Source organism: Butyrivibrio sp. WCE2006 (genome assembly GCF_000701985.1).
GTDB lineage: Bacteria > Bacillota > Clostridia > Lachnospirales > Lachnospiraceae > Butyrivibrio.
Genome location: NZ_JNKH01000008.1, coordinates 115344 through 164336, shown reverse-complemented (window position 1 = coordinate 164336; position 48993 = coordinate 115344). Strand labels below are relative to the sequence as shown.

The following is a 48993-nucleotide window of genomic DNA, read 5'->3' as shown; positions in this document are numbered from 1 at the left end:
CCAGTACGAGGCAGGTTGCCCACGCGTTACTCACCCGTCCGCCACTAAAGATTATCAAGATTCTGCCGAAGCTTCATCAGCGATAATCTTCCGTTCGACTTGCATGTGTTAGGCACGCCGCCAGCGTTCATCCTGAGCCAGGATCGAACTCTCACGTTTAAATGTTTCTCAAACATCTCTGTTTAAGATCGTTCGTCTTCTGACCAGAACTTAAGCTTGGCTTTTGTTCTGTCCGTTTTACCTTTAGTTAGGTTGTTTTGTTCTCTGAATATTCTTTTTGGAATTTTCAGGGTTGCATTACTATTTCATTGTCAAAGTGCTTTGTCTCGGCTTATCAGCCGCAACTCATTTAGTATATCTTGTTAGCAGCTTTTTGTCAAGAACTTTTTTATTTTTATGTTCGCTTTATCAGTGTAGTACTGATTCCTTCCGGTTAGTAGCTATCACTCGCAGCGAGCGAATATAAATATATCACTGCCCCCTATTAGTGTCAATCACTTTTTTTAACTTTTTTCAGTTTTTTAATAAATTTGGATAAAAGGTTCAACATAACCAGTATATTGTAAGGAATATAGCATATAAAAATCCCCAGCAAATAAATTTGCTGGGGATAAGCTAACGGAGAAAGAGGGATTTGAACCCTCGCACCGCGTGAACGGTCTACACCCTTAGCAGGGGCGCCTCTTCAGCCACTTGAGTATTTCTCCATGTCTGAAAACCTCTACCAAATGGTATTCAGTTGTTCGTAAATGCTTTAGCATTGACGCAAAATTTATTATACAAATCCAAAAGGTTATTGTCAACTAATCTTTTCAAATAAATCACAATATTTGTTTTTGGAATGTATTTATTTTTCTCCATTAAATTCTTTGATTGCTGTTTCGTACAGATTACTTCCGTAACTGTCTATCACAACGATGGCCGGAAAGTCTTCCACTTCAAGTCTTCTGATTGCTTCTGTTCCCAGATCATCATAAGCTACTACTTCTGCTTTCTTTATTGATTTTGACAAAAGTGCACCGGCCCCTCCGATTGCAGCAAGATAAACAGCCTTGTTTCTGACAATTGCATCTATGACTTCCGGTGATCTTTTTCCTTTTCCAATCATTCCGCACAATCCCATATCCAGTAATCTTGGAGCATATTTGTCCATTCTGCTGGCTGTGGTGGGTCCTGCAGACCCAATAGGTCTTCCATCACGGGAAGGTGACGGTCCCATATAATATATCACATTGCCTTCTATTCCTATAGGTAATTCCTGCCCGGCGTCCAAAGTCTCCATCATCCTTTTATGAGCAGCATCCCTGGCTGTATATATTACTCCGGAAATATATACCATATCTCCACTGTGTAATTTCTTGATTGTTTCAGCAGAGAATGGTGCTGTAATTCTATGTTCCATGTAAAAATCCTTCCATCTGAACTGTTGACTATTTAGATAGTAATACTTCTATGCCTGTTAACATGACAGCATATATTAACCGCTACAGGTAAACCGGCAATATGGGTCGCATAAGTATTAATGTTAACAGCAAGTGCTGTAACAGTACCTCCAAGTCCACCGGGGCCAATGCCTGTCTTATTAATCCTGCCAAGTACTTCTTCTTCCATTTCTTTTACATATGGTATATTCGAGTGCTCCCCTACTTTTCTTGTAAGGGCTTTTTTTGCCAGTAAAGCACATTTTTCAAAGGTTCCGCCAATTCCAACTCCAACAACCATAGGCGGACACGCATTGGGACCTGCATCCTTTACCGCCTGAACTATAGCATTTTTTACACCCTCTTCGCCATCAGCGGGTTTGAGCATATATATCTTGCTCATGTTCTCACTGCCAAAACCTTTGGGAGCTATAGTTATCTCTATATTATCTCCCGGAACAATATCATAATGAATAACAGCCGGTGTATTATCCCCTGTATTTACTCTTAAAAGAGGATCTCCTACTACAGATTTTCTCAGATATCCTTCAGTATATCCAAGTCTCACTCCTTCATTTACGGCATCAGAAATTGAACCACCTACAATATGGGCTTCCTGACCTACATTTATAAAAAACACTGCCATTCCCGTGTCCTGACATATCGGAATATTTTCTTCCTTTGCAATTCTAAGATTCTCTTCCAGCTGCCCGAAAATCTGCTTTCCAAGCCCAGACTTTTCCTGATTCTTAGCGTTACATATCGCTTCTTCCATGTCAGAAGATAATGTGTAATTAGCATCAATACACAGTTTTTTTACAGCATTGGTTATTTCAGAAACACTAATATCTCTCAAATCATTCCTCCGTATTCACACGAAGCCTTGCACAAAGATCCTTTAATTCTTCTGTAGTCGGCTCTGTTGGTTTCCATAATATATGCTGCCCATCATTCTCATATCTTGGAATTATATGTAAATGAAAATGATTAACAGTCTGTCCTGCCGCGGAACCGTTATTCTGAACAAGATTTATTCCATCAGCTTCAAGTTTTTCTTTTAGTATCCCTGCCATCTTCTTCGCAAGCTTCATTGCATCTGCAGCAATATCATCAGGAAGTTCAAAAAGATTAGCATAATGATCCTTGGGCAGGATGAGACAATGACCTTTTGTAGCTGGTCCATTGTCTAAAATGATATTAAATCTATCATCTTCATAAATTGAATTTGTCGGGATATCTCCATTTGCGAGTTTACAAAAAATACAATTTGAATCCTTCATAGCCATTCCTCCATTGTGTATTCTTTTTTACTTATTATCGTTATTAAAAATGTAATTATTACCCCGCATAACAGTCCACCTATGTGTGCGGCATTGTCAACATTAGCTGCAGTAAATCCGCTATAGACAGATAACATTACCATTAGAGCAAGCCTGATAAGAAGATTGGAGCCCTTTTTCAGGTTCTTTCTTCCGTGTATGACTATTATTATTACAGCACCGATAATCCCAAAAACAGCCCCGCTCGCTCCAATGGAAGGTATAAACTCCATATGCAGAAAGTCATATGCAACACTTGTGAGATTACCACCTAAACCAGATAAAAAATAAAGTATCAGATATGGAAAATGTCCGATATCATGTTCCACATTAGCTCCAACGAAGAATAATATGAGCATATTATTAAAAAGATGCTCAAGATCTGCGTGAAGAAACATAGAAGTTATGAGTCTGTAATACTGTACTCCTGCCAGCACATAATCACTTCTCTGCTCAAAGCTCTCTATAAGTGAATCACCTGAAACAAAATTGATAGCAAAACAGATAAGATTAAAGAGAATGATTATTGTATTAATATATGAGGTTTTGAATATTCCAATTTGTCTATTCCAAAAAACTTCTGTTTCGTCCAATACTATTTAAACTCAAAAAGCTGATCCATACTTCTCAGCAGTTTGAAGTCCCCTTTCATTTTCAGATTACCTTCCATAAATGCTCTCTGGAATGTCATTCTTCCTGACACTATCTGTTCCAATACAGATGTATTCATAGATGCGTGAACACTGGCACCGGTGATTTCGCCAAGCTTGCATTCTATGTCCTTATTATCAATCCTGATCATTATATCTTTATCTTTTGTCTGATCTAGCAGTGAAATCTGATAAACAGCATGTAATCCTGCGACAGGCTTGAAATGATTTTTTAAACTGTTAACAAAGTCCTCCGCGTGTTCTGCTCCGTGGTCCTTATCCATTTTGTCCCTGAAGATACTGCTCAATTCAAGAATATCTTCTTTTTGCTTCTGTACATATTCTTCATTAGAAATGTACTTTGACAACTGTTCCGTTTCCTGCGGAGTGAGATCTGTTATCTTTGTGATTGAAACTCTGTTCTTAACTGCCTGATTACTGGTAGGCAAAGATTCTATTTTCTGATTAATGCATCTATAGATATTCTCAGCTTTCTTTTCAATAAGATTCTGATAGCTTGAATTCCTTTCAAGTGTTGAAGAATCAGCTATATATCCACATATTCCATCAAGAGGGATTCCACCCAGTATCTCCCAGGCAGAAGACAGCTCCATCATTCCTTCACGCTCACCATGGGTTGTGGACATGACAATCGGAGCCATATATAGACCGTTTAATTTGTCTTTATCACCGTAAAGCCAGCATGCATCCAAAAACTGGTGCATGTATCCTCCAATCCCAAACCACTCTACAGTTGACGCAAGAATAATACCATCCGAATTTTTCAATGTTCCCGGAAGGGCTGTGATACCGTTTTTCTGCTCGAAAAGGTTGAACTGCTCAACCTGTACATTAAGCTCCTTAAACACTTCTGTCATTCTTGAAAGGACCAAAAGTGTAGGGTCATCTATTATTCCTCGGCCACCATAATATATATTGATCTTCATACCATACTCTCCATGAAAAATGAATCAGACTAAAGCTTATTATATCATAATTCATATCCTTTTTAGCGATATGCAAAAGCACATTTTCCAAAAGAAACCTCATCATCTATGTTGAGTTCGGCTTTTTCATTTGGCATTAATCTTCTTCCATTAATATATGTTCCATTCGTGGAGTTTAAATCCTGTATCTCAGGAGGAAAAAAAAATTTAAATTTGAATATAACGTCTATTTTTTAATAGAGGTCTAACATATGGCTGTTCACATATGAATTCAACATATAGCCAAAACGGAAATCGAGAATAAAAGCCGATTCCCGTTATCACTTACTTTCCCTTTTATATTATTTACCCTTTCATTCTGACACAAATGGGACACCCTAAGCTTGTTTTCATTGCATGTGGGGATGTTCTCCATTCATGTCCTTGCGAGCATTTCCACCACACCTTTTTTCCAGAACATGATGTAACATCTGTCGGCTTAAGGTTTATATTTTTTTGATAATTCCACAGCTTTGCTGTATCTGGATCTAACGTTGCGAGATCTGTTTCTCCCTTTATCGGTTTTTTACCCGCGCAATATGGGCATCCACGATTTAGAAATGTACGATTGTCAAGTGATGACCTATAGCTATGACCTTTTTCACACAACCACCAAACCTTTTTATTTGAATAAACTGTGTAATAAGTGGGGTGTAAATCCCCGTTTTTATCAAAATCCCATTGACTAGCAATATCGGGACGTAATGTCACCAGATCTGTTTCTCCTCTAATTGCTTTCTTCCCTATACAATATGGACAACTTGATCCTTTCATATATGTCCTATGCGAAACCCTTGCCTCGTAGCTATGGCCTTTTTCACACAACCACCAAACCTTTTTTTCACTCCTCGCAGAAACATCTGAAGGCATTAGCCCCATGTTCCTTGTTTTATCCCACTCTTTCGCTATTTTAGGATATGTCGATTGTAAATCGGTCTCTCCTATAATAGGTTTATTCCCACTACAGTAAGGGCATCCTGTCCCATTTTTATTTGTCCTTCTATAAACATATGCTTTGTAAGAATGACCCTTGGCACAAATCCACCATACTTTTTTACTACTATGAACAGGTATCTCCGAAGGTAACATCTCTTTATTTTTAATATAATCCCACTCTTTTACGATATCCGGACATATTGTTGCGAGATCATTCTCTCCTTTTATTACTTTTTTCCCCGCACAGTATGGACAACCTCGATTTAAAGATGTTCGACTATTGAGCGATGCTTTATAACTATGATTGCTTTCGCACACCCACCATATCTTTTGTTTGGACGCAGAAAACACTTCACTTGGTTCTAAATTACCATTCTTTTGGTAATCCCATTGTTTTGCTATATCAGGAAACAGTGTAGCTAGATCATTTTTCCCTCTAATCAGCTTACGTCCTGCACAATATGGACACCCCGTTGCTTTCGGATTAGTTCTTATACATATTTTCTGCAAATAACTATGGCCCTCATTACATAACCACCATACCTTTTTATTAGATTTAGGAAGAACCTCACTAGGCATCAGACCATCATTTTTTTCGAGATCCCATTCATCAACAATCTCAGGCCTAATTGTTGCCAAATCATTTTCCCCTCTTACTGGCTTTTGTCCAGCGCAGTACGGACAACCACTTCCGAACCGAACCCTGTTATTGATTCTTGCATCAAAGTTATGATGCTTTGAGCAAATCCACCAAACCTTTCTTTCTGATCCACATGTCACTTCATCAGGTCTTATTCCTATATTTTTTTCTTTGTCCCACTCCAAAACAAGATCAGGCCTATTAATAGCAAGGCTGTCTTCCAATCTACATCTTCGCATGTTTCTCCTTTTTTACTCCTTCCATGAACCGTTGCATAAATCTCTCTTTGCACCTTCTCATCCATGACTGTAGTTTTGCCCTGCTTGACCCCCCGCGCTTTACAACGTGTCGTATAGTCAGCATTCTTTACACCACATCCCCCTTGTAACACCGAGGACATCCTTCCCCTTTGCTTCTATTATTTATCATCGCTCGCAACTCATATCCACAAATCGAACATATCCACCATACTTTTTTATTAGAGTGTTCCGAGTAACACTCTGGGCCTCTTCTATTTCTTTTGTAATTCCATTCCTTTACCAATTCTGTTTGTGTTGTAGCTAAGTCATTCTTTCCAATTATCACCCTTTTTCCAGAACAAAATGGGCATGTTTTAATTCTTATGTGATCTGTAATCCTGCGCTCAAACTCTCCTTCACAGCTTGGACAAACCCATTTGGCCCTCACAGCTGAGCCTATTGAATAATTACACATTGGCTTTTTATTTGACTTGGACCACCATACCGCAAGATCAGGATATAATGTTTCTAAATCGTTTTTCCCAGTAATAACTTTCTTTCCACTGCAATATGGGCATCCATATCCTCTATCCACTCTATGATGAGTTGTAGCTTGCCATTCATTCCCACACTTTTTACATTTCCACCAATATTTCTGTTTACTATTATGCGGACTAACCATATCCGGTTTTACGGTGTTGAGCTCATAATTCCATTCGTCCAACAGCTCTTTCCCTGCAATTGTTGCGAAATCACTAATACCCTTTGATATTCTCTTTCTAGAGCATATTGGACAACTTCCATTTCTATTTACTACTGAATAAACTCTCGCATTCCACTTATGCCCTTTACTACATCTCCAGTTCACAAATTTGCTACTTTTGGGGAAAACTTCAGATGGTTTTTCTGTATTCATCTCAAAATCCCACAACTTACTAATTTCCGGGAATAATGTTTCTAAATCATTGAATCCTTTTAATAACTTCTCACTAGAACAATACGGGCATTCTCCCCCTCTTGAAATGGATCCTATTTTTGCTTGCCACTGATGTCCTCTTTTACACTTCCACCAAACTTTTTTATCAGAACCTGCCATACACCTGCTTGGGTCAATTCCTTTATTTTTACTATAGTCCCACATCCACATTTTTTCTGGATTCTTAGTTTTAAAATCATTGACCCCTGCCAACACCTTTTTGCCATTACAATATGGACATCCCGTACCACTTACCCTGCTTTTTATTTCAGCGCTCCAAACATGGCCCTTGTCACATTTCCAAGATGCCTTGTAGTGGCTTCCACAAGAGAAATCTCGGGGTTTGTCATTTCTATTTCTCTCATAATCCCATTCAGCAGCAAGACCCGAGAAGCAATATTCAAGACTATTTTCATAACTGACTGTCCTTCTCATCATTACCTCCGTGCTTTTTATTATCTCTTTTCGGAAAAGTGTCCTTAATGTACTCTATATACCCATATCGCCTATCGTCTCTATTTTTTCATCATTTACATCAATACCTTCAAACAAGCATCTTCTCCTCACATTTGGGCCACTTCGCATCTTCAACATATTCTTTGGTAACTTTTAATCTATAAAAATGAATAACAAGTCCTTCCTTTCCATTTTTATTCCACATAAATACATGGCCACACCAGGGACATTTTACTTCTCAAAATTCGTACATTATCCTCTCTCCTAATATAATCGTTTCCATGGAAAACGGACGCAATTATTTACAACCCCACATTTCCGAAATGAGACTTTTTATTACATTGTGTACATCGCAATTTTGTTTTTAATTTATTCCACATATTGGAGCACGATATGTTCCACCACATACAGAGAATTTCCAATATGCTACCTTACTCTTGCATATTATCAGAACAATTGCCATCTATGGCTGCTGTATAATACTCACATCCCAAGCAACTTGTTCTCTCAAGGTTTAAGCATTTTCCTTTCTCGCTTAGGCAGATACATCTATATTCATGAGCATTAATTTCTCTTATTGCATTCTCAACGGAGCGCAAATGCAGGTCACGGAAAGATCTTGTTCCCACACAATCAATTTCAAGGAAATCAGTCACTTTTTTTAGTATCTTCTGAACCGCTCTGCCTGAAATAGGGAAAAGTTGTTCTCCTTTACCTATTCCACTTTCTTTAGCATAATTTGTTATAAGCTTATAAAGGCCCTCTGATATGGGCATTTCCCCCAATTTTTCAAATTTTGCTATTCGATACGATAAAACATATCCGTCGCTATTACCTTTATATAATAAATCATCCATCTTAAGAGCTAAAACATCTCCCAACCTCATCCCTGTCATCGCCTGAATCATAAGAATAGTTGCCACTCTATTATTTGCGTCAAACCCTGGGCCACCTAATTTAATAGTTTCAATAATTTCCATGAATTGTTCTATTGTTAATTCGCCTACTTTTTTGTTTGTCATAATTAGTCTCCCACTAGCATAATAAAGTTCGTATTTTTATAAATATAACACATTATTTAGCGGATTATCAATATTTTAGAGTTCGTATTTTTATCCTTTCTCAAAAATACCCCTATAATTAAATTCCAAATGTTTTTTACGTATTCAAATTAAATTTCTCAGAATTAAGCCCCAAACATCAAACTTGCCCATCGCTATCAAAATTCTTTATTGTTATTAATCAAAATCATTGCGTTTACATTATTATATGTTCACAAAAGCATCTGCTTCCGACTATGTAATGATTGAAATAAAAAGATGGGGCTGTCGCTTTAGATGATTAAATCATCTGGGCGAAGCCCTTTTTTAATGCCATGGATTGTGGATTTGACGAGTAGATATCTTTACTGTTGCTAAAAATAGAGTACTTTAACAAGCCAATGCGCTAATCGACTCATTGCTACCTTTTACGTTTTGAAGCATCAAAAATTATGAGGCTTTTTTCAATTCAAAAAGATGTGTCCCGGTTCGCTCAGAAGCAATCTTATGATGCAGCTTATTTATGTCGTATCCGATTGCCAGAAGTATGCTCTGTGCAAGAACACTTTCTTTTCCACGATACAGATATCTTCTGAAGTTCATGTCTTCTTTCACATTTGCGAAGGATCCTTCCGCCTGAATGCTGCGGTTCATTCTCAGCTGTGTTCCGTAATCACTGGTTATTCGTTCAAGACATTCTGCTCGTTTTTCTTCCATTTTTCTTGAGACGGAAAGCTTCTTGTTTCTATCTTCAAATGCGGTCTTGCAGTTATTTCCTTTAATGCAGTCTTTCTTGTAAGGACAGCTATCACAGTTATTGCATTCATATATCGTTACTTCACGTTGATATCCTGTTGCTGTTTTTTGTGTCCTTTTTGATACTGCAAGGAGCTGTTTTCCATTTCTACATATATAACAGTCTGACTCAGGATCATAATCCATGTTTTCGCGTCTGCTTATGTCATTTCTGAACTTCCTTGTTTTTGATAGTTCATAATTCTGAGGCTTTATATATGCTGCCTGCTCATTGGATTCGATAAAGATATAATTCTCTTCACTTTCATAGCCTGCATCCGCAACGATATTCTTATACTTGAAAGAAAGATGTTCTTCCATATCCTTTAAGAATGGAATCAACGTGTTTGTATCAGTCGGATTCTGGAATACATCAAGCCATGTAACATACTCTGAGTCTACTCCGTGTTGGAGATTGTATGCAGGTTTTAGTTGTCCGTTTAGCATTGCATCTTCCTTCATTCTCATGAACGTGGCGTCAGGATCAGTCTTGGAATAGCTGTTACGTTTTCCGCACATATAAATCTTTTTTGTGTATTCCTTAAGCTTTTCCACATATTCCTCAAGTGTTTCAATCGAACGTTGTAAAGGTGTTTTTCTCTTCCCTATACCATGCACAAATATAATTCCTTCATCAGCCTTTAGTTTATACAGCTTCTTTCTAAGCCGTTTCAAGGTGTGCAGCGAAATCTGGTCATTGTAGACTACCTTTATGCCATAGAGTTCTTCACACTCTGCGCAAAACATGCATACTTTTTCAGTAAGCTTTATCATATTTTTAGATACAGCTCTTTTCCATACAAATGTATACTTGTTAGCTACCGACTCTATTTTAGTTCCATCAATAAAGATGTTTTCGCCTGATATTTCTCCCAGTTCGAGCAGTATAGTTCCTACCTGTGCCATAAGACGCTTAGCACACTGTGAGAGATGAATGGATATAAATCTTGCTATGGTGGAGTGATCTGGAGCAGGAGCTCCGTCCAGAAGATACATGAAGTTGATATCTCTCTTACAGACAGACTCAATATCACGACTAGAATAGATTTTGGTCATTGCCGCATAGATGACAATCTTCAGCATCTGATGCGGTGAGGCCTGATTCTTTCTGATTCTGTCATAAGTCTTATACAGATCAGAAAGATCCATCTCCTCCACAAATGCACTTACCAGGCGCACCGGATCATCGGATGGGATAGAAATTTCTATGTCGAGCGGAAGTTTGATTTGATGATACAAGGAAGAAACGGTATAATCTCCTTGTAAGATTTTATTTAGTAGCATAAATATATTTTACCGCAGAAACCAGGCTTTTCGAAGTCTGGTTTTTGTGTTAAGTGAAGGTATTTATTGACAGCCCAGCCCCTCAGGTATCTGTACAGAAATGTGCAGTTCTCGGACGAGGATGTTGATTTTCAAAACGAAGAAAGCATCAAATGCCGATTTCTCTGAGCAAGGTCGAAATGAGGCATTTGATGCTTAATGAGTTTTAGAAAATCACACCGCAGACGAAAACAAACATTTCAGTACGGATGCCTGAGAGGCTGGGCGTCAAAAAGGCTGTCACACTAAATTAGTGCGACAGCCCCATCTGTCGTAATATTGCAAAGGTTAATAAAAAGATTATTAAAAAATCCCTTTTTTAGCTCTATTGGTTTCGTCTGCACGTTGAATTGTATAGAAGGTTATTCAATATGCAGAGAGACGTATTAGTACCAAAGAATTGCCTTCATATGATATTTATCTTCACCAGCATAACAAACATAATATGTTCCGTTAGATAATACTTCAGATTCGCATCCATAAGTGCCATATTTATTTGAATATGATTGTGTGACATTTATATGATTTTTATTGGAATCTAGCAATTCCCATCCTGTTGTGTAATCGAAATAAGAATCAGTGATTTTTGTGTTATCAGACAAATAATGGCGATTTGACTCACCATTAGAATAAAAGTATTCTTTTGTTACCAAATCCTGTGAAATAATCCGTATTTTCTGCGATTTGGTCAACTCTATTTTATACCAACGCTTTTTATTGTCTATAAGTATCTCCGATTTCTTCTTTTGAAGTCTTTTTGCCTTGTCTATACTGGTATTTTTGCCACTCTTGTATTTAACTATTTTGAATTTGATAGATACTGGAAATTTACCCGTAGCCTTTAAGTAATAGGTTCCCTTTGGTAAAGCTATACTCCTGGAATCAGTGCTATCAATGGAACCATATATTCCTTCTATTAAAGGTCCCTCTACAATCTTTCCTTTTTTGACTTTGTAAATATTGCAATCATAATTGAATCCGTAAAAATTCACATAGCAATTTTTTGGCACTGATAATTTGTATAAATAGTGCGTCTCTGTTATAACATTAGAGCTTTTAGATTTCGTCACACCTTTCATATGTGTGTATGCACCCTCTTTGAGTTTGCCTACTATCTTATATTTGGTTCTATGTGTTTCGCCAAACGCTTTTGTAGTGATTGGCAAAAATATAAAACCTATTACAATAGAAGTTAATATGATAAATAATAAATGACGCAATGATTTATTCATAATATTTCTCCTGTATAGAAAATAAAAAAGTAAGGGATCATAGTGCGACAGCCCCGTTCTCATTTTCTATGCATAAAAAGCGGTTTTACAGATAAACGAGAAAATTTCATATCTCTGCTATCAAGAACATAGCCTCTATAATCAAAACAATTGTAGCTTGCCTTATGTGTTATAGAGTTGCTCGCATTACCAATGATAAGCAAATACTCTTCATCTCCATAATGGAAAGCTTTCACTTTATTCATGCAATCTGCAACAAATGATAGTTTTTCCAGATCATTTTCATTTCTTATATCATGATGGTTGTAACAAATGATCACCTTCAGTGGACATTTTATATGAATAAGTTTAATTACTTCATCTGTCCAATCACAAACATCATTTTCATGCTCAATAGCCACTTCTAAATCCCATAAATGTGGATTTAATCCTGCGTCACTGGCATCATCAACGATATCCTTGTAATTACTTTTCCACCCCACCGTGTCTATTCGATAATATTCATGTTGTACCGTTAATCCTGAAGGATCATTTTCAATGATATTATGAATAACATATTTGTTTACTAATTCGGTAAACGCTTTGAAATCTCTATAAATCTCAAAATATGTTTGGCCTGTTTTTTCAAATACATTACTTTCCTTCATTGCACTTACAAATTGAAAATAAAAATGTATAGCATCCATAATTTACCTATATTTAACCAAAAGATTTATATTAGCGCTTTCAAATTCATTAAACACATCATCAGAAAATTCTGATTTAGAATACAATGGTTTATACCAGCTCTTTGATTCAAAGTATGCTTTCAATTCCGGATCAGAATATGCTCGTCCTCTTCTTGCATATATTTCATTTATTGCATATCTTATTTCTTCACTTGATAGTCCTTTTACTTCATCATCAGTTAAAAATCTTTGATCAGAATCAGCAAAAATAAATTCAGATTCTATGTTATTGTCAGCATCCACTTCTATTGGATTAGCAGTTGCTATATTTACAGTATCAGCTTCAACAGCATTTTGAGCAGTATACCTTTCTGAATTATCATGGTTAATTTTTTTCAAATCTTTCACAATTATGCAAACAGCAATTATTCCAGCAATAATTATTCCAAGGCATACAATTGCTTTAATACGTTCTTTTTTTGTTCCTGTAACAATGTAAATGAACTGATTAATAATCCATATTACAAAGTTAATTATAGCTCTAAAAGCATTAGCTATTGCTGATATGCAAAACATAAATATATATACTGGAATACAAAGAAATATAAATCCTAATAGTCTTCCGATAAAATCACCAATTGAATACGCAACAAAATCGCTTATCGAAAATCTTTGGACAAATACTGTATGTTTTCCTATTTTGTGAGTTTTTCTGATATATCTGTAAACCATATAAATCTCTCCAATTTGCTATCCCTATGAAATCAACAGAAGAATTATAAAAGACTATTAAGATAAAATACTTATATATCTTTTCAAGATACATCACTTAAGAATTCTAAAATCAAATCACCTTGTAATTATTCTATCCTATATTTATTAACTTCATATAAAATAAATGGTAAATATTTATGGGATAGTGCTATGCCAATGTGATTATAGGCTACCAAGACAAACATTTTTATAAATTTGTACAAACAGAGTATGTATTATGACCATCTTCACCATTTTATGACAAACAAAAAGCGCCTTTGATAAAGCTCACAGTAGGGTGCAATTCCCTACGGGTACATCAAATGCGCTTAATGCCGGTGCGGTTGATCAATCCGCTCCTCTTAACTTCAATTTATCAGAGGAGGCCTAGGAATGTCAACACACGAATGTAGTATCTGGAGCTTATGATTTACCACAAAATCATTTTTAAGTGCCTATTTTGATTATAATACGCACCCTGTTTCCTTGTATTGATAATAGATCTGTAATGCAATTGTATAAGTGCGTAATTTGATAGGCAGAAAGTACGTTTATTATGTGTTCACAAAAACAGATGTTTTCGTGAACAATTTGGGATAGACCTGTGTTATACTAATATCATAGAATCCAATGTATGCGTTTTTCAGTGTTTTCAGAGCATTGAACCTCATTCTGAGGATCTGAAAAGCGCATTTGTTTTGGATAAATTTGTTCATTTTATTGAATCAACCTTTTATTGAACACTGAAAGGAATATATTATGTCAAAAATCTATGGCTATGCTCGCTGCTCTACCAATGAATCTAAACAGGATATTAGTAGACAGAAAAGAGAGCTTAAAAAGCTGGGAGTTAAAGAGGATAAAAATATATTTTGGGAATATGAATCTGGCACAAAGCTTGACAGAGCAGAGTTTCAGAAACTACTAGATGTTATATCCCAGGGCGATACCATTATTTCTACAGAAGTCTCTCGTCTCACCAGATCCACAAAGCACCTATGTGATATTATGCAGCTTGTTCAGGATAAAAAAATAAAACTCGTTATTGGAAGTTTTGTCATAGATTGCAGAATGGATGAGATAGATCCCATGACAAAAGGTATGCTTATGATGTGGGGTGTCTTTTCTGAAATGGAAAGGGACATTATTTCACAACGAGTAAAGTCTGGACTTGATAATGCCAAGGCAAAAGGTAAAAAGATAGGCAGACCAGTGGTTGATGCCACTAATCTGCCTGATAAGTTTTTAAAACACTACCCTCAGTATAAGTCTGGACTCATAACTGTAACTGAATTTGCTAATATGTTAAAATGCTCCAGAACCACAATTTACAAGTATATTACGCTTTTTCAAAATGCCTGAAACATCATTCTTCGTAATCGATAATAAAATACGGGCTCATACTATGCATGGAGGCTCTCGTGAGTATAGTTCCAGATGAAGCAACAGTACATTTTGACATTACATTTTTATCTGCTTTTTCAAATTTAATGACATTAAACCACGTTTTTATTCTTCCCTTCTCATGATGATAATATGATGGTACTTTTTCGAGGTCTGGCATTTCTTTACTAATGCTTTTCACATGCGCCCAGTATCTATTTGATGTTCCACTTTGTATTAATAATATTTTGGGGTCATCATTATTTAAAATTTCATTAATGATTTTGCCCGACAGAGTATTTCCAAATTTACCATACCAAACCTCATCATATTTAGAAATCACAAGTTCATGTGCTTTTATAGTACCGCATTCAGGAGCAATATTGTCACTAAATCTCAATGCTACTGTTCTCATTTGTTTAGCCTTTCACATTGTGGCGCTAATGCCTTTATTTTTTCAATGATTCGCTTCTGTTCATCCATTGGTGGTAATGGAAGCAAAAATTTCTCAAAGCTGTTGGCTGATAAATTAGGTTGTGCCGTGCCATTATCATAAAGTCTTATTTGTGAATAAAATAATGGAGCATCTAAATAAAGCATGAAGTATTCTGCTAATACATCATCATTCACAAATGGGCGGCATATAACTAACGAAGATGCTATTGCACCTTTTTCAAATGGGTATCTTCCATGCTTTCCTAATGACCCTCTTATACATACCACAATATCATCTTTGACAAGCTTACCACTCCCCAATTTATCATATTGTTCATCGGAAAGGCATAATAAATTTGCGTCTTGTTTTACAGTCTTGCCATCTAGATTTAGTGCACTTATAAATGGAATACCTTCCTTTTTCAATGTGGATTTTGCAGGATAGTTTTTTCCTCTATCGCCATTTATAATTGAGCAAATCTCTGCAACTCTTACCCATTTCCAATTTTCAGGTAGTTCAAAAGGTAGTTCATCCTCAGTTATTTGTGGTAATGGCTTCTCTTTTTTTATCTGCCCTTTCTGCAACAGCATCTGTTTTCCTGACTGTATCTGATTGTATAATTCTTCAGCCGTACCCTCTTCGGATCTCTGCTCCACTAATTTGCCTTGAATAGCATATTGCAGAATTGATTTCTTCATTTCTTCAGGAAATCTCGCATTAAAATGTTCAAGTTTTTCATATGCTACAGCATAGCGATCTATATATGGGAATACCTCATTAATCTTAGTGATAATTCTCTGTTGTTCCATCAACGGAGGTAATGGCACTAGATAATTCTTCAGTTCATCAAAAGGCGGTATATTCTTTATCGCAGAACCTTTGCTGCTCTTTCTCGCTGTTTCCTTTAATACTACATCAAAGAATAGCAGGAAATATTCCTTATAAACAGAAGGCATTAGCTCCATACGCATTAAGGCCTGATTTATAATACCCTGCTCTATGTTTTCTGGTAATATATATGTCTCACCAATGGTTCCTGCACAGCTTACAATAACATCACCAGGATGAACTTCAAAGCCAGACATTTTTTCCTCAAAGTATTGTCTAGTGATATAATAATCGCCCAATGTCGCATCTTTTTGGATTGCATTTTTTTGCTCATATACTTTGACTGTATTATCGCCTTTTGTTACAAACATACTCTTTGTAAGAGCACTTCCAAAAGGACCTTTTTTATAAACACCAAAGTCATTAAACCTTACCCACTTCCAACTATCAGGAATATCATAAGGAATCTCTTTATCATTTATATCAGCCAACGGCTTTTCTTTTTTAATTTTTCCTTCCTTTATCAGCGCTTGCTTTTCTTGTTTCATCTGTTGATATAGTTCTTCAGCGGTTCCTTCTTCAGGTCTCTGTTCCACAAGCTTACCCTGAATAGCATATTGAAGAATGCTTGTTTTTAATTGTTCAGGAGTCATTCTGTAACACCTCCTGGAAGTAATGCCTCAAGCTCAGCTAGAACCTTATCTATTTCAGCATTAAGACTGGCACGTTTTTCTTGATAATTTTTTATAGTCTCCATAGGAGAAAGAACCTCTTCTTCCTCATGAGGATATCCGCAGAGATCAAGATTGCATTCCTGATCATTTAAGAGGAAATCTGCTGTAAACTTCTGTGCTTTTGGTCCATCTTCAAGTATGATTTCTTTTCTGTCATTCCACCATGTAATACAATCGTCAAAATGCTTAAGCTCCATGGGCTTTGTCTTTGAGAAATGTTTTCTGTCAGTAGGCATATCTACTCTGTAGAACCAAGTCTCTTTTGTTGAACCTGTGTTATCAAAGAAAAGCAAATTGGTTGATATTGATGTATAAGGACTAAATACTGATCCTGGGAGTCTTACTACAGTATGAAGATTAAATTCAGTAAGTAGCTTTGTCTTTATTGCTACCTTTGCATTATCAAGACCAAACAAGAATCCATCCGGAATGATTACAGCTGCTCTTCCGTTCTTCTTCAGGCGGTACATGATAACAGACATAAAAAGATCTGCCGTTTCTGAAGAAGCAAGATCATCAGGGAAGAATCCCTGAATGGATTTATCCTCATGTCCACCATATGGAGGATTCATAAGGATTACATCAAATTTATCATCATCTGTATAATCCAGAAGATTACGTCTCAGTGAATTGTCATGATAGATGTTTGGTACTTCTATATCATGCAAAAGCATATTGGTAACACAGAGAAGGTATGGAAAAGGCTTCTTTTCGATACCATAAATACTGTCATCAAACAGTTTCTGTGCTTCTGTGTCTGTTACCTGCTTCTGGAGCTGACCAAGCCATGATGTGATAAAACCGCCTGTTCCACAGGCAAAGTCAGCCATCTTTTCTCCGAGCTTTGGCTGTATCATAAGAGCCATAAAATCTGTTACAGCTCTGGGCGTATAGAATTCACCAGAGGAGCCTGCAGACTGAAGATCCCTAAGGATTTCTTCGTAAACAAAGCCAAAATCATGGCTTTCTTTTACATCATCAAATTCTATCTCATTGATAACGTCAATGACCTGGCGAAGATATACTCCGTCCTTCATATAGTTGTTCGCATCTTCAAATGTGGACTTTACAATAGCTTTCTTTACCGGAGTTGAAGGATCCACGGAAAGATTTTTGAGTGTAGGAAAAAGCTTGTTGTTTACAAAATCAAGAAGCTCGTCTCCTGTCATTGCATGACCATTCTCGTCAGCAACAGCCCAATTCCTCCATCTGCACTCTTCTGGAATAATTGATGTATAGTTATCCTCATTAAGTTCCCAGTCATCTTCTTTTGCATCATATACTTTGAGAAAGAGCATCCATACCATCTGCTCAATTCTCTGCGCATCACCATTGATACCGGCATCCATGCGCATGATGTCTCTTACTCTTTTAATAAATCCTGATTGTAATGCCATTTTAGTCTTCTTTCTCCTTAACTCTATATATATCTACTGGCTTTCCTTCGATGTTTTTCCATTCAGTCCAACCATCTACAGATGCAAACATAACAACATCCCCGACTAAACTTGGTGCACACTCTCCAAAATCATAGTCTTCTAATAGCTGACCATCCTTATCTAATGCCATATTGGCTCTTATTATTTTTGCCTTTTTGGAAACTCCCGCACTTTCAACCATGCCCAGTTTACTACCTTTTTTTAGCATCCAAGAGCCGTTTTTTATCTCAGCTGTAGCACTAATAGTCCTATTATTCTCTATTTTTTTCTTTCGTTTCAATGTGTATATGCCATTAGGAATCAGCTTACTTTGGCTATTATTAGCAGCTTCCTCAAATACTTCATCCTTCTTTTCAGCAATTGGATAAATCATATTGCCATCAAAAGAAGAAAGCAGCTGAATAACAATATTAACATCAATGGCAAACAATTCAGTATCTGCTAATCTGCTTTTCTCAAAGATCGTATGTAAAAGGGATTCTTTTTCATCATAATCTTCAACTTCTATTGCAAAGCTCCTTTTGAGTGCAGTTACATTCCTGTATCCATTGTGCTCTAAATTATACATACGCTGTTCAAATTGCTCTGATCCGGTTTTGCCAATTTTGACGAGTCCGGGAACTGCTGTTGTCATAACATATATTATTCCCTTTGCCATATGCTTACATCTCCATTGCGTAAAGGCTATCTTCGAGTTCCTTTATTGCAAGTTCATATTTTTCTTTGCCGCCAAAAAGTTTTACAATCTTTGCAGGTTTTCCATAATCTGCAAAGTCTGCCAGTGAAAGAACCTTTATATCTTCTACTTCTGTTATGCCCTGGTTCATATATTTATCCAGAAGGATTTCAAGAACAGCCCTCGCTTCTCCTGAGTATTTACTAAAGAAATCTTTCTTTTTTACATTATTGGCACGGTCCTTCCGTGTTAATGGCTTCTTTCCATATACGATGTAGCATATAAAATCAAAATCATCCACATCATCCATATTCTGTTCTGCCTTTAAAGCCTTAAGATCTATGCCCATATCAGCAAACGATTTTTCTATTATTTCCTTTTTATCTGACTCTTTCCATTTTCTGATGAAATCTGATAAGGAAGCATATTCACCTTTAACATTTTTTCTTGTGTAATCAATAATATCTTCCTGTCTCAGAAGTTTACCATTAGCATCATAAACTGAAACGGTCTTTATTGTTGTATAAACGCGACATCCGTCTTTTCCAATAATTGGTACCCCCATGCTTTCCGTTGGATCTATCGTCCCTGGTCCGTAAGGTGGTTTTGGAGGATTGATATGCCCACCTCCATGATGGAACTTGTCGTCCTGCTCTATGGGGCCATCCCAGTCAGGATCTGCGAATAGTCTCGTGATGTTCCTAAAGTCCATCACAGCGAAATGTGTTTTACCGTCTTTTTCACGTATTCTCGTACCACGTCCAATGATCTGCTTGAATGTGGTCATACTCTCTAGCCACTTATCGAGCACAATGAGCTTTGTCATCTTACAATCTGCACCCGTAGACAATAGTTCTGATGTTGTAGCTATAACCGGGTACAGGGATGATACAGAAATAAAATAATCAAGCTTACTCTTTCCATAATCATCCGATCCTGTAATACGCACAACATAATCCGGATTTTTCTCGACCATATCCGAATTTAGGTTTACAAGTGCAATCCTCATTCTCTCTGCAGCATCTTCTGTGGCACAGAATACGATGGTCTTCTGCATTCTGTCAGTTGCCTTTAGGTACTCTGTTATCTCGTAGGCAACTTCATTTATTCTATCCTCCAGAATAACACCGTTCGGGTAATCATAATCACGGTTGTTATAGATCCTATCCTCTATTTCATTACCATTTATATCCAGCTGACCTTTATACGGTCTCCAACCATCACCAATATTAAGCGTGATGTTGAATACCTTAAATGGTGCAAGGAATCCATCTTCTATACCCTGCTTAAGACTGTATGTATAAACCGGTTCCTTAAAATAATCAATGTTTGATACTGTTGCGCTCTCCTTCGGAGTTGCTGTCATTCCTATCTGAGTAGCGACATTAAAGTATTCTAGTACTTTACGCCAGTTACTGTCTTCTTTAGCTGAACCGCGATGGCACTCGTCAACTATAATAAGGTCAAAGTATCCAGCTGGTATCTGCCTGAAATGTTCCTCATCATTTTGTCCTACCATTTGATGGTAAAGAGCAAAGTTAACCTCATGGGAAGCTATATTTTTCAGACATTCCTTATCAGAAAAATCCACCTTATATATTGTCTTTTCAAGTGGAGCAAAATCCTGAAGAATACTCTGATCTACAAGTATATTCCTGTCAGCCAGGTACAAAATCCTTTTCTTCATTCCTGATCTTAGAAGTCTGTAAACAATCTGAAACGCTGTATATGTCTTACCGGTACCAGTTGCCATTACAAGAAGAAGTCTCTGCTGTCCTCTCGCTATTGCTTCCACAGTTCGGTTAACAGCATTTCTCTGATAATATCTTGGAGGATATGTATTCTGTGATGAATAATAGGGCTGGTTTACTATCTTTTTTTCTTCATCTGATAGCCCCACACCCTCATTAGATTCTGCATAATATCTTGAATATAGTTCTTCCTGTGTAGGAAACTCATCAATAGATATCTGCCTTTCCTTACCTGTAAGAAAGTCATGCTCATAAAATGCATCACCATTAGATGAATATGCAAATGGAAGATCCATCATCTGTGCATATGTCATCGCCTGCTGAAGACCAAATGAAACTGAATGGTTATTGTCCTTTGCTTCAACTATCGCAATTGGCTTGCTATCATTGAGGTAAAGCATATAGTCAGCATACTTAGGCTTATTTCGGGCAACCATGTTACCCTTTATATTAATCTGACCATCAGTTATTTTTGTTTCCATCGTTATATGGTCATTCCAGTTTTTCTGAATCGCAGGTGTAATAAAATTAAGCTTGATATCCTCTTCAGACATTTGTTTTTTATCAAGGATTGTCATAAAAATGCCCACTCTTCCATAAAATTAGCTTCAAATATGGTTTCATTTTAATAATACCATATTTTTTTACCGTTCTCTTCCATATCTATCTAGACTTGCCTCATCTTTACATAAGGGACTTTACCCCTATATACGACAATTTTGTCTATATCAGATACTCTTTTCGCACAATATAATTATCTAAAATATCCTTATGGAGGTCTCCTATGCTTGCAATATCAGAATTTGATATTTTGAATGAGGATTACGATGACGAATTGTTAGAACGAATCAAAGCTGATTTTGGAAAAGAAGAACTTGAAGGTGGTATGTATTACGAAGTTGTATTACAAGATAATAGATTTTCTTGCGCTTATACAGACAAAGAAATGAGAAGTATAATTTCTACATGTATAAAAATAATAAAAGAGCTGATCAACATCCATGATTCTGGTTATTCCCGAGAGCAATTTGATCAAACACACGAAGAAAACAACGATGAAGAAAACCCTCTAAAGCCAATATATTCTGTATATCTAGAAATACAAACACCAGCTTTGCGCAAATTAATTGATGAAATGGCTTGCTATACTCGGACAGATGGGGCTTTTTTTATGCTTATTGCTGCTCCGTGTTTGATCAGTACAATTTATAGCGTATTTGACGTAATGCTGAATGATTATGATGATGAAGACATATGGTTCTCATGCTTATATTTCTTAATTCGTGGCGCCATGAAAATGCACTCACAATCTCTCTCTTCAAAAGATGTGTAGTAAAAAATCCCTGACATACTCGCTTTAGCTCATCTGTCAGGGATATATTTGATTACATCAGGAATATCGCAATCTATTTTATTGCAGATATCATTTATTGTCTTTAACGTAACACTTTCATTTTTTCTCAACGCATCTAATGTACCGGTACTAAAGCCATAGTCTTTGATTAAGCTATATTGTGAAATATTCTTTTCCTTAATAGTCTCCCAAAAGGGTTCAAATGTGATCACGCCATATCTCCTCTAATAATTAGCTTAGTATGGCATTTTTTAATTTGCTATTGCCGAAAATTCGGCTATACTCTTTAAATGGCGACATTATTGTCGCTACAAATAACTTTTTATCGGTATTACAATTATTTACGGAGGAAAATACTATGGAAAATCAGATAAAAGAATTGCGAAAACGCCGCGGAATATCGCAACAAAAATGTGCTGATGATCTTGGTATATCTATGCGTACTCTTCAAAGATACGAAAAAGGTGAAACAGAAAATCTAACCTTTTTTGTGAAACTCGCTGACTATTTAAATGTTAACTTAGAGGTATTGTTGCATGCCTCTAATGGAGGGGAAAAGAATGAGCAGACAGAATGAACTGTTTGGAAAGAAGTGCCGCGATAAGCTTACAGGTTTTGAAGGAATCTGTTTTGAACGTATTACATGGCTCTATGGCTGTGATAAATATTCCTTACGCCAAATCAAGGAAGATGGACAAGAATATAAGGCCATTCCAAGAACATTTAGCCCTAATTCTTTAATTACTCTTGAAACTGTAATAGAGGTAGATCCCAACCGAGATGAACAGGGAAAGCAGGAAGAGTTTTTTGGAAAACTATGCCGCGATAAGGTTACGGGGTTTGAAGGAATCTGTACAGGCAGGATGACTTCATTATTCGATTCAGACTCCTATTGTTTAGAACCAAAAGCAAAGAAAAAAAGCATCCATCGAAATTGTGAATGGTTTGATGAAGGTAGAATAGAAATCATAGGCTACGGTATTTCTCCTGAGGAAGTACAATCCGAACGTCCTGGCGGTATGGACTCATATCCAAACCATTTTGCTGAGTATTCTGTACTCAAATAAAAGTTTTTATATAAGAGAGGCAATTGCCTCTCTTTTTTCAAAAAGGGAGGGGACATGAAATACGGCTATATTCGTGTCAGCTCAAAAAGCCAAAAAAATGATGGCAATAGTCTGGAGGCACAGTTAGAGGCAGTAAGAAAAGCTGGCGCTGAAAAAGTTTGCGTTGAAACATTTACCGGAACGAAAATTGATAGGCCTGAACTATCCAAGCTAATAGATTCTATAAATCAAGGAGATATGATAATTGTTACTAAAATGGATCGTTTTGCACGAACCGTAGCTCAGGCTACAGAAACTATAACTAATCTGATTAGTAAAGGGGTTGCAGTTTATGTTCTCAATCTTGGAGTCCTAGATAACTCATCCATGAGTGTCCTAGTAAGGAATTTACTTCTTTCATTTGCCCAATTTGAACGGGATCTAATAATAGAACGAACCCAGGAGGGCCGTGCCATAGCTCGTCTTAAGCCCAACTACAAAGAAGGACGTCCCAAAAAATATAATCCCCAACAAATAAAACTAGCCCTAGAACTGTTAGAGAATCATTCATACAATCAAGTTTCTCTCATGACCGGTATCAGTATAAGCACTCTTACGAGAGCAAAAAGGGAAAAAAAAGCTTCATCTACTGATGACTCCAATAACAAAATCATCTGTCTATAATTTGTAATATATAAGAAGGATCAACATATGAATGATTGGAGATATACAATATTTAAAATCATGATATTTGTGACGCTCATAATTTCAACAATATTGTTTCATTTATGGATTCTATCTAGCAATCTCCCCGATATATGGAAATGGTACTTACTAAAATAAAATAATAACATATCATAATTCAGAAATGAGGTAAAAATGAAAGATAATCATAACAAAGTACAGCTTTTAAAAAATCTGGCGGCTGTTTGGGAAGAATACCCAAATTTTAGATTTGGACAACTCATTTTAGGAATTGTTCCAGATAGAACTACTCTTCTTCATCTTAATGATAAAGATTTCCTTTTATGCCTTCAGTCTTTTAATAAACAATTAAATGTCTTACGCTGCGATATTCCATTTCTAAATTCCTTTAAAGGCAACAATATCACTCAAAATATACCATTAAAAAAGCATAATTATTCAATGCTTATGGAAACCATCCCGACAAATATGATCAAAAAAGGTCACATGGCTCCCCCATCAATAAATAAATATAGTTTATATAACCAAGTTTTTCAAAACTCCCAAAAAAACATATATGCTCTATTAGATGTGAATCCAATTGTTATTGATGAGAATTATAAAATCGTGGATGGGTACTGTAGTTATTTGATTGCTCAGGAAAACAATATCAAAAATGTTGTCTGCATAATTCAATATCACAATGAAAAGCTTATAAAGACCGTTGCTGCGCGGCATCTAAAGACTAGATTCTTAACTGGAACAAAGAACTATTACTGGAGGTCAAATAAAGTCCCTGTTTGTCCGGGTATGATTTGTTATGCAAACACAGCGTATGGCAAAGCGTTAGTTGAAATATCTAGTATAAGAATGCTACCGCAAAAGGATGCAACAATGTTTAAAAAGCTATCCGCAAAACAATTTTAATAGTCTCTTAAAAAACCGTATAGAGATAATCATTGATAGGTTGATTGTTCCAAAGAAATGAAGGAACATTTCATCCTGGTAGAAGCAAGGAAAAATATTATGAGCAGAGTTTTAGTAATTCCAGATGTACACTTAAAACCTTGGATTTTTGATCAGGCTGAAAGAATAACTAGGGATAGTTACGACGTTATTATCGTTCTTGGAGACTTGGTAGATGATTGGGGAAAGGGTAATGATATTGGAGCTTATAAGGACACCCTTGAGAGAGCTGCAGAATTTGGAAAAGAGCATACGCAATCTCTTTGGTGCTATGGCAATCATGATGTGTCCTATCTCTGGGATGCAATGGAATCAGGTTATTCAGTATAGGCCAGGATAACAGTTATTGAAGGTATTACAAAGCTCGAGCGGATTCTTGATGATAGATATAGATTTGTGCATAGAATCGATAATATACTGTTCAGTCATGCAGGACTTACTGAGACGTTTGTACTTCATTCCTGTGGATATCATGTGAAGGAAATAGAGGATATCCTGGCTAAGATAAATCGTATGGGAAAGCAGGAATTATGGAGAAATAGTTCGCCCATATGGGCAAGACCTCAATCGGATTTTTCAGAATGTTCAGAGATGATCTCTTTTATCAGGTTGTTGGGCATACGCCTGTTGAAAAACCTCTTGATGCTTGTGGGGTGCTTTCACTTGATCTTTTTTCAACGTACTCAAACGGAGAACCATATGGGAATCAGAAACTGTACATTGTAGATACAATAACGAGAAAGTTTGAGGAAGCCCAAGGATAATTGCCTGACAGAACTAGAACCAGACGAATTCAATGACGACATAATAGAAAATTGTAAAGATTAGAGACGGGAGCATGATAAAAAATGATAAGAGAATACGTTGAGGACTATGTAAAGTTTTTTCCGGATAGATGGAGTTGGGATTTAAAGAGTTCACCAGAACAACATAAAATATACATATGCACTAGAGCCAGAAGATGTAAGGGGGATTATTATGAAAATTGTGATCTTCTTCCAGATTTTTATTCTATAGAACGTGATGCGGGACAGTTTGGTCTAGAACATGTGGAGTGGACAGATTTTTTTGGCCTTACATGGATTGGAAAAAAGGGCATTTTCGCATACGTTGGAGCTCCTAATTATAAAGGCAATTTGTATTATTATGATGATAATGTCGAATGCGATGAAGACGGCTTTTGTGTGTCGTATGACTATGATGCATATGATAATCAACCACCGGAAGATACATATACAAGAATACGGATACGTAGCATTTATCATTGGGTTGACACAGCAAACGTTGTGAATATCAGCTACAAATATTTGGTTAATAACCACTTATTTAAAGATACTTACATTGAGCTCGTGTATGAAGATGGGGATAAACTAACAGTCTATTCTGAATACGAAGAATTAATCAGAGGGCTAATGAAGCATGGGAAGGAAAATCTTGTAAAGAAAGTTTTTGATTCCATGAATGAGCACTTTATTAAACTACGTGACTCAGATAGAGAAGATGAACGTAAGTTTTTTCCAGGTAAGACAGCAGAGGAAATGTTTCTGGACGAGATGACTGCGGATTAAACTACCTGTAAGCAAAAACCTATTTACAATAGAGAGTTACAACAGGCTACAACCAACGATAGAATGGGCTCTTAGACTGCTATCTTAGCAGTTCGAGAGCTTTATTTTGAAATTTCTTATTGGGCACTGATCCATGCATACCTAATATAGCAATCTATATTTTATAATAGGGACAATCGTCAAGTAATTCCCAGGCTTCACATCCTAGAGCTTTTGATATAAGCATAGCGTTCCAGAGAGTCATTTTATCAATCGAGCTTCTTTTTTGCTCATAAAGCTGCAAGGTAGGATAGCTGATTCCGGTAATTTCTGCGAGATCCTTTCTGGTCAATCCCTTTTGACTTCTCAATTTTTCCAACTGTATGGGATTTTTTACTTTAATCGGAACAACTTTATTGTGATTTTCTACTGGAGTAATGGTTGGTGCTTCATCCAGTATATCCTGTACATTGCATTTAAGAATATCAGATATGATAATTGCATGTTTAAGAGGCAGATTTTAATGCTGCTTCTCTTTACCGTCTTGGAAGAGGTACATAATTGGCGACGCGGAAATACGATAGCTGGACATTTTGCTCGCGATGAAATTTCTCTTCTTGACATAGATGATTTAGAAATTAGGAATAAGCTTATAGAAGTTATTGAATGGGAAGAACTTGATGAGGTCAAACTAGAAACATCATGAGCTACGATATTTATTTAAAAGAAAAAGCAACCGGACAAACTATAGGTTTACCGATAAATCATGTTATGGTAGGAGGAACATGTTATTCCGTATATGACGAGAAGACATGTAGATTTTCGATGGGGGCAACTGCTGAAGCACAGCTAAACATACCTGTAAAGGATCTTCGAGAATTTAAATCTCCCCCTTAATCTCTTCCTAGTCTCATCAGTCCTTCGTCAATCTTTATTAGTTCATCATGAATTTGGTTAAAACCTTCTGACAGAAGCCAAATTACATCTATAATATCATTTTTCTCAAAAAAACCTTCATCTATGTCGGCTACAAGGTATGACGAAATCATATTAAACACCCTTGCCCTGCATATAACAGTATTCACTTTCTGTTCAATGTCATCTATTTTATTCATTTATAGTCTCCTTTTTATTTTATCTATATATAGTTATAAGCTCATCCACATATGACTTAGCATTGTACTTTGGATTCTTTCTGCCATTCATCTGATACTCATCATGTAATACTATGTCAAGAATACAGTCAAACAAGCTCCCATAGTCAGTCTGATGATGGTACTCATCGAAGATGCTGTGCTTATGATATAACTCGTAAATAGTCCCTTTCACATATATCATCCAACAGTGGAGGGTATTTCGTGATAGCAGTTCTATCGTCTCAGATAACGACATGACCTCAAAATATCCCAAGCCTTGAATATCTTTTTCTGTAAACATTTTCCTCATTATTTTTTATTTAAACAGTATTTCCAATATGAATCTTTGCATTGAATCTCCGAAAATGGTTTTAGATTATTGCTGATGATTAAAAAAATTGGCATTTACTTTAGTTCTTATATTTTTAGTCATAACTTTTGTATTTTGGATACCCAATTTATGACCATATTTTTTGACCATACCAATGTATTCATATATCTCTACTATTGAATGCCATTCAATAATCATGAATTTTGACCATAAAAAGGGATATTTTAAGCAATGATAAAATTAATCAAGTTTTTTTGATGATATTTGCATTCTATGACAATACGGACAGCCTGTTCCACCACTTATCTTGTCAACCGATGTTCTCCATTCATGCCCGTTTTCACATTTCCAATACACCTTAATATTAGAGTGTGCCGTAACATCAGAAGGTCTTTTTCGGTTACGCTGATCATTCCACATATGCAATAATTCAGGATAAACGGTGAAAAAATCCGTTCTGCCACGATCAACCATCCAGCCACTACAAATAGGACAACCATTTTTGTTTTTACCAGTCCGTGAATATACTACTGCCTTCCATTCATGTCCCTTATCGCAAATCCACCAATATTCTTTATTAGAGTGAGAAAACACCTTATCTGGTGTGGTTTTATTTCTTTTATAGTTCCACTGTTCTGCAATTTCAGGAAAGTTTGACTGTAAATCAGTTTCCCCGGTACTTACCTTCCTATGGGCACACTTGCTACAGCCATTACCTCTTACTCTATCTTTGATACAAGCAATGTATTCATGCCCTTTGGGGCAGATCCAATATACTTTTTTATGTGATCCGCATGTATATTCATTAGGCAATCGTTTATTTTTATCAAAATCCCATTCCAATATAAGCTCAGGATAATTATGTTCCAAATCCGTCTCCCCTATGATCGGTTTCTTTCCTGCACAATATGGGCAGCCTTTGCCCCTACTCCTATCATTTATCATTGCTTTATATGCATGCCCTTTAGGACATAGCCAAACAACATTTTTATTTGAATGCAATGAAAACTGCGATGGCTTCAAATCCCCATTCATTGTAGGATGCCACTCTTTCGCTAATTTAGGGGCTTTCGTTACAAGATCAGTCTCACCAACTATAACTCGTTTTCCAGAGCAATATGGACATCCATATCCTCGAGTTGCCCTTTTTCTTACTTCTTCCTGCCATTTGTGACCTCTACAACATTTCCAATGGGCCTCTTTATGCGAATTGTTACTGAGGTCACATGGAGAAACACCTATATTGGCATCTACATCCCATTCACTTCTCAATTTTTCGTTACTATACCAATGCAAATTATCGGCTTCCTCTCCTTGTTTACCCAAATGCATCCAATCAATATGATAATTCCCAACAAAAGACACAGGTCTTTTTGATACTAAAAGTCTGTTAACTCATCCAAAAAATCCTTCTTATCATTTATGCCATTATCATCGCGTTCTTCTGAATTTTCAGTTCCTGCATAGTTACGCTGATATTCCTTTATCGCTTTCTCAATGTCAAACACGTCCTCCATCTCCAATTTAAGAGATTCATTATAACGCTTTAAGTCAAAACTACCATCTGTAATACCCATTTCTGCAAGCTTATTTCTTAACTGTTCTTCTGTATTATCCCTTATTATTTTGGATAATATTCTGTCCAAATATTTCTGCTTTGACTTAACTGCTTTTATACCCTTCTCAAGTTCTTCGAGCTTATCTTCGTAATCATTTTGTATTGCATTTAAATAATCTGTCTTTTTTCTCAGATAAGAATTTGTTTGTCTGTACTCAGCAACAATATCCCGTGCCTGTGCGATGCATGACCGTTGCTCCCTCTCAGACAGATCATAAAACTGATTAATATTAACTGAGCTCAGAAGAATGTTCCGGCTTTCTTTTTTTCTCGTATCGCGAGAAACGTTTAACTCTTCCATTCTCTGGGTACAAAGCTTTTTTTCCAGTTTGCCACTATTAGGATTCTTGATCGGTCTTGTAAAATTATAGTCATTTACATCTTCTAATCCAGCTATATTCTTACGAGCCCATTCCGCCAGCTCCGTAGCCTTTATCTTGGTTCTGCATATTTCCGAATATTGTATTACCGCATCTAGCAGGAGATCATCTGAGTATTTCGCTGTTCTAGCCATTTCTTTGCCTCCTCTTCCACATATACGTCCGTACTCTCTTTATATCTGGTACTACTTGTGTGTACCTTAAGAAACAATTCATCCATATCTATATCTTTGCCTTTAATTTTGCTCGTTGATTTCAAGACAGTCTGCATTTTCTTTATATTTTTAAGGTGTTCCTGTTTTCGGCTATCCATTTCATTTTGAATCTCAGAGTTGGAAGGATGATAATAACGACATCCAAAACATGAAAAATAATGTGCAGGCTGACAATCCTCAACACTTGTTTCATCTTTAAGCCGTTTTGGGCTTGAGCAATTATATTTGTCCTTTATTACAATTTCGCTGCTATATTGTCTTTCCTTTAAATAATCATTATTTATCTTGCTTTGCATTTGCATGATAGACGAATAATATAGAGTCTCACTGACATTGGTGAAATATCCCTCGCTGGTAGTTACATTCATATGATTTGCCAATTGTCTACATATGTCTGCTCCAGCATCTTGAAAATACAGGTTTGCCATAGCAATCGGTCTGCTGTCACCTGCTGTAACATATTCAAATTCAGATATCCCGCATACTGATCTGGCAAATTCATACTTGGGATTCCCTACTATTCTTTCATCAATAAACACCTTTAGCAGATTATTAAAACCGGACAATGACATCATATGATTTGAAAATACCTCTCCATAATCAAAGAGAAATCTTCTAGTATGGCTACTAGTCATTTCCTGATACATCTTTATGTTATTAAAAACCTGTTTTTTAATAATCCCGTCTAATGAATATGTAAAAAGCTCATAGTCCTTATCAACATCATAGTAAACTCGTTTATGCCCACCTTTTAGTTTTGTCCTTCTGACTCTCAGTATTACTCTGTCATCATCTATTTCCATACAATCAAACGGTGTAACCAGCATTTCAGTAGCCCGCAGTGGCAAAATAAAGGTGACATTAACCCAGAAATATATTGGAAAAAATCTGATAAAGTCATCATCTATTATTCCCGATGCAAACATCTCATTAACTTCGTTTTCAATAACCAAATAATTTATCAATGGTGACAGTTTCCTGGCTCCACTATTATGAACTCGTATTTTTCGTAAGTTCTTAGTCACTCTATCAATATCTTTTGCCGGAGTGTTTATAAATGCCAGGAAATCCTCAATCTTATAAAGTTCTGCTTGTGTTAATGAAATAGCTGATGCATTGCATTTACAGATAAAACTCTTAATAGCATTTACGATATCAGCAGCAATGGTTCGGAATATATATTCACCTGTACAGTAGCATGCATAACACTTTAACATTGCTTCCATCATTTCATATGATATTCCAAATTCTTTCCCCAGATTGTTCTGGTATTCCTTTGCACTAAAGGCAAAATTGATTTCAAAATTTTTCACACCTGAATAGCAGATCCATTTTTCATCTTCAAATCTCCCCTTAACAACACCCTTTTTATTCATTTCTTTGAAGAAATCCCTGCATTCCTTGATTACTTCTGGCCCATAGCAAAATTCCTTATAGATTATAATGTCTTCTGTCTCAATTACTCTTAGTGTATTTTCCATTGTATTCACCTATTGCAGTCTTTAATGCTTCTGCTTCTTCTGGCTTCATCTTATTTGCAAATTCCTTAAGGATTTCTTTATAAGCCGGAAGGATCACATCCTGTAGCACTTTATAATATTTTGGATGTCCAGTTTCTTCTGCTTTTCTGGAATATGTGTATATAACTTCTATAAGGCTCTTTATACCTGTTTCTGTAAATATGAGATACGGACATACGCTAGCTATACATGATTCATAAACAGGATTTTCACAGGCATTACCCAGCGCCCTTTTTTTACAGAAGACACCATTATCTTTTGCCTTCCCAAATCCCTGCGATATTTCAAACATTGCAGCAAGTATTTCTAATGCTTTGTGCTTATCTCCTTCTGCAAAACTCTTTTTAAGCTTGTCTTCAGCAATATAATCTGCCGCCATAATCTCCATTTCATATGCAGAGGCTTCACATTCTGCCAACAATCTTGTTTGTTCACTGGCAGATAGCTTATTAAATGTCTCTGGAAAGGCTGCTAAAAACTCTTTATATCTGATACTCCCAAAAACACCTCTGTCCATCATCATTGCCAGTACCACTTCGGCTGTTTCCCCGCTTAATCCATGGTCATATAAATATGTAGCTGTGGTATCTATGTCTGCGTGATTTCTTGCGAATGATGCGATGGTATATGCTGCCATGGTTCCAGCACCGTCTCTTCTAGCCCGTTCCTCCATACTCTGAAGATATGATTTGTTAAGACGACGAGAACTAATATTTACTCTACCCAGCTGCCTGTATATATCTTCGCCAAATATGTCCTTTATTCTTACATGATTAAGATATGTAGACATCCTTGCAGATTTCAGCTTGCCTTCATTATTTACAAGTTCATGATAATAAGAAATAAGTGCCATTCTTCCAAAAAAGACTTTCAGCTCCTTACCAATAGGTGCCAATAAATCGCTAGCCTTTCCTGTTTTATGTGCTTTGACAGATGCTAATTCTATGCTTTTCTCTATATATTTTCCTACCTCGAAATATTTAGACTCATCTATAGCATTATTTAAGATATTCTCTTTTATTGTGGCTAAATCTATCTCTAATTTCTGAATTTCATTTTCTCCAAGATATGGCCAGTTACTGCATATATCCTGAGCTCTCCATCCGCACACAAAATGCACACTGATAAATAGCCATGATTCAAAATATAATGTATTTTCTAAGCATTTACTTAAAACACAGTTTGCCTTTAAAGTCTCTTCGTTAAAAATGCTTTTGGCAATCGTCAAAAAAATCTTATATGGATATGCTCCTATATCTTTAGATGTATGATTTTCTTTCCTATTTACTGTGCCAAGACTCAGCCCTACCCTTTCTTTTGCATAGTCTATGAATTCTATGAACAGATCTTTACTTCCAACATATTTGAGAGAGTCTATCGAAGAAATAAGCATTTCGTTGGTAAAATGCTTCATATCTATTCTAATAGCTTCCTCTAAAAACTCCGTAACTAGTGGTGTATATGATGCTATAGTATTGGCATACTCTGAGAGTAATTCTTTTGTTTTATCATATTGGCATGACTCGATAAGTTTTCTACACTTTTCTTCTTCAGACATTCCATAAAACCTAAAGAAATACTCAGACTTTTTCTTTAGCTTATTAACATCCTCAATCCGGAAGTAATAACTGGCTTTAGGTTCACTTGGATATTCCATTTCATCAGGATATATTACAGACGTTCCAAGAAAGTCATGTTCTTCTAAAAAATCTATATATTTATTTCTGTCCTGTGAATATCTGCCGTCAAACCGCTTATGTTCGATTCCTTTTAAAAATGACTCTAAAGAAATATATTTGCTTCTTTCATCAATAATATGTTCAACATCATCTATCAGCAGTAATCCGTCCCTACATTCTACTTTGTCCAGTTCAATCCATTCTTCTAAAACTGCCCTTTTGACCTGAATCCTACGTGCAGCTCCCATTACTGACACACAATTCTTCTTTTTCCATTTATCCATATATATCTTTTACCAAACTTTCCTGAAAGCTATATGCGGTCTTCCTATAAGCCTCGATCAGATCGTAATTTAAATGAACATATTCTTCATATGCATTACTGCTTGGAGAATCTCCTCTCCACTTTACTACAAGCTCACGTCTCAGTTTTTTCTTTGTAATTAAATACATAGTGAACCAATGCCTGAACATATGAGCTCCAGGATATTCGCTTTCATATGCATCTATGAATGCATATGTCTCTCCCTCAAAATCTGTATTTTCACTTGTCTCTTTCAAGACGCTCATAAAATAACATACAAACAAATCCTTTATTCTTGCCAACAACGATGTTACTGACATCGGCCTTCTATGTTTATTATAAAAAACAGCGTTATCACCCTCTGTTGGCAGTCCCCATGCTTCTAATATGTTTTTATGAAACTCCAAAGCATTCTCAACCTCATCCAAAAAATCCGGGTATACATCCTGATCGCGAATCTTTTTTATTATTCCAGTAGAAGTTTTCCCCTTGCGAAACTTATCACTGTTACGCAATTCCAACGTTATCTTATTTGTAATGCCAAGCTGAGATGTCTTCCGGATATCGGAGAATGATAAATTTACCACCTCCCCTTCTCTCAGACCAGCATATGCCATGAGGCAAATAGCCAGGTATATCATTGGATCGTATTTCTTCGCCGTATATAACATCGCTTTTAGATGCCCATACATAATGGTACGCTTCCTATGTTTATTATCATTCCCCTTCGGTGGCTTTATATTTAGCGCTTTGTATCTGGAAACAACGTGTTTTCGTGATAACCTTGAATTCTTTTCTTTTACAATAATAATTTCTCTGATGTTCTCAGTGTTGTAACAAAACGGAAGTGTTTCTTTGTTATACCTATAATAGTTTTCAAGAAATACAAAAATATCCTTCCTGATTCTTCCCCACGAATCACTTTTTATGTCCTCTCCATATTTGTTCTTTCTTTTCATTAATAAATAATTTCGTATATCATTAATGGTAACCTCATGAAGTGAACATATACTGGTATCATTAAGTATGTAATTTAAGAACATCACTACTCTTGCCATAGCAATTTCATATGTTTTTTCACTCAGACTATCTGTGCAACTCAAATCCAGAACATATTTCTCCAACCCTGTAAATTCAACTATATCATTAGTAATTGCATCTTGAAGCACAATACAAAACCACTTTCTTGGCTTGTTCTGTTCATCCTGCAATAGTACAGCCTTGTATTTAAATTCATACCTTTTTCTATCAATCTTGTATTTACTTATCTCAACTATTTTTTCCATATTAGTATCCAACAAAAAAGACGTTATAATTTCTTACACACTCATTATAACGTCTATTTTAATATCTCTCAATTATATTGACAAACTTAAATATAGTCCTTATAATTCAAGTTGATTCTACATAAACTCTTTGAATTTATTTTGTATATAAATTTTTCTTTCCTTTTCCAGTCTTGCATCCACAATAGGTGATGCTTCATTGACAACTCTGTTACACTTGCTTACTATTTGCTGAATTACATCCTCCAGTTTTTGCGCCGATTCAAATTTCAGTTCATGCTTGTATAAACTTCCATTTTTTTCTACAAAAATATTATTCATTCCATTTACCATAATTTCTGTTATCTCAGAATCATCAACAAGAAGTTGCAGAACATCAAGCTTTCTGATTGAATAAAAAAGTTCTTTCCTAAGTCTTAGCTTTTCATTTAATGAAATACTTTGTTCTCTGCTATAATCAATAATTCCCTTATCAATTCGTTCAAGCATTTCATCATCTGATATATCCCTGGAAAAATCCATGCCAGCCAGAATTCTTTCTCTGATTTCTGACTTGAGCTTATCATGCTCCAATTCTGCCACCTCCGGTTACTCTGTGTAGCTTATTCATGTCAAAATCCTCATCTCTTTGCAGATCATTTATCAGCAAATCCACTCTTTTTTGTGAAATGTAGTCATTATCATGAATTACATACAACTCATCACACAAATTAAGAGCATCAAAGAGATCCGACATCCCATCTGAAATATCAAAAACTATAGTGTCATATTTTTCTGTTTCAGCTATTTTCCTGAAGAGCTTTGCATATTCACTGCTTTTTATCATTCTTCCCTGACTTGGTATATGGCATACCGGTACAAAATCCAATTCCTTATCATGCTTAACTATTCTTTCAAGATAGATTCCGAATTTATCATCAGAACATTCCGCAAAATATATTAGATCTGCAATTGTTTCATTGTATTCCGGATTTCTGAGAATTTTGCTGGTACAAAAACTATCCGTATTTATATATAGTATCTTTTCTTTAGCTGCCATTTTCCCGGCATAATCCATTACTTCTGCCGTCTTATCTTTGCTATATCTGGGTGTATAAAATCCTGTTATTGTGAGACTGTTACTTTGATCTTTACCATTTCCTTTAACAACTATTTCAGGAATATCCAGGCACATACTGAGTATGCTGTCAGTAATATTCTCACTCCTTTGATATTTATCAATAAATCTGATATCTGAATCTTCACACCCGTAATAGCTTTCTTTTTCCTCAAGGACATTTTCCTTTTCCTTAAGAACGAGTATATGTTTAAAACCAAAGGGTATTTTCTTTTCAAACAACGACTGAGATATCAGAAGAAGAATATTTTTGCCACTGTTTGTAAATTCCGAAAGTCTTGTGATATCCGTAATTCCATAAATACTAAACGGAATGCTCAGGTTATCTCTTATATAGCTGTCCAGTTTATGGCAGTAATTTTTATCACTGTCACAAATTATCAGTAAATTGTTTTTCATTTTTGTCCTTTCTTGTTATGAATTTCAGATGAGAATGCATTTCCCTGTGACCAGCAAAGTACTGATGAGAATCGGTAATGCAAAATGAATTGTCTGATGCAAATTCTTTTTCTTGATGACTTTTATCAATCCGAAAACCGCACCGATAAAAAAAGCAATTACAACTATTGAAATCATTTCTTCAGTTGAAAGAAATATAGAAATGCTTGTTAAAAGCTTTAAGTCTCCGCCGCCAATTCCTTTAATCAGATAAACCGGAAGCAGTAACAAAAAAGTAATGGCAGCTCTAAGTATCAAAAGCAAAATTGATTGATCGTTACCGGCTCCAAAAAAGCTCAATGCAACACCAGTCACAAATCCACAGAGGAGCCATACATTAAATATTTTATTTTTATACACATCCGTTATTGCCGATCCTGTTACCAGGCAATACAAAATCGAAGTCGTCATAATAATCTCTGTCATCCTTTCATTAAGAGATAAGATAAACATGCCGGTGTTTGTGCGAGTGCACAGATGAGCTTAGTATGAACAGGGAGGGCTATGAAAGCCTGCACCGGCATATTTAGATTTTTACACTGATTGCTGCTCACATCCATTGGTTGAGCAACGGTAGCGATATTAGCACCATGTTTTTTGCGGTGCAATAGGGAAAAATTTTGGAGTTTTATTTCGATATTTTTATTAAGAATTTCTTAATATTCCGCATAAATGCGATAAAAAAGCCAAACAAACAATCCGAAAAATGTTTGTTTGGCAAAAACATTAATTATAAGAAGAAAAAATTTTCCAAAAAATAAATCTTAAATTTTATTTAATTTCTTAAGCCATATATCCTCTGGATGTATAATTGTCCGAAACGCTCTCTGTCAGACGGCTTTTTCCATAGGTTAACCCAACATAAACCTTTGGAACATTTGTCATCAGCGCTTCTTCTTTATTTTGCTCCTCCAACTTAAGATATGCTTCATGAAGAGAATCAAAAGTTTTCTTCACATGAGTTAAGTCATCTTTACTTCTCTTTGCTATAGACTTTAATATTTGTCCTTTTTCAAAAATATATAAAGAGAGTAGATTTTTCCCAAGTTCATAGCCAAGGTTAAGTGAATGAATCAGCTCATCAATACAATTCATTGATTTTGACAGCTCTTCTGCAAAGCCTTTTTCATCGCCTTCTTCAAGCTTTCGCTCTCCTTCACTGATATAGTCAAGAATCATCTCGTACAAAATTGTGATCATCTGGGTTTTATTGGCCATGGTTATTCTACGTGTATATGCCAAAATCAGGTCCTGCGTCATAATTTATACCTCATTACTGGAGAAGCTGTAATATCTGTTGCGGTCTTTCATTTGCCTGAGCAAGCATGCTTGTTCCAGCCTGTGAAAGAACCTGTTGTGTAGAATATACTGTCATCTCATCAGCCATATCTACATCCATTATTCTTGAATAAGCAGCTGTCATATTTTCACTGGTTGTATTAATGTTGCTGACTGTATGATCCAGTCTGTTCTGATAAGCTCCAAGCCTGCTTCGTATAGCAGATATTTTCTGTATTGCACTTCCTATATCTGTTATCGCCTGATCTGCACCTGTATGAGGAGCCTCCTTTATTCTCTCATCAGCAGCTCTTTCAATTTCTTTCGTGTATTCCCAGAAATTCTCCTGTATTTGAGCCTTTTTTTGATCATAATCCGGATCCCACGGGTCCAGTCCAGCAATTTCAGAATTACTCCTTCTTAGTTTCTCAACTATTTTTCTTGCTTCATCCACATTTATGAAATGATATGGCTCTTCATCTTTTAGCCCCCTGGTATAATCTATGACTCCTTCTTTACTGTTATAAAATGTTGTATCGATTATATCTTCAGCAGTTATTTCGCTTCCATAAAGATACTGTTTGACCTCATCACTATTTAGAAATTCAACCGCATCTATGAGATCTGTCTTATATGTTCTGCTGACATCTACATAAGCTATACCAAGATTCGACAATGTAACTCTGGGTATTCTTATATCAAGCACCTGCCCCTCATTGGCACCAACCTGCATTGTCATTGCACCTTTTCTTGTTAGTTCAAGATCAATTCTCTCGCCTTTTAGATTTTTATTTACTTTTATTTCCAGCTCTTTTCCATCTCTTGTGGATATTTTCAGCAAATCTCCATCCACAGAAACGCTTGCCTGATACATGTAATTAATCTCTGTTTCCCGACCCTGATACTTTGTTATTTTTGTTACATCAATTTTTACAGAATCAGTCCTATATCCGTTTGAATCAAGAAGCGTTATTTTTCCTGAATTATCGTCGTAGGAGCAATAAATCTCCTCAAAGTAGTAATTCCCGCTATCAATGACATCTGAATAAGTGTTTACTGTAACCAGCGGATCAGTATCTTTATCAAGGGTAGAATAACCGCGAAAATCAAATGATCCATCAAGCAGAGTCTGTCCATTAAACTGTGTAGCATCTGATATTCTTGTTATTTCATCCTTCAGCTGAGCTATTTCATCCTGAATTATCTCAAGATCACTGTCGCTATTGGTTCCATTAGCTGCCTGAATAGCAAGCTCGCTCATTCTCTGAAGAATATCATGGACTTCTGAAAGTGTTCCATCAGCAGTCTGTATTACCGATATTCCATCTCCGGAGTTGCCGCCTGCCACACCGAGGCCTTTAATCTGTGCATTCATTCGCCTTGATATCGCCAGTCCTGACGGATTATCCTTAGCATTTGCGATTTTTAAACCGCTAGAGAGTCTTTCAATTGACTCTGCGAGCTTATTGTCATTAGCAACCAGCGCATTATTTGCGATCATTGCTGAAATATTATAATTTACCTGCATGATGACCTCCGATTCTGATATTAACTATACCGAGTGTACAAAAATCTCTGCCATCCTTAGCAATGTTCGCTTATCGAAAACTCCATTTCCCGATCCCGTTACTGCAGATCCTGCTTCTTGTCTACGGTAAAAAACTCCAATATTTTCAGGTTCTACAGACAAGTTCTCTTCCTTCTCTGATAGACCTCTGATAAATTTCTCCTTCACATCCGACAAATATTCGGATAAATCCTCTGTTTGCCGGTAAGCTGAAGCAAATGCACCAATAACCTTATTTTCACTTACAGTCATGGCCATCGATACCTGCCCAAAATCAGGTGTTTCAATCTCAGCTTCAACACGGCTTCCATCCAGTTCATTTTCTTTAAAAGTGACGTGCATCGATACAAGTCTGCCATCAATCTCAACAGGGATTTCGTAGCTTTCCTGCTTTGACATCTTAGAGGCAACTGTCAGCTGTTTTTGCATAAGATGTATTGTCTTTACATCAATATAAGAATCAGCTTCTTCCATCAGGAGTTCGTTCAAACTCTCTGATAATCCCATTAATTTTTCTTCATAAGCACTCTCATAATCATCGCTGTCAATTAAATCCTGAAGCATCTCCTGTCTCACCTCTTTAAAGGCAAGAGTGGACATTTTTTCTGCAAGACTCCAAACAGAATTATTCCTTCCTTTTCTTCCGGACTTTAGATTTATAAGTGCCTGAACCATATCTGTATTTGCTGCAATACCATGCTTTTCAAGCTCTGTCACTATTTCATCTGTGGATTGAAGCGCAGCGATTTTTCGCATTTCCTTTGCTTTTTCACTGTAATACTCTTTTTCTGCGCTCTGTCCTTCCAGGGAAGTCTCTTCCATCGCCAGTTTTTCTGCAAGTTCATCCAGAAGCATTTCTTCTTTCGCATCTGCCTTAAGCAATTTCTCCGGCTCTAGATTTTGATAAACAGTATCAGCGCTTTCACTATAATGCATAAATGCTGATTCTATCTGCGAAGAGATGGATTTACTATCGGTATCTCTACCTATAAGCCCGCCAAAATCATCATCGACTTTATAATCTAAACCCTTTTTCTCTTTCTTAAGCGTTCTTGTGGCAGATAACAGATTCTCTATCGTCATTTCAGCACCTGTCTCCAAAACAACGCCTATTGCTGCGTTATCTGTGATTTTCAGATTATGAAAAAGTCTGTATATTCCTATATATGTTTCCTTCTCTTCAGGTGTTATTTCGGCATTCTTTTCGAGTTTATAAAGAAATCTGGAATACTTTTCTTCCTGCTTTGAGGAATCTCCCTTATCCTGTCTGCCAAGCTCATCGCTAAGCTCATTTATAGTCATCTTCAAGGGATTATGCCCGTCCCTTATCATATTAAGAACTGCTCCGGGCTTTAACTTATTTACAGTATTCATAAGTTTTTCATCAATTGTACGAACACTTTCAATGTTTTCTTTAGTGATCTCCATATGGTTATAACCAAGGATTCTCACTGCCCGTCTGTTTTCTTCATTTATCTCCTGACCCTGATCCTTAAGCAGTGTGTCAATATTCCTAAATGCCTTTTTTATATTATCCCCAAGATCAGCTCTTACCTCTGTGCCAACTGCTTCATAGGTCTTTCCGGCCTTGTCATATCTTTGCTTTAAAGTCTTAGCCTCCTGATATATATCGCCAAAGGTTTCACTCTCTAAAAGATTATGTCTGCCTGCAATATCAACAGGGAAAAGCTTAAGCTCAGCCACTTTTGCCGTTGTCTCTTCAAACAGCAGATACTTTGAGCTGTCTTCTTCAGAAAATAGTTCCTTGCCAAGGCTCTCAATTTCCTTCGTAAGTGCTTCGATCACCTGTTTAATGGGCTCTGTTTCAAGCTTAAAGCCTTTATCCAAAAGTCTTAAATTTGCACTGACAGTCATTGAAAGTCTAATCTCTTCCAATTGTTTTCTTGCTTCAAGAAATTCTCTTCTCTCATCATTATTCCCGGCTTCTTCCGGATGATTCACAAATTCTCTATTTACATTTTCAATGACATTTTTTTCAGAACTTACGGTATCTTCAGGCATAGGAAGTCTATGCTCATCTGATAGCGCTTTATCAGTGCCTGCTTTTTTATCGTTATCTAAATCTTTTTGCTCAGCACTAAGGTTTTCAATATTTAAAACTTTATCCTCTGACAACACTCTTTCTATAGCTTTATCAGAAATATTTGTAACTTCATCAGCTATCTCAATAGCCTTAAGTAAATTATTGCTCTCAGTATTATCATTGATTACAGCAGCATTTCTGTTTGAGATTGAAGCCACTGTCAATTTAACTATTTCTTCTTCACTGATAGGCAATTCAATGCTGCCAAGTTCATGAACTTTTTTCACATTATCTGTTGTAAGAGGTATTCCTTCCTCTATCATCCATCTGGCTTCTTCAAGGTTCTTTTTATCAGATGAATCAAGTCCGGACTCATCAATAATTCTTTTAACCTGATCCTCTACTGCATCCCATTCAAGCTTTTCAGCCTTTGTTCCATAATAGCCTTCTGTCTCAAGTGCAATATAGGTTCCGGTTTTTCTGTTCTGTCCGTTTGTGGCATGTTCTGCCATGTAAATATTATCAATGGTAGGCTCCATGTTATTCAGTGTCATGTATTTTAGCGCACCATCACTGATAGCAGTTATATCCTTGATTTTATCTATAGCTGCTACAATTTCCTTTACATTCTCCTGTGTAAGTGGAATATCATTTTCATGAAAAGATGAAGCAATCTCATTTGCCAGACCACTGCTTCCTGTGATCTGCTCAAGCTCCTTAGCTGATAAGTCATCTGTATATCCGATAATCTCTGTTCCTGACACGGCTAGTGTTGCCTTAATTTTATCAAGAATGGTCACAGATTCCTCCGGACTCATCTCTCCGAAGTCAAATCCATCCGCTGCTGCCTTTGCAAAATCATCAGCGGACATATTATTTGCCATTATAGACATGTAGTTATGTCGAACGGCAGTATCTGTGTTCTGCGCTTCTGCAATAATGTCATTTTTTGTCTTCCCATTATTTGCATATGCCTGATTATTTAGAAAATTACCATTAAGATCAACTGCAAATGCACCTTTTACGTTACCGTTCTTCTGGTATGCAGATGTGTAAATCTGACCTGCGTCCATGCTTTTTAATGGTCTGTCTAAATCGGATTCCATTCCATTTATTGTATTTAAATTTACGTTCATTTATATTCTCCGATTTCTAAGCAAAAGAAAAAAGGTGACAACACCTATAGTGTTTATCACCTTTTATTTCGGAATATTTATTTAAAATCTTAATGATCCTTATTTTGCTTTCTTAGTTGTTGTCTTTTTGGTTGCTTTCTCTACATCTTTTTTCTCAGCAGGCTTCTTAGCGCTTGCTTTTTCTACAACCTTCTTTTCATCAACCTTTTTTGCCTCCGGATTCTGGAAAACAAAAAGCTCTGCACCATATGGCGGTATTGTCATCGTGATACTATAATCCTTGTAATCGCAAAGTCCCGGAACAGCTTTTATACTATCCGGTATTCCAGTACCACATCCGGCATACTTTTTGTCCGCACTATCAAGAATATGCTTATAAGTTCCTGCAAACGGAACTCCAACCTTATAATCCCTGACTTCCATAGGTGTGAAGTTAATTACAAAAAGAATATTATCCTTACCATTGGCAGCTCTTCTATAGAAACTGTAAATGCTGTGGTCCGCATCATTTGCATTAATCCATTCAAAACCGCCCCAATCGTTATCTACTTCGTAAAGTGCAGGATATTTGCGATAAATCTCTAATAAATCTCTTACATAATCCTTCATTCCGCGATTGAGATCTTCCTGAAGAAGGAACCAGTCAAGCTCTCTTTTCTCACTCCATTCACGTTCCTGTCCAAAATCCTGTCCCATGAAGAGCAGCTTTTTACCGCTATGGCCGAACATAAAAGCGTAACCTGCACGAAGATTAGCGTATTTGTCCACCTTATAGCCAGGCATTTTCTCAACCATTGAACACTTAAGATGAACAACTTCATCGTGTGAAAGCGGAAGGATATAGTTTTCAGCATTATTATAGCTCATGGCAAATGTCATCATGTGATGAGCGCCTTTTCTGAAATACGGATCAAGCTTCATATATTCACAAAAATCATGCATCCACCCCATATTCCATTTGAAGCTGAAATTAAGACCATCATCTTCAACAGGAGCTGTAATCTTAGGCCATGCTGTAGATTCCTCAGCAATCATCATAACATCAGGATAAGTTCCTCTTACTACGCTGTTAAGATGTTTAAAGAATTCAATGGCTTCATAATTCTTGTTACCACCATCTTTATTAGGAACCCACTGTCCATCCCTCTTACCATAATCAAGATAAAGCATGGATGCCACTGCATCAACACGGAGACCATCGATATGAAACTCCTTGATCCAGAAAAGAGCATTTGCAATAAGGAAATTCTTTACTTCATTTTTTGCAAGATTAAAAATCTTGGTTCCCCAATCCGGATGTTCACCCTTTCTTGGATCCGGATCTTCATAAATGCATGTACCATCAAAACAGCCAAGGCCGAATTCATCAGGACAAAAATGCGCCGGAACCCAGTCAAGAATTACACCGATATTATTCTTATGTAAAAGATTTATCAGATACATAAAATCAGTAGGCTCGCCATATCTGGAGGTCGGTGCATAATATCCTGTCACCTGATATCCCCATGAGCCGTCAAAAGGATGTTCAGCTATACCTATCAGCTCGATATGTGTATACTTCATCTCCTTTAAATATTCAACTACTCTGTCAGCAAATTCTCTATAACTGTAAAAGCCATCCTCTGTTCCATCCGGATGCTTCATCCATGACCCAATATGACATTCGTAGATGGCAATCGGCTGTCTATTCAGATCCTTACCTTTTTTGCCTGAATACCACTTGTCATCACTCCATTTAAACTTTGATAAATCCGTTGTTCTTGAAGCATTACCAGGTCTCAGTTCAGCATAATTTGCGTACGGATCTGCTTTATAGAGTTTTCTACCATCAGGAGTACGAATAAGATATTTGTACAGTTCTCCTGTACCTACTCCAGGAATGAATAATTTGTAAATTCCCATGTTTCCGATTTTTTCCATCGGATACATTTCCTCATCCCATCCATTGAAGGATCCTATAACATGTACTGATTCGGCATTAGGTGCCCAAACAGCAAAAAACATCCCCTTTACGCCATTTTCCTCTGAGACATGTGCCCCTAGTTTTTTGTAAATATCATAATGAGTACCTTGTCCAAATAAATACTCATCCGCATCTGAAATAAAAACTGTCTGACCCATATCTAATCCCCTTTTAGAAAAATTTTGCATAAACATTATAGCATAAACATATATTTAATGAAGGAAATCCTTCTCTCGAAGAATTATCATGTCTTCCTTATCAAATCGTTTTCTGAACAAAACATCAAAATAATGCCCTACTGAATACTTATCAGCATAGTAAATGGCATCATCTACCATTTCCTTAACTTCAGAAACAGTCACCTCATGATCCAAAGTCTGTCTCTCGGAAATCTTCTGATGAAGCGCAAGAATTCCAAGATTGTCGATAACGTGCTCCTTCTCTAAAGCATATTGCTCAGCATATGCCACCAGAGAATCATCATCAAGAGCCTCTATATCTACTCGAACATTGAAGCATTTTTTAAGATCCGGATATTTATCAAGGAGTCTGTCTATATCATCCTTGGTATCCTCAATAACGACGATGTATCCCTTGTTCTCGCTCTGCAGCTGCTTTAACAAAGTGATAACCGTATCTTCTTTTAAATCTGCAGCTCTTCTGATAATAAGAGCTCCATTAACAATCTTATCAAGAATTGAACTTACAGAGCTTTTATTCAGCTTGATTGCTGTGATCATAGCAACCTTACCTGAAAAATTATCATCTGTAGCCTGAACAGCTTTGATAAGTCCCTTTGCAAGGTTAACTGTACCTGCGCCCTCTTCACCTGTAACTATGGCATTATTTGTGTATGCAGCCATACTAAGGCTGTCTATAGCACGAACTATCTGCCTTCTGGATTTTTTATGATGGATATAAGGTCCAAACAGTCCCTTTTCCTCGGGAGTCATAACACGGACTCTCTCATCTATTCCTTTATCATCCTTATCATCTTCGAGATCCACATGCTCATTTACTTCTGAGACTTCTGCTTCTTCTTTGGCAGATTCTGTTGTTTCTTCTACAAATTCTTCCTTATCTTCTGCACCAGCATTTTGAGTTGTTTCACTATACCGGGCGTCTTCTTTCTTTTCCTTAACGGACTCTCTGACAGCCTTTTCTATTTCTTCACTGCTAATCTCTGTTGTTTCACCAAGATCCACCTCTGCTGCCCTGGTGTTTTCTTCAGGCTCCTTAGAGGATTCCTCCTCTACTCCCAAGTACTTAGCTGTCTCTAAATCCTCTCCTGTAATGAGAACCATTGACTGAGTATTTTGAAGGTCATCAACAGTCTTAATCTCAGACTGATCTTCCTCAGTAATAGCTTCATTATCAGAAAGCTCCTGCTGCGTGGTATCTATTTCATCACTCGCATATTCATCAGAAGAAAGCTCCTCATTTTCCGGCTCTTGGGCATAGAAGTCATTACTTTCCTGCTCTGCATTTGAACTTTCTGTATTTAACAGTGTTTCATTATCAGGCAGTTCTTCACTACTTACCGATTCCTCCCCCTTTGAATCGATATCTTCTTCATAATTGACATCGTCTATAGAATCGACTTCAGAAACTAATGGCTCCTCAATGGCACTATCCGCTGAGGTGATCTGCTCATTCTGTATTTCAGCATTAGATTTAATCAAAGCTTCTTCAGGCGAGATTTCACCATCAAGCATAGGCGATACAAGATTTTGGTCAAATTCCTTAAAAAGCTCACCTGTCTCTGAGTCAGCCAGCTTTTTAACTTTCTTGTATTGCTGATCCTGTTGCTGCTTTTTATAGTTTTCCCAGTCCTGCATAAACTCATTAATGCTTATCTGACCGGTTATCTGTTTCTCTACCTGCTTGGAATCATCGATAGCAAGACTTATCTGACCATCATATTCCTGAGAAAGCATCTTATCGAAGGAATTATTGATCTGATATCTTACATTTGGCTTGATCACCGCACCGGGAACTTCATCCTGTAATGGCTCGTCCGTGAAAACCGCACCCTTATACATTGCATGATCCTGCATAGCAGAAGCAGCAAGATTAGCTGCTATTTCCTTATCCTTTAATTCCTCAGCAATTGAGGCACTTTGCGGACTGGTAGGCAGCATATCTCTAGCCTGTTCTATTTCCTCCGCATTCCATATCTTTGTATCAGTATCTGCTACAGCCTCTCTTTTTGGTTGAGATGCAAGTTTCGTTACAGGCATTTCAAAAAATACTCTACTCTCTCCTGCTGCCTGTTCGCTTTCCTGCTCATTCTGCAGTTCTGCATACTGCTCCCCACCGTATTGATCAGTAGACTCAAAGCTTTGTCCTTCAACGGGAGTCTGTGCTAAGTCTTCAGTCACCGCAGCTTCATTTACAGGCATTTGATAGACACTATTGTCAACCGGAGCTGTTCTGTCTTCATAAAAGAGCTCTGACATCGAAGGCTTTAAAATCTCTCCTGTGGTGTCAAACATTTCTCCTGTATCAAGGTTCTCTGTCTCATCACCCTCTTTAACAACCTGAGGCCCGTGTGCATCAGCAAAAAGAGCTGCATCAGGATTCTCTGTAAGCATATCCTTAAGGTTTGCAGCAATTTCCTTCTGCAGATCAACAGTATTATATGTATCCACATTAACAGTAGGTACTGAGAATGAATCTTCTAATGGCGTCTCATACTGAAGCTCTTCCTGCGGTCTGTCATAAACCATGGTATCCTGAGACAGATTCTCCGAAACCGGTGCTTCATATGCGGTCTGTCCATAAGCCTGTTCTGCATATGTCTGCTGCTGTAAATCCTGCGCATAATTATTTTGTGCATAAGGCTGCTGCGCAACATTTTGATTATCATAATAAGCAGCATCTGATGAATAGTTATAACCAGCAGATGTACTTAGCTGTTCATCTGATATTTCCGGAAGTTCTCTTGTGGGAGACTTTCTTGCATCCACCACATCTTTTCCCGGAACAGAATCCTGCATATCCGGTGCATATAAGCTGCCACTGGTTTCTGCCTTATATTTTGCATAAACTGCTTTTTGTTCAGGGGAAAGAGGCTCATGAAGAGCTTTTAATTCAAGAGCTTTAATTACATATCGGCCCTCTCTCATGTACAGGAAAAGTTCGTCACATTCCTCTATACATTCTGTAGTGAGTCCGACTCTGTGATATAGATAGGCCAATTCATACGCCCATTTTTCGTTGTAGTCGTGCTTTTTATATTCCTCCAGTACAGCAATACGTTCCTCAAGGCTTACTTCCTGAGCCTCATACAGCTTGTACTGCAGAATATATCTGGCTGTGTTTCGTGGAGCAAGTCTCACAAATTCCTTGTAATACTCGACTGCCTGGACAAATTCTCCCATAGCAATAGCAAGCTCACAGAGTGAGTATACAATCTCTCTTCTCGTCGGACTTCTGTCATATGCGAGAAGTAAGATATCCCTGCTCTCCTCCAGCCTCCTGTTTACCTTATACAGATCACTGATTGCACAAAGCATACCGACACTCTTAACTCTCTTCCAGTCAATTGTGTCGGCAATCCTTACTGCTTCTGCAAAGCGCTGTGCCCTAATCAGCGATTTTATCTCTTCTGCTCGAATTTTATATTCTGTTTTATCCAAAATATTGTCCTCTAAAACTTTTTCATACTACATCTAGTGAAATTTTAGCATAGCAACGTTTTGATGTCAAAAATCACGATGTTTAATTTTCGCTTATTTCTGCGGTTTTTCTCGAATTTAATTTCATAATGTGGCAAAATAATAAATGTACTGATAGAATAACTAGACAAATCAATATTTCATTAAATATTACTACCTGATTGGTTTAGTCTGAAGCATTTTAAAAGCATAATGAAAATAATTTTATGAACGGAGAATATTTATGCCTACACTTGGATGTGCGTCCGGAACACGGGCAATTATTGAAAAGTATAATCTGAGTATACAAAAGAAATTTGGCCAGAACTTCCTTATAGATGATTCTGTTTTAAGCACAACTGTCAAAGCTGCCGGAATTACAGATAGCGATACAGTTTTGGAGATCGGTCCCGGTATCGGTACCATGACACAATATATAGCTGAAAGTGCCGGGAAGGTTATCGCTGTCGAAATCGATAAGATGCTCATTCCCATACTTGCTGATACATTATCAGACTATAATAATGTGACAGTCATAAATGAAGATATTTTAAAATTCGATATAGAAAAAGCTGTTCAGGAAGAAAATAATGGCAAACCAATAAAAGTTGTTGCCAACCTTCCGTATTATATTACTACGCCCATACTTATGAGACTGCTTGAAAGTGAGCTTCCCATAGACAGTATCACCGTAATGGTTCAAAAAGAGGTAGCTGACAGAATGGCAGAAAAACCGGGTTCCAAAGACTATGGAGCTTTATCTTTAGCTGTTCAATACTACACGGAACCTACCATGGTTCAGGTTGTTCCTCCAAGCTGTTTTATTCCTCAGCCCGGAGTTGACTCTGCTGTTATTAGTTTAAAATGCCACAAGAATCCTCCTGTAGATGTTGTTGACTCAAAATTCATGTTTTCTGTTATCAGGGCAGCCTTTGCACAAAGACGTAAAACCCTTTCCAATGGCGTTGCAAACGGAAACCTTGGTCTTGACAGACAACAGGTAGTATCCGCACTTGAAGAGATGGGGCTTAATCCATCAATTCG

General features: G+C 36.7%; 47 protein-coding genes, 1 tRNA gene and 1 rRNA gene (1 of these 49 cut by a window edge). 12 read left to right on the top strand and 37 right to left on the bottom strand.

From position 1 onward, the window contains the following. The 15 genes from T501_RS08005 to T501_RS20125 form a co-directional block, all read right to left on the bottom strand. Nucleotides 1-159, bottom strand: a 16S ribosomal RNA gene (locus tag T501_RS08005); the annotation flags it as partial. 460 nt (nucleotides 160-619) lie between these two features. Further along, nucleotides 620-707 (bottom strand) — tRNA-Ser (locus T501_RS08000). A gap of 140 nt (nucleotides 708-847) precedes the next feature. Then, nucleotides 848-1402, bottom strand: a complete 555-nt coding sequence (locus T501_RS07995) for a Fe-S-containing hydro-lyase (protein WP_026510989.1) — start codon at nucleotides 1400-1402, stop codon at nucleotides 848-850. A gap of 32 nt (nucleotides 1403-1434) precedes the next feature. Next, nucleotides 1435-2277: a fumarate hydratase gene (locus T501_RS07990; protein WP_026510988.1), complete on the bottom strand. Its 843-nt coding sequence runs from the start codon at nucleotides 2275-2277 to the stop codon at nucleotides 1435-1437. 1 nt (nucleotide 2278) lies between these two features. Then, nucleotides 2279-2701: an HIT family protein gene (locus T501_RS07985; RefSeq protein WP_044914184.1), complete on the bottom strand. Its 423-nt coding sequence runs from the start codon at nucleotides 2699-2701 to the stop codon at nucleotides 2279-2281. After that, on the bottom strand, nucleotides 2698-3333 hold the full coding sequence (locus T501_RS07980; protein WP_044914182.1) for a rhomboid family intramembrane serine protease: 636 nt from the start codon (nucleotides 3331-3333) through the stop codon (nucleotides 2698-2700). Before T501_RS07980 ends, T501_RS07985 begins: the two co-directional genes overlap by 4 nt. Nucleotides 3334-3335: 2 nt before the next feature. Beyond that, a complete protein-coding gene (locus tag T501_RS07975) occupies nucleotides 3336-4337 on the bottom strand; it encodes an SCP2 sterol-binding domain-containing protein (protein WP_044914180.1) in 1002 nt (333 codons plus the stop codon). A gap of 62 nt (nucleotides 4338-4399) precedes the next feature. Next, entirely contained in the window at nucleotides 4400-4525 is a 126-nt protein-coding gene (locus T501_RS22865) for an FHA domain-containing protein (protein ID WP_255347426.1), read from the bottom strand. Nucleotides 4526-4682: 157 nt separating this feature from the next. Next, on the bottom strand, nucleotides 4683-6176 hold the full coding sequence (locus T501_RS07970; RefSeq protein ID WP_197027940.1) for a zinc-ribbon domain-containing protein: 1494 nt from the start codon (nucleotides 6174-6176) through the stop codon (nucleotides 4683-4685). 142 nt (nucleotides 6177-6318) lie between these two features. After that, nucleotides 6319-7605: a zinc-ribbon domain-containing protein gene (locus T501_RS07965; RefSeq protein ID WP_081843086.1), complete on the bottom strand. Its 1287-nt coding sequence runs from the start codon at nucleotides 7603-7605 to the stop codon at nucleotides 6319-6321. 449 nt (nucleotides 7606-8054) lie between these two features. Next, complete coding sequence (locus T501_RS07960; protein ID WP_044914179.1) at nucleotides 8055-8645, bottom strand: site-specific integrase; 591 nt, start codon at nucleotides 8643-8645, stop codon at nucleotides 8055-8057. A gap of 468 nt (nucleotides 8646-9113) precedes the next feature. Beyond that, nucleotides 9114-10742 (bottom strand): IS1182 family transposase, encoded by a 1629-nt coding sequence (locus T501_RS07955; protein WP_044914177.1) that lies wholly within the window; start codon nucleotides 10740-10742, stop codon nucleotides 9114-9116. 425 nt (nucleotides 10743-11167) lie between these two features. Next, nucleotides 11168-12013, bottom strand: a complete 846-nt coding sequence (locus tag T501_RS07950; protein ID WP_044914176.1) for a hypothetical protein — start codon at nucleotides 12011-12013, stop codon at nucleotides 11168-11170. A gap of 59 nt (nucleotides 12014-12072) precedes the next feature. Then, nucleotides 12073-12660, bottom strand: a complete 588-nt coding sequence (locus T501_RS07945; protein WP_155994816.1) for a hypothetical protein — start codon at nucleotides 12658-12660, stop codon at nucleotides 12073-12075. Between the two features lie 42 nt (nucleotides 12661-12702). Then, nucleotides 12703-13413: a YARHG domain-containing protein gene (locus T501_RS20125; protein ID WP_050008196.1), complete on the bottom strand. Its 711-nt coding sequence runs from the start codon at nucleotides 13411-13413 to the stop codon at nucleotides 12703-12705. A gap of 780 nt (nucleotides 13414-14193) precedes the next feature. Here T501_RS20125 and T501_RS07935 point away from each other — a divergent pair. After that, a complete protein-coding gene (locus T501_RS07935; protein ID WP_044914174.1) occupies nucleotides 14194-14796 on the top strand; it encodes a recombinase family protein in 603 nt (200 codons plus the stop codon). A gap of 4 nt (nucleotides 14797-14800) precedes the next feature. Here T501_RS07935 and T501_RS07930 read toward each other — a convergent pair whose 3' ends face one another. From T501_RS07930 to hsdR, 5 genes are read right to left on the bottom strand one after another with little or no spacing between them, the layout of a single operon-like run. Further along, a complete protein-coding gene (locus T501_RS07930) occupies nucleotides 14801-15232 on the bottom strand; it encodes a hypothetical protein (protein ID WP_044914173.1) in 432 nt (143 codons plus the stop codon). Next, the gene (locus tag T501_RS07925) at nucleotides 15229-16734 is read right to left on the bottom strand and encodes a restriction endonuclease subunit S (protein ID WP_044914172.1); all 1506 of its coding nucleotides are present in this window, start codon (nucleotides 16732-16734) and stop codon (nucleotides 15229-15231) included. Before T501_RS07925 ends, T501_RS07930 begins: the two co-directional genes overlap by 4 nt. Then, nucleotides 16731-18212 (bottom strand): type I restriction-modification system subunit M, encoded by a 1482-nt coding sequence (locus T501_RS07920; RefSeq protein WP_044914171.1) that lies wholly within the window; start codon nucleotides 18210-18212, stop codon nucleotides 16731-16733. Before T501_RS07920 ends, T501_RS07925 begins: the two co-directional genes overlap by 4 nt. Nucleotide 18213: 1 nt before the next feature. Then, nucleotides 18214-18912: a GIY-YIG nuclease family protein gene (locus tag T501_RS07915; protein WP_044914170.1), complete on the bottom strand. Its 699-nt coding sequence runs from the start codon at nucleotides 18910-18912 to the stop codon at nucleotides 18214-18216. Between the two features lie 4 nt (nucleotides 18913-18916). Beyond that, complete coding sequence (gene hsdR / locus T501_RS07910) at nucleotides 18917-21259, bottom strand: EcoAI/FtnUII family type I restriction enzme subunit R (protein WP_044914169.1); 2343 nt, start codon at nucleotides 21257-21259, stop codon at nucleotides 18917-18919. A gap of 206 nt (nucleotides 21260-21465) precedes the next feature. Between hsdR and T501_RS07905 the strand changes: the two genes are divergently transcribed. Then, a complete protein-coding gene (locus tag T501_RS07905; protein WP_044914168.1) occupies nucleotides 21466-22014 on the top strand; it encodes a hypothetical protein in 549 nt (182 codons plus the stop codon). A 29-nt stretch (nucleotides 22015-22043) separates the two neighbouring features. Here the strand turns inward: T501_RS07905 and T501_RS07900 are convergent, their stop codons facing one another. Further along, nucleotides 22044-22247, bottom strand: coding sequence for a helix-turn-helix domain-containing protein (locus T501_RS07900; RefSeq protein ID WP_044914167.1), 204 nt, complete (start codon nucleotides 22245-22247; stop codon nucleotides 22044-22046). A 146-nt stretch (nucleotides 22248-22393) separates the two neighbouring features. Here T501_RS07900 and T501_RS07895 point away from each other — a divergent pair, with 146 nt between their 5' ends. From T501_RS07895 to T501_RS07865, 7 genes are all read left to right on the top strand, one after another. Further along, nucleotides 22394-22612: a helix-turn-helix domain-containing protein gene (locus T501_RS07895; RefSeq protein WP_044914166.1), complete on the top strand. Its 219-nt coding sequence runs from the start codon at nucleotides 22394-22396 to the stop codon at nucleotides 22610-22612. Next, complete coding sequence (locus tag T501_RS21780; protein WP_197027939.1) at nucleotides 22596-23102, top strand: hypothetical protein; 507 nt, start codon at nucleotides 22596-22598, stop codon at nucleotides 23100-23102. The genes T501_RS07895 and T501_RS21780 overlap by 17 nt, the downstream gene beginning before the upstream one ends. 54 nt (nucleotides 23103-23156) lie before the next feature. Further along, complete coding sequence (locus tag T501_RS07885) at nucleotides 23157-23765, top strand: recombinase family protein (protein ID WP_044914165.1); 609 nt, start codon at nucleotides 23157-23159, stop codon at nucleotides 23763-23765. Nucleotides 23766-23960: 195 nt separating this feature from the next. Continuing rightward, complete coding sequence (locus tag T501_RS07880; RefSeq protein WP_044914164.1) at nucleotides 23961-24692, top strand: ParB N-terminal domain-containing protein; 732 nt, start codon at nucleotides 23961-23963, stop codon at nucleotides 24690-24692. 99 nt (nucleotides 24693-24791) lie between these two features. Next, a complete protein-coding gene (locus T501_RS07875; protein ID WP_197027938.1) occupies nucleotides 24792-25061 on the top strand; it encodes a metallophosphoesterase in 270 nt (89 codons plus the stop codon). 221 nt (nucleotides 25062-25282) lie between these two features. After that, on the top strand, nucleotides 25283-25495 hold the full coding sequence (locus tag T501_RS07870) for a hypothetical protein (RefSeq protein WP_044914162.1): 213 nt from the start codon (nucleotides 25283-25285) through the stop codon (nucleotides 25493-25495). 84 nt (nucleotides 25496-25579) lie between these two features. Then, complete coding sequence (locus tag T501_RS07865; RefSeq protein WP_044914161.1) at nucleotides 25580-26299, top strand: hypothetical protein; 720 nt, start codon at nucleotides 25580-25582, stop codon at nucleotides 26297-26299. A 154-nt stretch (nucleotides 26300-26453) separates the two neighbouring features. Here T501_RS07865 and T501_RS22860 read toward each other — a convergent pair whose 3' ends face one another. Continuing rightward, nucleotides 26454-26648, bottom strand: a complete 195-nt coding sequence (locus T501_RS22860; RefSeq protein ID WP_442856355.1) for a helix-turn-helix domain-containing protein — start codon at nucleotides 26646-26648, stop codon at nucleotides 26454-26456. Between the two features lie 174 nt (nucleotides 26649-26822). Between T501_RS22860 and T501_RS07860 the strand changes: the two genes are divergently transcribed. Beyond that, complete coding sequence (locus T501_RS07860; RefSeq protein WP_155994815.1) at nucleotides 26823-26984, top strand: hypothetical protein; 162 nt, start codon at nucleotides 26823-26825, stop codon at nucleotides 26982-26984. Further along, a complete protein-coding gene (locus tag T501_RS22855; protein WP_044914159.1) occupies nucleotides 26981-27175 on the top strand; it encodes a hypothetical protein in 195 nt (64 codons plus the stop codon). Before T501_RS07860 ends, T501_RS22855 begins: the two co-directional genes overlap by 4 nt. On the opposite strand, the gene T501_RS07850 is transcribed toward T501_RS22855, so the two are convergent. The 15 genes from T501_RS07850 to T501_RS07780 all read right to left on the bottom strand — a co-directional run bounded on the left by T501_RS07850 (nucleotide 27172) and on the right by T501_RS07780 (nucleotide 47931). Next, on the bottom strand, nucleotides 27172-27393 hold the full coding sequence (locus tag T501_RS07850) for a hypothetical protein (protein ID WP_044914157.1): 222 nt from the start codon (nucleotides 27391-27393) through the stop codon (nucleotides 27172-27174). The two genes, T501_RS22855 and T501_RS07850, sit on opposite strands and share 4 nt — an antisense overlap. 19 nt (nucleotides 27394-27412) lie before the next feature. Then, a complete protein-coding gene (locus T501_RS07845) occupies nucleotides 27413-27715 on the bottom strand; it encodes a hypothetical protein (RefSeq protein WP_044914155.1) in 303 nt (100 codons plus the stop codon). A gap of 270 nt (nucleotides 27716-27985) precedes the next feature. Beyond that, nucleotides 27986-29071 (bottom strand): zinc-ribbon domain-containing protein, encoded by a 1086-nt coding sequence (locus T501_RS07840; protein ID WP_197027935.1) that lies wholly within the window; start codon nucleotides 29069-29071, stop codon nucleotides 27986-27988. Nucleotides 29072-29124: 53 nt separating this feature from the next. Then, the gene (locus T501_RS07835) at nucleotides 29125-29877 is read right to left on the bottom strand and encodes a hypothetical protein (RefSeq protein WP_155994813.1); all 753 of its coding nucleotides are present in this window, start codon (nucleotides 29875-29877) and stop codon (nucleotides 29125-29127) included. Continuing rightward, the gene (locus T501_RS07830) at nucleotides 29838-31439 is read right to left on the bottom strand and encodes a hypothetical protein (protein ID WP_044914149.1); all 1602 of its coding nucleotides are present in this window, start codon (nucleotides 31437-31439) and stop codon (nucleotides 29838-29840) included. The genes T501_RS07835 and T501_RS07830 overlap by 40 nt, the downstream gene beginning before the upstream one ends. Then, nucleotides 31414-33441: a hypothetical protein gene (locus T501_RS07825; RefSeq protein WP_044914147.1), complete on the bottom strand. Its 2028-nt coding sequence runs from the start codon at nucleotides 33439-33441 to the stop codon at nucleotides 31414-31416. The genes T501_RS07830 and T501_RS07825 overlap by 26 nt, the downstream gene beginning before the upstream one ends. After that, nucleotides 33434-34747, bottom strand: a complete 1314-nt coding sequence (locus T501_RS07820) for a site-specific integrase (protein WP_044914146.1) — start codon at nucleotides 34745-34747, stop codon at nucleotides 33434-33436. Before T501_RS07820 ends, T501_RS07825 begins: the two co-directional genes overlap by 8 nt. Nucleotides 34748-34864: 117 nt before the next feature. Then, on the bottom strand, nucleotides 34865-35320 hold the full coding sequence (locus tag T501_RS07815) for an ATPase, T2SS/T4P/T4SS family (protein WP_050008195.1): 456 nt from the start codon (nucleotides 35318-35320) through the stop codon (nucleotides 34865-34867). After that, nucleotides 35310-36263 carry a P-loop NTPase family protein gene (locus T501_RS07810; protein WP_044914145.1) on the bottom strand — a complete coding sequence of 318 codons (954 nt, stop codon included), beginning with the start codon at nucleotides 36261-36263 and terminating at the stop codon, nucleotides 35310-35312. The genes T501_RS07815 and T501_RS07810 overlap by 11 nt, the downstream gene beginning before the upstream one ends. Nucleotides 36264-36287: 24 nt before the next feature. Beyond that, nucleotides 36288-36728, bottom strand: a complete 441-nt coding sequence (locus T501_RS07805; RefSeq protein ID WP_207641186.1) for a prepilin peptidase — start codon at nucleotides 36726-36728, stop codon at nucleotides 36288-36290. A 357-nt stretch (nucleotides 36729-37085) separates the two neighbouring features. Then, complete coding sequence (locus T501_RS07800) at nucleotides 37086-37562, bottom strand: flagellar export chaperone FliS (RefSeq protein ID WP_026510976.1); 477 nt, start codon at nucleotides 37560-37562, stop codon at nucleotides 37086-37088. A 13-nt stretch (nucleotides 37563-37575) separates the two neighbouring features. Continuing rightward, nucleotides 37576-39108, bottom strand: a complete 1533-nt coding sequence (locus T501_RS20120) for a flagellin N-terminal helical domain-containing protein (RefSeq protein ID WP_050008194.1) — start codon at nucleotides 39106-39108, stop codon at nucleotides 37576-37578. Between the two features lie 24 nt (nucleotides 39109-39132). Then, the gene (locus tag T501_RS07790; protein WP_044914143.1) at nucleotides 39133-42327 is read right to left on the bottom strand and encodes a DUF6240 domain-containing protein; all 3195 of its coding nucleotides are present in this window, start codon (nucleotides 42325-42327) and stop codon (nucleotides 39133-39135) included. Nucleotides 42328-42426: 99 nt separating this feature from the next. After that, entirely contained in the window at nucleotides 42427-44448 is a 2022-nt protein-coding gene (glgB, locus tag T501_RS07785) for a 1,4-alpha-glucan branching protein GlgB (RefSeq protein ID WP_081843082.1), read from the bottom strand. 54 nt (nucleotides 44449-44502) lie between these two features. Next, complete coding sequence (locus T501_RS07780; RefSeq protein ID WP_044914142.1) at nucleotides 44503-47931, bottom strand: tetratricopeptide repeat protein; 3429 nt, start codon at nucleotides 47929-47931, stop codon at nucleotides 44503-44505. Nucleotides 47932-48193: 262 nt separating this feature from the next. Here T501_RS07780 and rsmA point away from each other — a divergent pair, with 262 nt between their 5' ends. Then, on the top strand, nucleotides 48194-48993 hold the 5' portion of the coding sequence (gene rsmA / locus T501_RS07775; RefSeq protein WP_026510973.1) for a 16S rRNA (adenine(1518)-N(6)/adenine(1519)-N(6))-dimethyltransferase RsmA. It continues 67 nt past the right edge of the window; only the first 800 of its 867 coding nucleotides appear in the window; its start codon is at nucleotides 48194-48196; its stop codon lies off the right edge, out of view.

Coding starts and splice junctions, on each gene's coding strand:
- T501_RS07995 (WP_026510989.1), bottom strand. CDS start 1,402: ATGGAACATAGAATTACAGCACCATTCTCTGCTGAAACAATCAAGAAA.
- T501_RS07985 (WP_044914184.1), bottom strand. CDS start 2,701: ATGAAGGATTCAAATTGTATTTTTTGTAAACTCGCAAATGGAGATATC.
- T501_RS07975 (WP_044914180.1), bottom strand. CDS start 4,337: ATGAAGATCAATATATATTATGGTGGCCGAGGAATAATAGATGACCCT.
- T501_RS07965 (WP_081843086.1), bottom strand. CDS start 7,605: ATGATGAGAAGGACAGTCAGTTATGAAAATAGTCTTGAATATTGCTTC.
- T501_RS07960 (WP_044914179.1), bottom strand. CDS start 8,645: ATGACAAACAAAAAAGTAGGCGAATTAACAATAGAACAATTCATGGAA.
- T501_RS07955 (WP_044914177.1), bottom strand. CDS start 10,742: ATGCTACTAAATAAAATCTTACAAGGAGATTATACCGTTTCTTCCTTG.
- T501_RS07950 (WP_044914176.1), bottom strand. CDS start 12,013: ATGAATAAATCATTGCGTCATTTATTATTTATCATATTAACTTCTATT.
- T501_RS07945 (WP_155994816.1), bottom strand. CDS start 12,660: ATGAAGGAAAGTAATGTATTTGAAAAAACAGGCCAAACATATTTTGAG.
- T501_RS20125 (WP_050008196.1), bottom strand. CDS start 13,413: ATGGTTTACAGATATATCAGAAAAACTCACAAAATAGGAAAACATACA.
- T501_RS07935 (WP_044914174.1), top strand. CDS start 14,194: ATGTCAAAAATCTATGGCTATGCTCGCTGCTCTACCAATGAATCTAAA.
- T501_RS07930 (WP_044914173.1), bottom strand. CDS start 15,232: ATGAGAACAGTAGCATTGAGATTTAGTGACAATATTGCTCCTGAATGC.
- T501_RS07925 (WP_044914172.1), bottom strand. CDS start 16,734: ATGACTCCTGAACAATTAAAAACAAGCATTCTTCAATATGCTATTCAG.
- T501_RS07920 (WP_044914171.1), bottom strand. CDS start 18,212: ATGGCATTACAATCAGGATTTATTAAAAGAGTAAGAGACATCATGCGC.
- T501_RS07915 (WP_044914170.1), bottom strand. CDS start 18,912: ATGGCAAAGGGAATAATATATGTTATGACAACAGCAGTTCCCGGACTC.
- hsdR (WP_044914169.1), bottom strand. CDS start 21,259: ATGACAATCCTTGATAAAAAACAAATGTCTGAAGAGGATATCAAGCTT.
- T501_RS07905 (WP_044914168.1), top strand. CDS start 21,466: ATGCTTGCAATATCAGAATTTGATATTTTGAATGAGGATTACGATGAC.
- T501_RS07895 (WP_044914166.1), top strand. CDS start 22,394: ATGGAAAATCAGATAAAAGAATTGCGAAAACGCCGCGGAATATCGCAA.
- T501_RS21780 (WP_197027939.1), top strand. CDS start 22,596: ATGAGCAGACAGAATGAACTGTTTGGAAAGAAGTGCCGCGATAAGCTT.
- T501_RS07885 (WP_044914165.1), top strand. CDS start 23,157: ATGAAATACGGCTATATTCGTGTCAGCTCAAAAAGCCAAAAAAATGAT.
- T501_RS07880 (WP_044914164.1), top strand. CDS start 23,961: ATGAAAGATAATCATAACAAAGTACAGCTTTTAAAAAATCTGGCGGCT.
- T501_RS07875 (WP_197027938.1), top strand. CDS start 24,792: ATGAGCAGAGTTTTAGTAATTCCAGATGTACACTTAAAACCTTGGATT.
- T501_RS07870 (WP_044914162.1), top strand. CDS start 25,283: ATGGGCAAGACCTCAATCGGATTTTTCAGAATGTTCAGAGATGATCTC.
- T501_RS07865 (WP_044914161.1), top strand. CDS start 25,580: ATGATAAGAGAATACGTTGAGGACTATGTAAAGTTTTTTCCGGATAGA.
- T501_RS22855 (WP_044914159.1), top strand. CDS start 26,981: ATGAGCTACGATATTTATTTAAAAGAAAAAGCAACCGGACAAACTATA.
- T501_RS07850 (WP_044914157.1), bottom strand. CDS start 27,393: ATGAATAAAATAGATGACATTGAACAGAAAGTGAATACTGTTATATGC.
- T501_RS07845 (WP_044914155.1), bottom strand. CDS start 27,715: ATGTTTACAGAAAAAGATATTCAAGGCTTGGGATATTTTGAGGTCATG.
- T501_RS07835 (WP_155994813.1), bottom strand. CDS start 29,877: ATGGCTAGAACAGCGAAATACTCAGATGATCTCCTGCTAGATGCGGTA.
- T501_RS07830 (WP_044914149.1), bottom strand. CDS start 31,439: ATGGAAAATACACTAAGAGTAATTGAGACAGAAGACATTATAATCTAT.
- T501_RS07825 (WP_044914147.1), bottom strand. CDS start 33,441: ATGGATAAATGGAAAAAGAAGAATTGTGTGTCAGTAATGGGAGCTGCA.
- T501_RS07820 (WP_044914146.1), bottom strand. CDS start 34,747: ATGGAAAAAATAGTTGAGATAAGTAAATACAAGATTGATAGAAAAAGG.
- T501_RS07810 (WP_044914145.1), bottom strand. CDS start 36,263: ATGAAAAACAATTTACTGATAATTTGTGACAGTGATAAAAATTACTGC.
- T501_RS07805 (WP_207641186.1), bottom strand. CDS start 36,728: ATGACAGAGATTATTATGACGACTTCGATTTTGTATTGCCTGGTAACA.
- T501_RS07800 (WP_026510976.1), bottom strand. CDS start 37,562: ATGACGCAGGACCTGATTTTGGCATATACACGTAGAATAACCATGGCC.
- T501_RS20120 (WP_050008194.1), bottom strand. CDS start 39,108: ATGCAGGTAAATTATAATATTTCAGCAATGATCGCAAATAATGCGCTG.
- T501_RS07790 (WP_044914143.1), bottom strand. CDS start 42,327: ATGAACGTAAATTTAAATACAATAAATGGAATGGAATCCGATTTAGAC.
- glgB (WP_081843082.1), bottom strand. CDS start 44,448: ATGGGTCAGACAGTTTTTATTTCAGATGCGGATGAGTATTTATTTGGA.